General features: G+C 66.1%; 55 protein-coding genes (1 of these 55 running past the window's edge). 35 read left to right on the plus strand and 20 right to left on the minus strand.

Annotated elements, in window-relative coordinates:
* Nucleotides 1–95 precede the first annotated feature (95 nt).
* Both ACFV15_RS03755 and ACFV15_RS03760 read left to right on the plus strand, forming a co-directional pair.
* Nucleotides 96–1,067: a saccharopine dehydrogenase NADP-binding domain-containing protein gene (locus ACFV15_RS03755; protein WP_378348580.1), complete on the plus strand. Its 972-nt coding sequence runs from the start codon at nucleotides 96–98 to the stop codon at nucleotides 1,065–1,067.
* A complete protein-coding gene (locus ACFV15_RS03760; RefSeq protein ID WP_378348581.1) occupies nucleotides 1,064–2,140 on the plus strand; it encodes a threonine aldolase family protein in 1,077 nt (358 codons plus the stop codon). Before ACFV15_RS03755 ends, ACFV15_RS03760 begins: the two co-directional genes overlap by 4 nt.
* 6 nt (nucleotides 2,141–2,146) lie before the next feature.
* Here ACFV15_RS03760 and ACFV15_RS03765 read toward each other — a convergent pair whose 3' ends face one another.
* Nucleotides 2,147–2,845 carry a GntR family transcriptional regulator gene (locus tag ACFV15_RS03765; protein ID WP_378348582.1) on the minus strand — a complete coding sequence of 233 codons (699 nt, stop codon included), beginning with the start codon at nucleotides 2,843–2,845 and terminating at the stop codon, nucleotides 2,147–2,149.
* Between the two features lie 122 nt (nucleotides 2,846–2,967).
* On the opposite strand from ACFV15_RS03765, the gene ACFV15_RS03770 reads away from it, so the two are divergent.
* The 5 genes from ACFV15_RS03770 to ACFV15_RS03790 are packed head-to-tail and all read left to right on the plus strand — an operon-like array spanning nucleotide 2,968 to nucleotide 7,231.
* Nucleotides 2,968–4,215 (plus strand): MFS transporter, encoded by a 1,248-nt coding sequence (locus ACFV15_RS03770; protein WP_378348583.1) that lies wholly within the window; start codon nucleotides 2,968–2,970, stop codon nucleotides 4,213–4,215.
* 10 nt (nucleotides 4,216–4,225) lie between these two features.
* Entirely contained in the window at nucleotides 4,226–5,020 is a 795-nt protein-coding gene (locus ACFV15_RS03775) for a putative hydro-lyase (protein ID WP_378348584.1), read from the plus strand.
* Complete coding sequence (locus tag ACFV15_RS03780) at nucleotides 5,021–5,767, plus strand: LamB/YcsF family protein (RefSeq protein ID WP_378348585.1); 747 nt, start codon at nucleotides 5,021–5,023, stop codon at nucleotides 5,765–5,767.
* Nucleotides 5,767–6,375, plus strand: coding sequence for an allophanate hydrolase subunit 1 (locus ACFV15_RS03785; RefSeq protein WP_378348586.1), 609 nt, complete (start codon nucleotides 5,767–5,769; stop codon nucleotides 6,373–6,375). The genes ACFV15_RS03780 and ACFV15_RS03785 overlap by 1 nt, the downstream gene beginning before the upstream one ends.
* Nucleotides 6,365–7,231 (plus strand): biotin-dependent carboxyltransferase family protein, encoded by an 867-nt coding sequence (locus tag ACFV15_RS03790; protein ID WP_378348587.1) that lies wholly within the window; start codon nucleotides 6,365–6,367, stop codon nucleotides 7,229–7,231. Before ACFV15_RS03785 ends, ACFV15_RS03790 begins: the two co-directional genes overlap by 11 nt.
* Here the strand turns inward: ACFV15_RS03790 and ACFV15_RS03795 are convergent.
* The gene (locus ACFV15_RS03795) at nucleotides 7,206–7,844 is read right to left on the minus strand and encodes an alpha-ketoglutarate-dependent dioxygenase AlkB family protein (protein WP_378348588.1); all 639 of its coding nucleotides are present in this window, start codon (nucleotides 7,842–7,844) and stop codon (nucleotides 7,206–7,208) included. The genes ACFV15_RS03790 and ACFV15_RS03795 overlap by 26 nt on opposite strands.
* A gap of 82 nt (nucleotides 7,845–7,926) precedes the next feature.
* Between ACFV15_RS03795 and ACFV15_RS03800 the strand changes: the two genes are divergently transcribed.
* From ACFV15_RS03800 to ACFV15_RS03810, 3 genes are read left to right on the plus strand one after another with little or no spacing between them, the layout of a single operon-like run.
* On the plus strand, nucleotides 7,927–8,409 hold the full coding sequence (locus ACFV15_RS03800) for a SigE family RNA polymerase sigma factor (protein ID WP_378348589.1): 483 nt from the start codon (nucleotides 7,927–7,929) through the stop codon (nucleotides 8,407–8,409).
* Nucleotides 8,406–9,563, plus strand: coding sequence for a hypothetical protein (locus ACFV15_RS03805; RefSeq protein WP_378348590.1), 1,158 nt, complete (start codon nucleotides 8,406–8,408; stop codon nucleotides 9,561–9,563). Before ACFV15_RS03800 ends, ACFV15_RS03805 begins: the two co-directional genes overlap by 4 nt.
* A 41-nt stretch (nucleotides 9,564–9,604) precedes the next feature.
* Nucleotides 9,605–10,537 (plus strand): catalase family peroxidase, encoded by a 933-nt coding sequence (locus tag ACFV15_RS03810; protein ID WP_378348591.1) that lies wholly within the window; start codon nucleotides 9,605–9,607, stop codon nucleotides 10,535–10,537.
* Between the two features lie 22 nt (nucleotides 10,538–10,559).
* On the opposite strand, the gene ACFV15_RS03815 is transcribed toward ACFV15_RS03810, so the two are convergent.
* The 6 genes from ACFV15_RS03815 to ACFV15_RS03840 form a co-directional block, all read right to left on the minus strand.
* Nucleotides 10,560–10,703, minus strand: a complete 144-nt coding sequence (locus ACFV15_RS03815) for a hypothetical protein (RefSeq protein WP_378348592.1) — start codon at nucleotides 10,701–10,703, stop codon at nucleotides 10,560–10,562.
* 62 nt (nucleotides 10,704–10,765) lie between these two features.
* The gene (locus ACFV15_RS03820; protein ID WP_378348593.1) at nucleotides 10,766–11,833 is read right to left on the minus strand and encodes a zinc-binding dehydrogenase; all 1,068 of its coding nucleotides are present in this window, start codon (nucleotides 11,831–11,833) and stop codon (nucleotides 10,766–10,768) included.
* A 30-nt stretch (nucleotides 11,834–11,863) separates the two neighbouring features.
* Nucleotides 11,864–12,184, minus strand: coding sequence for a transcriptional regulator (locus tag ACFV15_RS03825; RefSeq protein WP_378348594.1), 321 nt, complete (start codon nucleotides 12,182–12,184; stop codon nucleotides 11,864–11,866).
* 79 nt (nucleotides 12,185–12,263) lie between these two features.
* The gene (locus tag ACFV15_RS03830) at nucleotides 12,264–13,058 is read right to left on the minus strand and encodes an LLM class flavin-dependent oxidoreductase (protein ID WP_378348595.1); all 795 of its coding nucleotides are present in this window, start codon (nucleotides 13,056–13,058) and stop codon (nucleotides 12,264–12,266) included.
* A 67-nt stretch (nucleotides 13,059–13,125) separates the two neighbouring features.
* On the minus strand, nucleotides 13,126–13,803 hold the full coding sequence (locus ACFV15_RS03835; protein WP_378348596.1) for a metal-dependent transcriptional regulator: 678 nt from the start codon (nucleotides 13,801–13,803) through the stop codon (nucleotides 13,126–13,128).
* A gap of 16 nt (nucleotides 13,804–13,819) precedes the next feature.
* Entirely contained in the window at nucleotides 13,820–14,260 is a 441-nt protein-coding gene (locus tag ACFV15_RS03840) for a GNAT family N-acetyltransferase (RefSeq protein WP_378348597.1), read from the minus strand.
* Between the two features lie 287 nt (nucleotides 14,261–14,547).
* Between ACFV15_RS03840 and ACFV15_RS03845 the strand changes: the two genes are divergently transcribed.
* The 5 genes from ACFV15_RS03845 (at nucleotide 14,548) to ACFV15_RS03865 (ending at nucleotide 19,575) form a co-directional block, all read left to right on the plus strand.
* Nucleotides 14,548–15,159: a hypothetical protein gene (locus ACFV15_RS03845; protein WP_378348598.1), complete on the plus strand. Its 612-nt coding sequence runs from the start codon at nucleotides 14,548–14,550 to the stop codon at nucleotides 15,157–15,159.
* Nucleotides 15,160–15,173: 14 nt separating this feature from the next.
* Nucleotides 15,174–15,797: a DUF3558 family protein gene (locus ACFV15_RS03850; protein WP_378348637.1), complete on the plus strand. Its 624-nt coding sequence runs from the start codon at nucleotides 15,174–15,176 to the stop codon at nucleotides 15,795–15,797.
* Nucleotides 15,798–15,802: 5 nt separating this feature from the next.
* Nucleotides 15,803–17,116, plus strand: a complete 1,314-nt coding sequence (locus tag ACFV15_RS03855; protein ID WP_378348599.1) for a hypothetical protein — start codon at nucleotides 15,803–15,805, stop codon at nucleotides 17,114–17,116.
* On the plus strand, nucleotides 17,117–17,857 hold the full coding sequence (locus ACFV15_RS03860) for an ESX secretion-associated protein EspG (RefSeq protein WP_378348600.1): 741 nt from the start codon (nucleotides 17,117–17,119) through the stop codon (nucleotides 17,855–17,857).
* A gap of 86 nt (nucleotides 17,858–17,943) precedes the next feature.
* Nucleotides 17,944–19,575, plus strand: coding sequence for a recombinase family protein (locus ACFV15_RS03865; RefSeq protein WP_378348601.1), 1,632 nt, complete (start codon nucleotides 17,944–17,946; stop codon nucleotides 19,573–19,575).
* Between the two features lie 1,291 nt (nucleotides 19,576–20,866).
* On the opposite strand, the gene ACFV15_RS03870 is transcribed toward ACFV15_RS03865, so the two are convergent.
* From ACFV15_RS03870 to ACFV15_RS03890, 5 genes are all read right to left on the minus strand, one after another.
* A complete protein-coding gene (locus ACFV15_RS03870) occupies nucleotides 20,867–23,236 on the minus strand; it encodes a hypothetical protein (RefSeq protein WP_378348602.1) in 2,370 nt (789 codons plus the stop codon).
* The gene (locus tag ACFV15_RS03875; protein ID WP_378348603.1) at nucleotides 23,229–23,993 is read right to left on the minus strand and encodes a hypothetical protein; all 765 of its coding nucleotides are present in this window, start codon (nucleotides 23,991–23,993) and stop codon (nucleotides 23,229–23,231) included. The genes ACFV15_RS03870 and ACFV15_RS03875 overlap by 8 nt, the downstream gene beginning before the upstream one ends.
* The gene (locus ACFV15_RS03880) at nucleotides 23,990–24,325 is read right to left on the minus strand and encodes a hypothetical protein (protein ID WP_378348604.1); all 336 of its coding nucleotides are present in this window, start codon (nucleotides 24,323–24,325) and stop codon (nucleotides 23,990–23,992) included. The genes ACFV15_RS03875 and ACFV15_RS03880 overlap by 4 nt, the downstream gene beginning before the upstream one ends.
* Nucleotides 24,322–24,654, minus strand: a complete 333-nt coding sequence (locus ACFV15_RS03885) for a WhiB family transcriptional regulator (protein ID WP_378348605.1) — start codon at nucleotides 24,652–24,654, stop codon at nucleotides 24,322–24,324. The genes ACFV15_RS03880 and ACFV15_RS03885 overlap by 4 nt, the downstream gene beginning before the upstream one ends.
* Before the next feature lie 396 nt (nucleotides 24,655–25,050).
* Nucleotides 25,051–26,520: a helix-turn-helix transcriptional regulator gene (locus ACFV15_RS03890; RefSeq protein ID WP_378348606.1), complete on the minus strand. Its 1,470-nt coding sequence runs from the start codon at nucleotides 26,518–26,520 to the stop codon at nucleotides 25,051–25,053.
* Between the two features lie 185 nt (nucleotides 26,521–26,705).
* Here ACFV15_RS03890 and ACFV15_RS03895 point away from each other — a divergent pair, with 185 nt between their 5' ends.
* From ACFV15_RS03895 to ACFV15_RS03910, 4 genes are read left to right on the plus strand one after another with little or no spacing between them, the layout of a single operon-like run.
* Entirely contained in the window at nucleotides 26,706–27,230 is a 525-nt protein-coding gene (locus ACFV15_RS03895) for an Imm1 family immunity protein (RefSeq protein ID WP_378348607.1), read from the plus strand.
* Nucleotides 27,231–27,252: 22 nt separating this feature from the next.
* Nucleotides 27,253–27,726, plus strand: a complete 474-nt coding sequence (locus ACFV15_RS03900) for a hypothetical protein (protein ID WP_378348608.1) — start codon at nucleotides 27,253–27,255, stop codon at nucleotides 27,724–27,726.
* Nucleotides 27,727–27,776: 50 nt separating this feature from the next.
* Complete coding sequence (locus tag ACFV15_RS03905) at nucleotides 27,777–28,052, plus strand: hypothetical protein (protein WP_378348609.1); 276 nt, start codon at nucleotides 27,777–27,779, stop codon at nucleotides 28,050–28,052.
* A 5-nt stretch (nucleotides 28,053–28,057) separates the two neighbouring features.
* Nucleotides 28,058–28,360, plus strand: coding sequence for a helix-turn-helix domain-containing protein (locus ACFV15_RS03910; RefSeq protein WP_378348610.1), 303 nt, complete (start codon nucleotides 28,058–28,060; stop codon nucleotides 28,358–28,360).
* 268 nt (nucleotides 28,361–28,628) lie between these two features.
* Here ACFV15_RS03910 and ACFV15_RS03915 read toward each other — a convergent pair whose 3' ends face one another.
* A complete protein-coding gene (locus ACFV15_RS03915) occupies nucleotides 28,629–31,376 on the minus strand; it encodes a hypothetical protein (RefSeq protein WP_378348611.1) in 2,748 nt (915 codons plus the stop codon).
* Nucleotides 31,377–31,786: 410 nt separating this feature from the next.
* The gene (locus ACFV15_RS03920) at nucleotides 31,787–33,364 is read right to left on the minus strand and encodes an amidohydrolase (RefSeq protein ID WP_378348612.1); all 1,578 of its coding nucleotides are present in this window, start codon (nucleotides 33,362–33,364) and stop codon (nucleotides 31,787–31,789) included.
* 49 nt (nucleotides 33,365–33,413) lie between these two features.
* Between ACFV15_RS03920 and ACFV15_RS03925 the strand changes: the two genes are divergently transcribed.
* The 4 genes from ACFV15_RS03925 to ACFV15_RS03940 are packed head-to-tail and all read left to right on the plus strand — an operon-like array spanning nucleotide 33,414 to nucleotide 36,701.
* Nucleotides 33,414–34,148 carry an enoyl-CoA hydratase/isomerase family protein gene (locus tag ACFV15_RS03925; RefSeq protein ID WP_378348613.1) on the plus strand — a complete coding sequence of 245 codons (735 nt, stop codon included), beginning with the start codon at nucleotides 33,414–33,416 and terminating at the stop codon, nucleotides 34,146–34,148.
* A complete protein-coding gene (locus tag ACFV15_RS03930) occupies nucleotides 34,145–35,680 on the plus strand; it encodes an ATP-dependent acyl-CoA ligase (protein WP_378348614.1) in 1,536 nt (511 codons plus the stop codon). The genes ACFV15_RS03925 and ACFV15_RS03930 overlap by 4 nt, the downstream gene beginning before the upstream one ends.
* On the plus strand, nucleotides 35,671–36,309 hold the full coding sequence (locus tag ACFV15_RS03935) for a TetR/AcrR family transcriptional regulator (protein WP_378348615.1): 639 nt from the start codon (nucleotides 35,671–35,673) through the stop codon (nucleotides 36,307–36,309). The genes ACFV15_RS03930 and ACFV15_RS03935 overlap by 10 nt, the downstream gene beginning before the upstream one ends.
* A gap of 59 nt (nucleotides 36,310–36,368) precedes the next feature.
* Complete coding sequence (locus ACFV15_RS03940; protein WP_378348616.1) at nucleotides 36,369–36,701, plus strand: hypothetical protein; 333 nt, start codon at nucleotides 36,369–36,371, stop codon at nucleotides 36,699–36,701.
* Between the two features lie 58 nt (nucleotides 36,702–36,759).
* On the opposite strand, the gene ACFV15_RS03945 is transcribed toward ACFV15_RS03940, so the two are convergent.
* Nucleotides 36,760–37,929: an acyl-CoA dehydrogenase family protein gene (locus ACFV15_RS03945; RefSeq protein WP_378348617.1), complete on the minus strand. Its 1,170-nt coding sequence runs from the start codon at nucleotides 37,927–37,929 to the stop codon at nucleotides 36,760–36,762.
* Between the two features lie 143 nt (nucleotides 37,930–38,072).
* Here ACFV15_RS03945 and ACFV15_RS03950 point away from each other — a divergent pair, with 143 nt between their 5' ends.
* The gene (locus ACFV15_RS03950) at nucleotides 38,073–39,389 is read left to right on the plus strand and encodes a cation:dicarboxylate symporter family transporter (RefSeq protein ID WP_378348618.1); all 1,317 of its coding nucleotides are present in this window, start codon (nucleotides 38,073–38,075) and stop codon (nucleotides 39,387–39,389) included.
* Entirely contained in the window at nucleotides 39,386–40,069 is a 684-nt protein-coding gene (locus ACFV15_RS03955; protein ID WP_378348619.1) for a 4'-phosphopantetheinyl transferase family protein, read from the plus strand. The genes ACFV15_RS03950 and ACFV15_RS03955 overlap by 4 nt, the downstream gene beginning before the upstream one ends.
* A gap of 106 nt (nucleotides 40,070–40,175) precedes the next feature.
* Here the strand turns inward: ACFV15_RS03955 and ACFV15_RS03960 are convergent, their stop codons facing one another.
* Both ACFV15_RS03960 and mihF read right to left on the minus strand, forming a co-directional pair.
* Nucleotides 40,176–41,330 (minus strand): isochorismate synthase, encoded by a 1,155-nt coding sequence (locus tag ACFV15_RS03960; RefSeq protein WP_378348620.1) that lies wholly within the window; start codon nucleotides 41,328–41,330, stop codon nucleotides 40,176–40,178.
* 131 nt (nucleotides 41,331–41,461) lie between these two features.
* On the minus strand, nucleotides 41,462–41,773 hold the full coding sequence (mihF, locus tag ACFV15_RS03965) for an integration host factor, actinobacterial type (protein WP_176968540.1): 312 nt from the start codon (nucleotides 41,771–41,773) through the stop codon (nucleotides 41,462–41,464).
* Between the two features lie 618 nt (nucleotides 41,774–42,391).
* Here mihF and ACFV15_RS03970 point away from each other — a divergent pair.
* The 7 genes from ACFV15_RS03970 (at nucleotide 42,392) to ACFV15_RS04000 (ending at nucleotide 50,764) form a co-directional block, all read left to right on the plus strand.
* Entirely contained in the window at nucleotides 42,392–44,020 is a 1,629-nt protein-coding gene (locus tag ACFV15_RS03970; protein ID WP_378348621.1) for a long-chain fatty acid--CoA ligase, read from the plus strand.
* An 88-nt stretch (nucleotides 44,021–44,108) separates the two neighbouring features.
* Nucleotides 44,109–45,392 carry an ABC transporter substrate-binding protein gene (locus tag ACFV15_RS03975; protein WP_378348622.1) on the plus strand — a complete coding sequence of 428 codons (1,284 nt, stop codon included), beginning with the start codon at nucleotides 44,109–44,111 and terminating at the stop codon, nucleotides 45,390–45,392.
* Complete coding sequence (locus tag ACFV15_RS03980; RefSeq protein ID WP_378348623.1) at nucleotides 45,389–46,285, plus strand: carbohydrate ABC transporter permease; 897 nt, start codon at nucleotides 45,389–45,391, stop codon at nucleotides 46,283–46,285. Before ACFV15_RS03975 ends, ACFV15_RS03980 begins: the two co-directional genes overlap by 4 nt.
* Nucleotides 46,286–46,311: 26 nt before the next feature.
* Nucleotides 46,312–47,094, plus strand: coding sequence for a carbohydrate ABC transporter permease (locus ACFV15_RS03985; RefSeq protein WP_378348638.1), 783 nt, complete (start codon nucleotides 46,312–46,314; stop codon nucleotides 47,092–47,094).
* A 125-nt stretch (nucleotides 47,095–47,219) separates the two neighbouring features.
* Nucleotides 47,220–48,953, plus strand: coding sequence for a TIGR03767 family metallophosphoesterase (locus ACFV15_RS03990; protein WP_378348624.1), 1,734 nt, complete (start codon nucleotides 47,220–47,222; stop codon nucleotides 48,951–48,953).
* A gap of 55 nt (nucleotides 48,954–49,008) precedes the next feature.
* Nucleotides 49,009–49,398 (plus strand): PaaI family thioesterase, encoded by a 390-nt coding sequence (locus ACFV15_RS03995; protein WP_378348625.1) that lies wholly within the window; start codon nucleotides 49,009–49,011, stop codon nucleotides 49,396–49,398.
* 106 nt (nucleotides 49,399–49,504) lie between these two features.
* Entirely contained in the window at nucleotides 49,505–50,764 is a 1,260-nt protein-coding gene (locus ACFV15_RS04000) for a peptidase C39 family protein (protein WP_378348626.1), read from the plus strand.
* A 268-nt stretch (nucleotides 50,765–51,032) separates the two neighbouring features.
* On the opposite strand, the gene ACFV15_RS04005 is transcribed toward ACFV15_RS04000, so the two are convergent.
* Complete coding sequence (locus ACFV15_RS04005; protein WP_378348627.1) at nucleotides 51,033–52,256, minus strand: cytochrome P450; 1,224 nt, start codon at nucleotides 52,254–52,256, stop codon at nucleotides 51,033–51,035.
* Nucleotides 52,257–52,396: 140 nt separating this feature from the next.
* Here ACFV15_RS04005 and ACFV15_RS04010 point away from each other — a divergent pair, with 140 nt between their 5' ends.
* Complete coding sequence (locus ACFV15_RS04010; RefSeq protein WP_378348628.1) at nucleotides 52,397–53,494, plus strand: S-(hydroxymethyl)mycothiol dehydrogenase; 1,098 nt, start codon at nucleotides 52,397–52,399, stop codon at nucleotides 53,492–53,494.
* Between the two features lie 65 nt (nucleotides 53,495–53,559).
* A complete protein-coding gene (locus tag ACFV15_RS04015) occupies nucleotides 53,560–54,099 on the plus strand; it encodes a gamma-glutamylcyclotransferase (protein WP_378348639.1) in 540 nt (179 codons plus the stop codon).
* Here the strand turns inward: ACFV15_RS04015 and ACFV15_RS04020 are convergent.
* A complete protein-coding gene (locus ACFV15_RS04020) occupies nucleotides 54,086–55,684 on the minus strand; it encodes an FAD-binding protein (RefSeq protein ID WP_378348629.1) in 1,599 nt (532 codons plus the stop codon). The two genes, ACFV15_RS04015 and ACFV15_RS04020, sit on opposite strands and share 14 nt — an antisense overlap.
* Nucleotides 55,685–55,700: 16 nt before the next feature.
* Here ACFV15_RS04020 and ACFV15_RS04025 point away from each other — a divergent pair, with 16 nt between their 5' ends.
* A protein-coding gene (locus ACFV15_RS04025) for a TetR/AcrR family transcriptional regulator (protein ID WP_378348630.1) crosses the window boundary here: on the plus strand, nucleotides 55,701–56,146 show its 5' portion. 202 nt of this gene lie beyond the right edge of the window; the window shows 446 of its 648 coding nt (coding positions 1–446); the start codon lies at nucleotides 55,701–55,703; its stop codon lies beyond the right edge, outside the window.

Consider the following 56,146-nt stretch of genomic DNA (forward strand, 5'->3'; position numbering starts at 1 on the left):
CTTGGACCGGCGCTTCCGAGCCTCGCCCGTGAGGGGGGGCGGGCGGCCGCCCCCCACCCCCACCACACGGGCCCACGAGTCCTTAAAGTGGCACCATGCTGGTGGTACTCGGTGGTTACGGTGAAGTCGGCTCGGCCGCGGTCAAGACCCTGACCACCTGGTATCCCGGCGAGGTCGTCATCGCGGGACGCGATGCGGCGAAGTGCGCCGAACTCGCCCAGGCCACCGGGGCCATCGCACGTCCGGCCGACGTCACCGGCGACCTCGACGAGGTACTCGCCGGAGCGACCGTCGCGATCATGTGCGTCGAACGCGACAACGAACGTGTCGCCCGCGCGTGTCTCGACAAGGGCATCCACTACGTCGACGTCAGCGCGTCACCCGACGTGCTGGACGCGCTCAGCGCACTCGAACCGGGCAAGGCCACCGCCATGCTCGCGGTGGGGGTGGCGCCGGGCCTGTCGACCTTGCTCGCCCAGCGCGTACTGGCCGCGTTGCCCTCGGCGACGCACGTCGACGTGACGATCCAGCTCGGGCTCGGCGAACACCACGGCGACGACGCCGTCCGCTGGACCGTCGGCACGCTGGCCACGGCCAAGGCCCGCGGGCGGATCCACCCCGTGCTGCCCAGCTTCGGCAAGCGGACCGCGTTCGCGTTCCCGTTCGCCGGGCACGACCACCTCGGCGTGCCGGTGACCACGTATTTGTGCTTCGACTCCGCATTGGCCACGAGAGCGTTGTTCGGATTGCGCGCACTCGGCGTGTTCGCGCTGGCCAGACGCCTGCGCGCGGAAAGGCTCGCGGCCTCGGCGCTGTCCGCCTTCCACTTCGGCACCGCCGACTTCGTCGTCCAGGCGGAGGCGGTGTCCGGCACACGGCGGATCGGCAACGCCGTCAGCGGTAATGGCCAGGGCCAGGCCACCGGGGTCATCGCCGCGCTCGTCGCCAGGCAGCTCCGCGAGGGCGAGCACGAGCCGGGCATCCGCTATCCGGCTTATTCGGATGATGTGATCGGGCGGCTGGGCCAGCATGGCATGACCGACCACGGGCTGAGGGAAGTCGAATGAACATCTGGCAGGACCGTTTCGACGGCGCCCAGCGCTTCCTGTCCGGTCATCGGCGCCGGACCAGCCGCGAATGGCTGACGCACCTCGCGGACGCGCCGGGCGCCGACGAGTCACCGGACATGTACAACGAGGGCCCCGCGCTCCAGCGCCTCGAAACCGACATGGCGCTGCTACTCGGCAAGCCCAAAGCCCGGTTCGTGGTCAAAGCCGTCATGGCCCAGCAGGCGCTCCTGCGGGTGTGGACCGAACGCACCGGGCATCGCACGGTCGCGCTCCACTCACTCAGCCACATCGAACGCGACGAGGACGACGGCTACCGGCGGCTGCACGGCCTGCGTGGCGTCACACTCGGCAGCACCGGCCCGTTCACCGTCGACGACCTGCGGAAGGTCAACCAGCCGCTCGGGGTCGTCACCGTCGAACTGCCGATCAGCATGGGCGGGCACCAGCTGCCGGCCTGGGACGAGCTGACCGCCATCTCGCGGTGGTGCCGCGAGAACCGCGTCCCGCTGCACTTCGACGGCGCGCGCCTGTGGGAGAGCGCGCCGTATTACGGGAAGTCGCTCGCCGAGGTCGCCGCGCTCGCCGATTCGGTGTACGTGTCGTTCTACAAGACGATCGGCGGGCTCGCGGGCTGTGTGATCGCGGGCGACGAGGACGTCATCGACGAAACCGTCCCATGGACGTCCCGGCACGGCGGCAACGTCTTCACCGTGTTCCCGTACGTGCTCGCCGCGCGCGAAGGGCTGCGCACGCGGCTGCCCAAGATCGACGGCTACCGCTCGCGCGCGCGAAGCCTCGCCGACGCGATCGCCCAGGTCCCCGGGGTCTCGGTCACGCCGAATCCCCCGCACACCAACGCGTTCCGGGTCTTCCTGCCCGGCACGCCCGAGCAGCTCACCGAGGCACACCGCGCGCTCGTCGACGCCGAGGCCGTCTGGCTGTTCAACGCCTTCGAAGCGACCGGTGTCCCGGGGCTGAGCCAGACCGGGGTCACGGTCGGCGACGCGACCGAGGAACTCACCGACGAAGAGGTCGCCAGGCTGATCGGGCTACTCGTCGCGAAGCTCTGACGGCCTTCACGACTCCTCGGCCGGCTCCAGCTTCGCGTAGGCGTCGACGAGCTGGCGTTCGGCGTCGTTGAGGTACGACGAGAGCAGCGCTGCGGCACCAGGGCCTTCGCCCTTCCCGATGAACTCGAGGATGTCGTGGTTGCGCGGCAGATAGCGCTCGTGGAACCGGCGAGGGTCGGCCATCTGCTGGAAGACGAGCCGCAGCTCGGCGGAGAGCACGGTCATCAGCTCGTTGACCCGCTCGCTGTGCGCGAGCGACGCGACCGCGCCGTGGAAGTGGATGTTCGCCGTGCCGAGATCGCGCCAGCGCTCTTCGCGGGCGGCGAGGTCACCGTCGGCGACCGCTTTGGCAAGCGTCTCGTACTCGGCGGGGCGCTTGGTGAGCACTTGGACCGCCGAGCATTCGATGAGCCTGCGCACGCGGTAGATGTCGCGGACGTCTTCGACCGTCGGCTTGCGCACCGAGACGCCGCGGTTGAGCTCATGGGTGAGCAGCCGCTGATGCGTGAGCAGGCGAAAAGCCTCGCGCAAGGTGTTGCGGGAGACGCCGAGCGCGGTGCCGATGTCGAGCTCGGACAGCCGCTCGCCCGGTTTGAAGAAGCCCTCCGCGATGCGCGTGCCGAGGATGTCCGCGACGCGCTGCGCCGTGCTGGTGCGGCCCAAGAGGGCCCGGTCGGCCGCTAGCCCGTCATCGGCGGTGATCACCTTGTCATCTTACTCAACATGAGCCTCTGTCACCATGAGGACAAGAGTCTTGTGGAATTGTTCAACAATCATCTACGGTGTGAGCCATGCCACGATGAGGTCCTCTTCGAAGCGAGGTGCTGATGAACGCGATAGCAGCCACAGACGAAGACACCCGGCCGTTCGCCTGGTACCGCACGCTCAGCCCGCGCGGCCGCCGCGCGTTCGCCGGCGCGTTCGGCGGGTATGGGCTGGACTCCTACGACTACTGGGTGCTGCCGTTCAGCATCGGCGCGATCATCGCCTACTTCCACATCTCGACCGGGACCGGCGGCCTGCTCGGCACCGTCACGCTGGTGGTCTCCGCGATCGGCGGCGCGGGCGCGGGCATACTCGCCGACCGCATCGGCCGCGTCCGCACCCTGCAGCTGACCGTCGCTACGTACACCCTCTTCACCGTCCTCTGCGGATTCGCGCCCAACTTCGAAACACTGCTCGTGCTGCGCGGCCTGCAGGGTCTCGGCTTCGGCGGCGAATGGGCGGCCGGCGCGATCCTGATCGCCGAATACGCCAAGCCGAAGTTCCGCGGCCGGACCGTCGCCTTCGTGCAGAGCTCGTGGGCGGTCGGCTGGGGCCTGCTGGTCTTCGTGCAGACGATCGTGTTCACCGCCGCGCCGGACGACATCGCCTGGCGGATCCTGTTCTGGACCGGTGTCATCCCCGCGCTGCTCGTCCTGTGGGTCCGCCGCAACGTCCAAGACGCCGACGAGGCCACCGAACGACGCGAACGGTCCGCTTCGAAAGGTTCGTTCACCGCGATCTTCAAAGGCGACCTGCTCCGCACCACGCTGTTCGCGGCGCTGCTGTCCACCGGTGTCCAGGGCGGCTACTACACGCTCGCGACCTGGCTGCCGACCTACCTCAAGAAGACCCGCGAGCTGACGGTCATCAACAGCACCGGCTACTACGCGGTGCTCATCGCGGGCGCGTTCATCGGTTACGTCTGCGGTGGCTATCTCACGGACCTTTTGGGCCGCAAGAAGAACATCTGGATCTTCGCGGTCCTCTCGGCCGTGCTGATCTTCGCGTACACCCAGGTTCCGCACGGCGCGAACGGCCTGATCCTGGTGCTGAGCTTCCCGCTCGGCTTCTCGATGTCGGCGATCTTCGCTGGCTTCGGCTCGTTCCTCGCGGAGCTTTACCCGACCGAGGTGCGCGGCACCGGGCAGGGCTTCACCTACAACTTCGGCCGGGCGATCGGCGCGATCTTCCCTACCGTGGTGGGTTTCTACGGCGTCGGCGGCGCGCTCGTGCTCGGCGCGGTCGGCTACGGCATCGCCGCGCTCGCGTTGTTCGGACTGCCGGAGACCCGCGGACGCGCACTCACGTAGAGGAGTTGACATGACCACGATGCAGGACCCGTCGACGCTCACCCCGGCCGCAGCTCGTGCGTTGTTCCGCTCCGGCCGGACCAGGCCGACCGCGGGCTGGGCCACCGGGTTCACCCAGACCAACCTGATCGCCGTGCCCGAGAACTGGGCCTACGACATGCTCCTGTTCTGCCAGCGCAACCCGAAACCCTGCCCGGTGCTCGACGTCAGCGAACCCGGCGACCCGACGACCGAGCTCGCGCCCGGCGCCGACCTCCGATCCGATCTGCCGCTCTATCGGGTGTGGGAGAACGGTCAGCTCGCGGGCGAGGTGTCGGACGTCAGCGGGCTGTGGCGGACCGATCTGGTCGCGTTCTCGATCGGGTGCAGCTTCACGTTCGAGACCGCGCTGGCCGAAGCCGGAATCCCGCTGCGGCACGTCGATCAAGGCCGCAACGTTGCGATGTACGTGACGAACGTCGAGTGCAGGCCTGCCGGAAGGCTGCACGGGCCGATGGTGGTCTCGATGCGGCAGATCCCGGCGGACCGGGTCGAGGACGCGACCAGGATCAGCGCCGCGATGCCCGCGGTGCACGGCGCACCCGTGCATGTTGGCGATCCGGCCCGGCTGGGTATCCAAGACCTGGGGCGGCCGGACTTCGGCGACCCGGTCGACGCGGAACCCGGTGATGTGCCGATGTTCTGGGCCTGCGGCGTGACACCCCAGGCCGCGCTGATGGCGTCGCGGCCGCCGTTCGCGATTACGCACGCGCCAGGGCACATGTTCGTTTCCGACCGGCGAGACTCGGATTATCGGGTGGTGTGAATGGACCTCAACAGTGATCTAGGCGAGGGCTTCGGGGCTTGGAGGATGGGCGACGACGAGGCGATGCTGGACATCGTCTCCAGCGCCAACATCGCCTGCGGCTTCCACGCGGGCGACCCGAGCGTGATGCGCCGGGTCTGCGAGCAGGCGGCGGAGCGCGGGGTCACGATCGGCGCGCATGTCGGGTACCGCGACCTCGCGGGGTTCGGCAGGCGCGCGCTCGACATCGCGCCGGACGATCTCACCAACGAGGTGATGTACCAGATCGGCGCGCTCGACACGTTCGCGATCGCGGCGGGATCCGGCGTGAAATACGTGAAGCCGCACGGCGCGCTGTACAACACGGCCACCGTGGACAGCGCGCAGGCGGCGGCCGTGCTCGACGGGATCCGGCGGTACGGCACCGATCTGGCGGTGCTGTGCCTGCCGGGCTCCGAGCTGGAACGGCTGGCGCCGGAGTTCGGGCTGACCGCGGTCGCCGAGGCGTTCGCGGACCGCGCGTACACCCCGGCGGGCACCCTGGTGTCACGCCAGGAACCCGGCGCGGTGGTGCACGATCCCGATCTCGTCGCGAAACGGGCGGTCACCATGGCGACCGCAGGCGAGGTCGAGACGGCCGAAGGCGTGCTCAAACTCGAACCGGCGTCGTTGTGCGTGCACGGCGACACCCCCGGCGCGGTCGAACTGGCCCGCCGGATCCGCGAAGGCCTGGTGTCCGCCGGTGTCCCGATCGGATCGTTCGCCTGATGCGCATCCTGCGTTATGGGGCACGGGCCGCGCTGGTCGACTTCGACCGGATCGAAGAGGTGCTAGGCCTGCAGGCCGCCATCGACGGCGAGCCGCCTGCCGGTCTCGTCGAACTCGTGCCGGCGGCCCGCACGATCCTGCTGCGCTACGACCCGGACCGCACGAGTTTCGAACGGCTCTGCGACACGGTCCAGCAGTACTCGTTCACCGAGGCCGACCGTTCGGCCGGACACGAGGTCACCGTGCCCGTGACCTACGACGGTGAAGATCTCGCTTACGTGGCAACGGAAACCGGCTTCAGCGTGCGTGAGGTGATCGCGCGGCACATCGGCGGCGCGTACACGGTCGCCTTTTGCGGGTTCGCGCCCGGTTTCGGGTACCTGACCGGGCTCGACCCCGCGTTGCGGCTGCCTCGCCGCCGGACCCCGCGCACCCGTGTGCCCGCCGGTTCGGTCGCCATCGCGGACGAATACACCGCCATCTATCCGAACGAGTCACCCGGCGGCTGGCAGCTGCTCGGGCACACGGCGCTCGCGATCTGGGATGTCGACCGCGACCCGCCGCAGCTGCTCGCGCCCGGCACCAAGGTCCGGTTCCATGAAGTTTGAGGTCCTCGCGCCCGGTCCGCAGACCACCGTCCAGGATCTGGGGCGGCCCGGTCTCGCCGCTCTGGGCGTCGGCCGAGCGGGTGCGGCCGACCGGGCGTCCTTGCGCCTGGCCAACCGCCTGGTCGGGAACCCCGAGTCGCACGCGGCGCTCGAAGTGACCTTTGGCGGGCTTCGCGTGCGCTTTTCGGAGGACACCTGGGTGGCCGTCACGGGTGCCGCTTGCGTGGTGCGCGGCGGCCGGTCACCGGGACTGGGTGTGCCGATTCTGGTGCGAGCTGGAGAAGACTTTTCGCTTGACGCGCCTTCTCAAGGCTTACGAAACTACGTCGCCGTGCGAGGTGGCGTAGAAGTCGCGCCGGTACTGGGTTCCCGTTCGACGGACACGCTCGCCAAACTCGGCCCTCCCGCGCTGACCGCGGGTATGACGGTGCCGATCGGCCGCGGAACACTGGCCTTTCCGGCCGTGGATTTGGCTCCACAGCGAGCTTTTCCGGACCAATTGGTGCTGCATGTGACCCCAGGCCCGCGCTGGGATTGGTTCGTCCCCGGCACTTTGGCCCAGTTGGCCTCCGCTCCGTTCCAAGTGACCTCCGACGTGAGCCGCGTCGGTGTCCGGCTGGCCGGGCCGTCCCTTGTCCGCGCCAACGACGCGGAACTGCCGCCTGAGGCCGCCGTCCCCGGCGCGCTGCAGGTGCCACCGGCGGGCAACCCGATCCTGTTCCTTGCCGATCACCCCGTGACCGGCGGCTATCCGGTGGTCGCCGTGGTGGACGAAGCCGACGTCGACCTCGCCGCGCAGGCCAGGCCCGGCCAGAGCGTGCGGTTCGTGCTCAGAAACCGGATACCCGGAGCGTGATGTTCAGCCTGCCGCTCAGGTCCAGCCCGGGATCTCCGTGGTCAGGCACCGTCTTCGTGACGCCGTGAAACGCGAGCCGCGACGGCCCGCCGAACACGAACAAGTCGCCCGAGCGCAGCTCGACGTCCGTCCAGGGCCGTCCCCTGTTCTCGGTGTTCCCGAACCGGAACACGCACGCGTCGCCCAGGCTCAGCGACACCACGGGCTCCAGGCTCGCTTCGTCCTTGTCCTGGTGCAGGCCCATTTTCGCGGCGCTGTCGTAATGATTGATCAACGCGATGTCCGGCCGGTATGCGACAGCCGTGCCGTAGGCGTCGGACACCGCCCGCTGCCCCAGCTCGGCGAGCCAGTCCGGGAAAGGCGTGACGGGCGCGCCGTTCACGTCGTCGATGGTCTTCGAGTACTTGTACGGGTACCAGTGCCAGCCGAGGCAGACCGTTCGCACCGACATCACCCCGCCGTTGGGTAACCGCGCGGCCCGAAACCCCGCGTTCGGCGTCGCCCATTCCCGGCAGGCGGCGACCAGCCGTCGCCGGGTCTCCAGGTCCAGCCAGTCCGGGACGTGCACCGCGCCGGGCGCGACCTCGGCGCGGGGCCGCGGGATGAGGTCCATGTCCTGAAATTACCCTCGAAGCCACTCAACCTTTCCAGGGACCGCTCGGTCTAGGGGAGGTCTGGGTACGAAGGGGGCAGCTGTGCGGCAGGTCGATCAACGGTTCGAAGAGTTCGTGCTCCGGCACTACAACGAGCTGTTCCGGTACGCGATGATCCTGTGCGGCGATCGCGGCGACGCCGAGGATCTCGTGCACGACGCGCTCCTGAAACTGGTCCGCCACCTGCGCAGGCTCGATATCGAATACGAACGCGCGTACGCACGCAAGGCCGTCTTCAACCTCTTCCTCAGTGGCAAGCGGCGCAAGCTCAAGGAGTTCCTCGGCGACAAGCGCCACCCCGTCGAGCCGGACATGGCGCCGAACGTGGCACTGCGCGACGAGATGCTCGCCTTGCTGCTCACCCTGCCCAAGCGTGAACGCGCCGTGATCACCGCCCGCTTCTACCTCGACCTGTCCGAAGCGGACACCGCCGCGCTGCTCGGCTGCAGCACCGGGACGGTGAAGTCATCGACCAGCCGAGGGCTGGCCAAGCTCCGCAAACTGCACACCGAGGTGACGATATGAACGACTTTTCCCATGAGGTCCGCGCCAGGCTCGCCACCGCCACCCTGCCGTCGCCGGACGAGGATCAGGCCGCGCGCGCGGTCCGCGGCGTGCTCCGCGCCCGCGACAAGCGTCGGCAACGCCTGGCCGTCACAGCGGTCGCGGCCGTCGTGCTCGCCGGGGGCGGCTTGACCGCGGTTATGCAGACAAGCGCTCCACCGGGCATTGCCCCGCCGGCCTCGAACGTGCTGGCGGAGTCGATGTCCTGGCCTCAGCGCGGCGCGCTGATCGGCGACACCGAGCTGGTCGACCGCTCGGCCGAGGCCTGGCGTCAAGCGTTCCCCCAGGATCGCGCGTCGAACTCACCGGTGCTCTTCGCCGGTCCCGCGGGCAACGCGACGGGGCAGAAAGCGGACATCGTCGTGCTGCGAGGCACCGATGAACAGGGCCGCACAGTCGTCGCCTTCGCCACCACGTCGCTCACCGACCTGAAACCGGATCGCTCGAAAATGAAGATCCGCGCACGCCAGGTACTCGACAAGCCGCTGGACTCGGTCCCACTGGTCGGCTTCGTGACCACGATGCCGTTGGGCAACGAACAGTTCAACTCCAGCTTCGCCTTCGCGCTGACCGCGGCAGGCGTCAACGACGCCAGGATCGTGTCTTCCATCGACGATGGCCCCGCCACACCCATGGTGGACGGCGCGTTCTCCGTGGCGATGCGGCAAGGCGCCGGTAGGTGGAACACCGCGGCGCTGCTCCGCGGTCGCGGCACGTTCGAGCTCGCCTCGGGTGTCAGCGACGTTGTAGCCCGCGACATCAAAGTGGTCAAAAACGGCACCAAGCTGACCATCGACGGGCAAGCGGCCATCGGCGACTTGATCGTGACGAAACGGGGAGTCGTGGGCCTCGTGACACCAGGCGGTGTCATCGACACGAATCTCGATCACCTCAACGACCTGCAGGCCGTCGACGGCACCTTCGACGGGACCAGCTACCAGCCCGAGCCGGGCAAGAATCCGACCGACGGCGCCCATCTGGTGCTCGACCACTTCGGCAGCGCACTGGTCAAGATCAGCGTCGGCACCATCCACTGGGAAGCAGGCGCCTGGCAGGTCACCCGCAGCCAGCCCGTACCTGACGGAGTCGAGGACGCGATGGTGATCAAGCGGTGAACTTTTATCACGATGTGAAGGAAGTCTGCTAGTTTGCGCCCATGGCCTCCGAACTGCCGAAATCCCAGCTTTCAGTCACCATTGTGGACACCATCGAGCACCTCAAGGGCACGCATGCCGGCTACCGTCGCGCCCACGCGCGCGGGGTCTGTTACGACGCCACGTTCACCCCGACCGGCGAGGCGGGCCCGCTCACCACGGCGGCCCACCTGCAGGGCGAACCGGTCAGCGCGACCGTGCGGTTCTCGCACACCGACACCAACCCGCACGTGCCCGACGGTGACCGGGCCGTGCGCGGGTTCGCCACGAAGTTCCACCTGGCGGACGGCACGAACACCGACCTGATCACGGTGAACCTCGACCGGTTCGTCGCGTCGACCCCGGAGTCCTTTCTCGAGCTGCTGCACGCGGCCGAGCCGGATGCCGCGACCGGAGCGCCCGATTTGGACAACATCAAGGCGCATGTGGGCGCCCATCCGGAAGCCGGGCCAGGTCTCGCGGCCGCGGCCGTCGTCGGCATCCCGGTCAGCTATGCCGCCACGACCTACTGGGCCATTCACGCCTTCTTCTGGCGGAACGCCGACGGCGTCGCCCGCCCGGTCAAGTACCGCTGGGAGCCGGACCTCGACCCCGCGAACGCCGAGGACACCACGAACTGGTCGGCCGAGCACCTCGCCGAAGAACTGGCCGAACGCCTCAAGTCCGGCCCTGCCGGATTCAGGCTGATCGTCCAGCTCGGCGAAGAGGGCGACAACACCGACGACTCCACGCAGGTTTGGCCCGCGGAGCGGACCGAAATCGTCGCGGGGCATCTGTCGATCACCGGCGAGGCGGCCGACCAGGAGCACTGGCAGAACCAGGTCTTCGACCCGACCTTGCTCACCCCCGGCATCGAGGCCTCCGACGACCCGGTCCTCGCCGCGCGCAGCACGATCTACGCGGTCTCCTACGACCGGCGCGTGCACAAGCGCTGACGAATCCAGGGTTCCGGCCGAGTTAGCGGGTTTCGACCTTGCGCCTGACCTCGGCCGGATCACGGGGGCTCTCGATGACCCGGTGACCACGGAAAGTGACGCCCGCCTGGCGAATCGTGAGAAGAATCCGGTTCAGCAGCTCACGCTCGGAATTCTTTGTCACCACGCGCCGGACATTAGCATTGTCCGTACCGAAAACACAGTTTCCTGCTGGTTGGAAATGTTTCCTCACCGCGCGTTAAGAGAAAATTCCACCACTGTCACGCCAGCTTGGGCCGGAATTGGATCATTCATCGCGACCAGCGCGGCCGGCACGTCGTCGAGCCCGATGCGTTTGCCGATCATCCTGGTGAGATCGATTCCCGAATCGGCCACCACGCGCAGCATCTCCGGATATTCGTGCGCCTGCAGGCCGTGCGTGCCGATGATCTGCAATTCACCGCCGATCACCCTGTGCATCGGGATCGGCGCGATCCCCTGCGCCGGTGGCATCAACCCGACCTGCACGTGCTTACCGCGTTTGCGCAGGCTGCCCACGCTCGCCGCACAGGTCGACGGCGTGCCGACGCAGTCGAGCGAGACATGCGCGCCGCCGCCGGTGATCGTGCGGACGGTCTCGGCGACCGCCTCCGGCCCGTCGAACTCACCCGCGTCGACGGCCGCGACCGCGCCGAGACTCATCGCGAGCGCACGCGCGTCGGCCGACAGGTCCACGGCGACCACTCGCGCACCCGCGGCGACCGCGAGCATCACCGACGAGATCCCGGCGCCGCCGCAGCCGTAGACCGCCACCCACTGGCCGGCCTGCAGCGCGCCGTGGCGCAGCACCGCGCGGAAAGCGGTGCCGAACCGGCAGCCGAGCGCGGCCGCCTCGGCCGAGCTGAGCGATTCGGGCAGCGCGACCAGGTTGACCTCGGCGAAGTCGATCGCGACGCGCTCGGCGAACGAACCCCAGTGGGTGGCGCCCGGCTGGAACTCGCGGTCGCAGATCTGCTGGTTGCCGCTCGCGCACTGCGCACACGAGCCGCACGCGCAGACGAACGGCACGGTCACGCGATCGCCGATCCGCCAGTCGCGCACGCCTTCACCGAGCTCGACGATCCGCCCCGCCAGCTCGTGGCCGGCGACATGCGGGAGCACGACGGCGGCGTCATGACCGAGCCAGGAGTGCCAGTCGCTGCGGCACACCCCGGTCGCCTCGACCGCGATGACCACCCCGCCCGGCGCGGCGACCGGCTCGGGCACCTCCCGCACCGTGGGCAGCACACCGAACTCTTCGAAGACAACTGCCCGCACCGCGCTCCCCTTCTCAGGCCTGATCGAGCCCTATCCTGCCTTGGTGCGCGGGAGCGACAGGAGATGGGTGAGCGACCCTGGCGGAACCTCCAAAACCTCTTCCAGATGATCGAGCACGAGCAGTGATTCCGCCCGCTCCGGACGGCACCGGCCCGACTGCCAGTGACTGAGCGTGGCGAGACTGATGGATACGCCGCGCCCCCGCAGCCGGTACCTGATGCGGTCCAGCCCGAGCCCCCTGGCGCGGATCGCGGCGCGCAGCGCCGCTTCGAATGGACCGGATTCGAGCAGTCGCTCGAAGTCGGATCCCGTGGCCCCCCGGTCGATGATGTGCGTTCGCTGACCGGTCATGTTCGCTCCCAAAAGAACAAGCTGGGCCATGCAGCGTAGGCGTGTCTTTGCTTGATCGCCAGGGTCTTGCGACCCGTGATCAGTTCCCTACCAGCCGCTCCACAATGGGCGCGAACTGTTCCAGGTAGCCGGAATTGACGGTGATATAGGAAATCCCCCACTGGGCGCGCCACCGGCGAAGCGTGTCCGCGGCGTGATCCGGATCTTCCGGGAGCACCGAAACCGCACCGGACCCGGCCAGCTCTTGAACATCGATACCGTACTGCTTCAGCCAGGGCGCCGGTTTCCCGGCGACCGCGGTGAGATTCATCGCCAGCTCGACGTCACGGTCCGATTCGAAACTGTCCACAATAGACTTCGCATCGGCCTCGGTGGTCTGCGGACGCCACGCGAAACTGAGCGTGTCGGCCTCACGCGCGGCCAGCGCGAGCATCTTCGGACGGCTGCCGGCGAGCAGCAGCCGGGGTCCGGGCGCGTGCTCCCTGAGGTAGTCGATCGTCTCGCTCAGCCGCGCCAGCCTCTTTGCGGGAGAAGGGAATTCCCCGCCGAGCGCGACGGAACGCTCACCGGCACCGGGGTGCCCGACGCCGAGCCCGAGCTCGAACCGGCCGGCCGTGATGTCGTGCAGGCTCTTGACCTGCCAGGCCAGCTGCCGCCGATCACGGTACGGATCGGCGAGCACGAAGGTGCCGAGCTTGAGCGTGCTGGTGACCGCGGCGGCGGCCGAGAGCAAGGTCAGCGGGTCGGCGTCGACGACCGGATCGGTCGCCAGGAAGGTGTCGAATCCGAGGTCTTCGGCCTGCTTCGCAAGCCCGGTCCAGGTGGGGAGGTCACGTGCCATCCCGGCGACGATCCCGAAGCGGAAAGGTTTCATGCCCCCATGGTGGTCAGCACAGCGCGTAACCACATCCGCCCGGCTACGACACTCGCGCGTACGCCCGCTAGCGCAACGCCACGCTGAGTGCCTGCGCGATCTCCTTGCCGATGGCGTGCGTCGCCGCGTCCGGCGGCGACCCGACCTTGACCACCATCGGGCCGCCGAACGGCTGCCGCTCGACGACCTCGATCCGCTCACCCAGCCCGATCGCGTGCTCGGTCAGGTAGCGCAGCAGCTCGGGGTCGGTGTCCCAGACCCGCACGATCTCCCCGACGGCGCCGGGCGGCAGGTCGTCGAGGATGCGCATCGGCAGTTCCTCGACGCTCCCGTCCTCATCCGGGATCGGGTCCCCGTGCGGGTCACGCACGGGATTGCCGAGCTTGGCCGCGATCCGCTCGACCAGCCGGTCGGAGACGGCGTGCTCCAGCGCGTCGGCCTCGGCGTGCACCTCGTCCCAGGTGTAACCGAGCTCGGAGACGAGATAGGTCTCGATCAGCCGGTGCCTGCGCAGCACGGACCGGGCGAGCTGGCGGCCCTCGCCGGTGAGCTCGATGCCCCGGTACGGGACGTGCGCGACCAGCCCCAGCTGTGAAAGCTTGGTGACCATGCCGGAGGCGGACGACGGGCTGACCTCGAGCCTGCCGGCCAGCGTGGTGTTGGTGACGGCCTCGCCACGCTCGGCCAGCCCATAGATCACCCGGACGTAGTCCTCGATGGACGACGACCTCCGGCTCACACTCATGACCCCTACTTTACGGTCACGCCTCCCACGCGTACCGCGTCCATTCATGGACCGGGTGCGCCCCGAGCTGCTTGTAGAACTCGGCGGCCTTCTCGTTCCCCTTCTGCATGTCCCACGAGATCCGCCCGGTGGTCCGGGTCCGCAGCGCCGTCAGCAGCTCACGCCCCAGCCCGTGCCGCCGGTGCTCCGGCCGGATGAAGAGGTCATCGAGCCAGATCCCCGGCTGAGCCATCCACGTGGAGAAGTTCCAGTTGCAGAACGCGAACCCCGCGACCCGCCCCGGCGCGTCCGGCGCCTCGGCGATCAGCACCCACGCCCGCGGATCCGGCCCGAACAGATGCTTCGTCATCTCGGCGCGATCGAGGCGCAGGTCGTCCTTGCCCTCGTAGACGGCGTGCTCCTCGATGAGGGCACAGATCTCTTCGAGGTCACCGACCTCGGCGTCACGCACGGGCATCAGGGGTCCTCCTGCTCGGCCTTCACAGCTGTCCGGCCACTGTATCCAGCGGCTGGGCGGAGTTCAGCGGACTGAGAGCGAGGTCGCTCGGCTGTTTGAGCGACCTAGTCCACTGTCCTCTTCGGCTTCGAACTCGCGGGATCCATTCGCCCTCCCCGCGCGTCTCACTCCCGTGAGCGATGCCGACGGCTGCCCGAGACGACCGATGAAGCCATTTCGCCCCATCGGGGAAAACCCATGCGGTAATCTCACGCGCGGGCAGTCACATGGGGTGAGGGGATAGAAACATGGCTTCCAGAGGCGACGACTTCTTGAAGAATCTGCTTGGCCATGACTCGAGCAAGACCATCCAGACCGCGTCGAACACGACCGGCGGCGCCCGCCCGGCTCCGACCGACGCGCCACCACCGAAGCAGCCCACCGCTGCCGAGCGCAAGCAGAAGGCCGAAGAGGAGATCGAGCGGGAAGCTCGCGAGGCAAGGGAAGAAGAGAAGGACCGCACCAGCCCCTGGAGTCAAATCTTTCCTTGGGAAAACACCCCGCGCCCCGAAGGCGGCGGCTCCGGCCCAGGTGGCTACAAGTTCAAACGCGAGGTGATCGAGAAGAAGATCACCGAATGGCAAACCCTTCGCGATGAACTTATCGAGGATGGCCTCGAAATCCAGCAGGCTTTCGAAGCGATCCAACCACCTTCTGAAGATCAGCCGGCGAAAGAGCAGGCGGATCAGGCCAAGAAGTCGATACTCGCGGCCCGGCAGCATAACCAAAAGATGCAAAAGTACGCCGAGCTTTACATCCAGGCCCTGGAAGAGGCCATCGGAAAGTACGAGCATCGCGAAGAGGCCGTTTACGATACTTTGGCAAAGCCTCCCTCCGGTACCGGCTCTCTCTACACCTAGGAATGACTGCACTGATGCGTAGGAAGCAAGCCCTCACCGCCACGTTGCTAGTCGCCACACTGGCGCTCAGCGCGTGTTCGGATAAGACGCCCGGCGTTGGCACACCTGTTCCTTCAGGGAGCGCGCCTTCTTCCCCTCAGCAGTCATCTCCCGGCACGAGTGCCAACAACGCCGCCAAAGCCCCTCCGGTGACGAAGCCGCTGAACGGGTCGAAGTTCATTGAAGACCCTTGCCTCAGCCTGACCCAGACCCAACTGGCGGCCTTCGAAACGACCGACCCCGGCAAGCGGAACGACGGGGCCGCCAAAGCTTGCGACTGGAAGCTCGGCACGAGCGGTGATGTGGTGGCCGAGGTGTCCTACAACCCGAGTCTCACTGCAGGCTTGAGTCACCTTTACGCCCAGAATGCGGCTGGCTTCTATTCGCAAGGTTACTTCGAAGCGACCCAGCTTGACGGATATCCCGCAGTGCGCCTTGACGCGATCGACGCTCGCGCCGACGGAGACTGCGCCTTGAGCGTGGGGATTTCGGAGCAACTGTTCTTCACCGTCCGGATCAACGGCAAGACCGGAACGAACGGTTGCAAGGCAGCGGAGAACGTCGCGAAAGCCGCCTTGACGACAATCCGGGAGGGGTGACCGAGATGTCTTTTTGGAGTGAGATCTTCGGCGGCATGAGTGGCCAAGAGATCTACGAGAACTTCGCGAACGCGCAGGGTCCTCGTGGCTTGGAACAAGGCAGCCTCCACCTTTCGAAGGTCGAGGTCTACTACACCAGACGAGAAGAGCAGATCACCGCCATCGCCGGATCGATGGAAGAAGGCTGGACCGGTGACGCCGGAGGAGCGGCCAGGCGCGGCGCCGGCCCGCTCGCGATCGCCCATGGCGGCGCGGCACAGGAGTTAGCCACGGCCAAGGATGCCTTGATCACCCAGTCCGACGACTTCTACCGCGTGAAGTCCTCCGTGGATCCCGTGCCCGAGCCTCCCGACAAGCCGTCCACTTTCAAGAACGTCATCACGTTGGGTGGCGCACAGTCGAACTACGAGAACAAGGTCCGCGAGTCCAACGAGGTAGCGCAGAAGAACGTCGCCGCGATGGACGACTGGACGACCGCGTCCGGGTACAACGGCCGGGTCATGCCGACCGAGTTCGGTGATCTCGACCCCAACGCCTTCAAGATCACGATCGACGACGGCAAGGTCCCACCGCCCATCGAGTGGCGGCCGATCAAGCCGCCTCCGCCCGGCGGGAAGGAACCCGACGACGGCAACGACAAAGGCACGATCAAGCCGGGGACGGGTAAGGACGGCACCGGCGAGGACGGCACCGGGCGCAAACCCGGCGAGATCAAGGTCCCGCCACCACCGGACGACGGCAGGCGGCCGGGCCGGGACGATGAACAAACCACGCCGGAGAAGACCAAGACTCCGCCCAAGCTGCCACCGGGGATCCCACCCGACGACGGCCGGATCCCCGGCAGGATCCCGGGCAAGGACGACGAAGACGGTGGCATCTGGGGACCGACGGGGAGCGGCCGTGGCGGCGACACCGGGACTGGCACGGGCCGCGGTATCGGCACAGGAAGTGGGTCCGGCAGCGGCTCCGGTAGTGCGGGTGGCCGCCTGACCGGCGGTGGAGCATCGGGCGCAGGCTCGTCGACCGGAGCGAGCGATCGGCTCGGCGCTGGGCGCGGTAGCGGTGTCGGCGGGATGGGTCCGGGTGAACCTGGCGCCCGTGGCGGCGCGGGTGCGCGTGGCGCCGGTGGGCGCGGCGCGGGCCCGGGTATGGGCGGCATGGGGCAGGGCGGCCGTGGCGGAGGCGACGAGGACGAAGAGCACCAGAGGAAGTACGTGCTCGAGGACGACGCCGCCTTCCAGCTGACCGATGAGGACGGCGAGAAGTACGTCGACCCGCGCACCGGAATGTCTCCCGTCACTCCGGTGATCGGCGAGTAGATGTGGTTCGAACAGCCCGAGAAGTTCCGGGCCGAAGAGCTCGCGGCCATGGTGACGAAGACGACCGGCGGCGACCTGCACATCGTGCTGGCGCCACAGGCCGTCTGGCTTCCGCCTGCCGCGAAGGAGCAGGTCGAAAAAACAATCAGCGAGCTGCTGATGCGATACCCGACCGACCCCGACGAGCGTGACGAGCCGGATTTCAAGGCGATCGCGGAGCTGCTCAGCCGTCCGCCGGAGGCGCGGTACGGCTGGATCAGTGACACCGTCAACGGCACCAAGCTGAGTGTGCTGGTGGCGGGCACCTCATGGTTCGGCCTCATCGCCGTGCGCGAGGGCAATGACATCTGGGTCAGGACGTTCCACCCGGAGCGCCTCAGCCTCATCTTGGCGGAGGTGCTGCCCGAGCAGGCGGGAAAGCCGGCGGGCTTCCCGATCAGCGTGCTCCGCAGCGAAATCGCCGAGGCGGAGAAGACGGGCAGCGGCAGTCAGGCCGTACGCCGGGCTCAGCGGTTCGCGGAGCTGACGCCGCATGTCATCGCCGAGTTCAACGCGGAAACCCGGCCGGCCGGTGGCAGAAGGCATCGCAACGCGAACCCGTTGCGGGTCTACGACACCGAAGAAGGCCGGTGGACACTGCTCTGCCGCCCGCACTACGGCGACGAACGGCTCGACCTCGCGCCAGCGGGCACGGAGGAAGTAGCCGCACTGCTGGACGAACTCCGCCGAGAGCTGGCCTGAAGCTCGTGAGTGTTGCCGACGGTTAGCAGCCAAGTGGGTCAACGAACTACACTCCCTTAAGGCGTCTACCAGCGAGGATACTCACGATGAGCGGATCGGCACCCCGGAAGCGGCGGAGGTTCAAGAAGCAGGTCAGTGAGCGGCCACCGGTCGTCCCGTTCACCCCGGACGGTGACGCGGCCTTGTGCTACGTCCGTCAGTCGCACTTCACGGACGAGAGCACGTCTAAGGAGGTCCAGACGCGGGACACTCACCGCTGGTGCAACGCCTATGAGTTGCCGATCGTCGAGACCGTCGATGACCTGCACGTCTCTGGCGACTTGGAGCCGTACAAGCGGGCAGGGCTCAAGGTGTGGCTGACCGACGCGCCGCCCAAGCCGTGGAAGACGCTGGTTGTCCCGAAGCTGGACAGGCTGGTCCGTAACGTGATGGACGCGCTGACCTTGCTGGACTGGCTTCGGGCACGCGGCAAGCGGCTGATCTGCATCGCGGAGGGCATCGATTCGAGCAATTCGATGTCGGAGTTCATGATCACGCTGATTGCGGCGTTCGCTCGCATGGAACGGGAACGCATGCAGGAACGCTTCCGCTCAGCCAGGGCGATGCTGAAGGACGCGGGGCGTTGGGGAGGGGAAGGCCACCTGTACGGGACCATGCCGGTTGAGATACCCGGCGGCGGCTGGATTCTTGGACTCGACCCGTACGCGGTCAAGATCCTGCACACACTGTCCAAGCAGGCCCGGAAGGGTGACGGCTTGTCGGTGATGTGCGAGTGGCTGACGAGCAACAAGGTCGTCACCCCGCGCAACAGGCAAGCGCAGCTAGCGGCAGAACGGCGCGGGGAGGATGCCTCCACAGTCGAACTGAAAGAGTACGAATGGTCACCGAGCACGGTTCGCCGCGTGCTGGAGCACCCTGATCTTGTGGATCTCGGCATCTTCGAGCCCGCCGAGCAAGCGGAGATCTCTGCGAAACTGGACGAGAAGGCCAACCGCAAGACACGCGGCAGCAACCAGCCTTACGGCCTGTCCGGCATCCTGGTCTGCCCGGATTGCCTTGACCCCCTCTGGCACCGAATCGGCTCCCAAACGCGCACCCGCAAGGACGGCTCAACGAAAGAGTACGAGTATCACTACTGGCGTTGCCCGACGCGGAAGCACGGCCCGTCGCTGCGAGCGGATGAAGTCGAACCGCTGGCGGAGAAAGCGTTTTACAAGCTCTTCGCAATGGTCCCGGTCCGGGAACGGATCGTGCTACCGCCCACCAGCCACGCGAACGAGATAGCCAAGCTGGAACGCGAACACGCGAAGCTGATGGCCGGGGTAGCGCGAGCCGAGACGCAGGAAGACCGACGCCGCGTCGTGGCCGACGGTGACAAGATCTTGGCCGATATCGATACGCTCAGAGCGCTTCCGGCCGATCCTGGGGGCGTGCAGTGGGTTCCGACGGACCGGACCTGGCAGCAAGAGCTAGAAGGCATGTCGACGGAAGATCGTCGTCTGCGGTGGCTCGAACTCGGGTTCAGCTTCGCGGCGAAGAAGAGGCCGGATGGCTCCTGGTCGGCTCGCTGGTGTCTGCCGGTCGGCTGGCGGGAAGCGATGCCGGAGGTAGCCGACTGGCAAGACCGGGCAGGCAAGACCGGTGACACGATCGACATAGCGAGCCTGCTCGACTCCATAACGGCAGAACCTGCCGAGCCAGAACACGAGGAGAACTAGCCCGAACATCTTAAACGACAGAGGACTCTCCGCATTGCGAGCGGCGGGGTCCTTTGTCGTTCAGGCCTGCAGAAACTGTAGTCCGACTATGTCGACCTTCCCATGGCGCGCGGCTCGCTGACATCGTACAACTCCACCTTTATTAGCGAACGAGCATCGTTATCGTCTGGCGGAGCAACCTTCCGAACCAAGCTAACCTTCTGCTCCCATTGCAAAATATGTTGACGGTCGGACGCCCGCATGGTCGCCGTTATTGACCGTGTATCACCGATATTCTGCAGTGGCGGCAATCCGGTTAGCTCAATAAGTAAAGGGGCATCACCCGCCCACGAGTTTGGCACTTGGCCTGCAATTGTCGGCAACTCTCCAATGCCTACTCGGCGTCCGCGTGAATCGTGCACAACCACCCGGACGTCTTCCGCAGGGAATCCTGCTGTATTCCGGACTTCGACCGTCTCGGTAGTCGTCGAATCGGGGATATCGCTCCGATTCGAATGAAGCGCCAAGTAGGGTCGGGTTGCGTACGCCAATGCGTCGCGGCTCTCTCTGGCGGCCTTGCCACTCGCCAGCGCCGACCTCCACGATGCGACTGCGGATGCCGTGCCAGCGAGCGCGCTCACCATCCCCGCCACCGCTGACAACGTCGTTACTTCGACCACTGCCCCTCCGGTCAACGTTTCAGTGCCGCAAATGTCATGTCACCTGTAGACGCTACCCCGGCTTGGACGGCGAACAGAGAATACTCGCCGCCAGAGCTGTGATTCCAGCCGCCTCTTTCACGCCACGCGGGCGGTGCCCCCTGCGGTCAAGCGAGCCCACTGGCACTACCTGATCGGATGGTGGTCCCTGTTAACGCTGACAGGGGTATCTCCGTCATATGGCGGAGATACCCCTGTTGTTGTGGCCAGTAGGGCAGCCGTTCTGATCTACCGGGCGCGCCGCACATGGTTCAGCGCGTCGGTAACCGCGCCGATCCTGGTAAGCACCTGCTCGACGTCAGCGCCGTCCACGGTTACCCAGACTGAGCCGTCCGGGGTTGTCGTGAGCGTCGCTGAAACCGGTTCCGGTGGGTCGGGGGCGCTCTGCCGGGCGCGCCGTGGCTGGTCAGTCTCCACCCCGTCAGGGCTGTCCGGACTGGCGCTCTGAGCGTCGTCGCTCGTGCCGCTGCCCGAGGAGCCGTTGTCGGTGTGTCCATCATGGTCTGCCGTGTCGTGATGGTCGCTGTCATGGTCGCTGCCCTTGCGTGATTGTCGCGGAATGGTCGGTTGTGGATCGCTGGCGGTCTGGTCGGTCAGAGGTACTCACCTCCCCTCGGCTGGCCAAGGAGGGAGTCATGCGACGTCCCGCTAGTACCCCGTTTTCCGGGGGTTTTGGGGCTTCGCTCGGACCTGCCTCCCTGACTCCCTGACTGCTGTTTGCGCAGGTCAGGGCAGGGAGTTTCGGTCAGGGAGTCGTCAGGGAAAACTCCCTGGGTCCCTGATGCCTCCCTGGCTGCCTCCCTGCCGTTGTCGGCACGGCGAGTGAGGGCTTCGGCGACGTCGTCGGCACGCACGACCATCGCGCCGTCGGACTTGCGGGTGGCCACGCCGTGGTCCTCCAACGCTGCCCGCAGGTCGCGGGCGGTCCACCTTTCGTACTCGGCGGCGTTGTGCGCGGCGAGGCGTTTGAGCACTATCTGTGTCCGCACTCGCGGTTCCCCGTCCATCACCGCGTCGATATCGGCGAGCGGATCGGCGACCGGTGCCGCCTCAATCTCCGGCACCGCGCTGGACTCGATCTGACGGCCCGCGTCCTCGATCAACGCCATGGCGCGAGCGATGACCGGTGTCACGTCGTCGGCACCGTCTTCGAATGGCACGTAGAACCCGCGTACCAACTCGAACGTCTCGTCAGTGATGCCGACCGCCACGCAGGTTCCCCTGTCGGTGTTGATGCGTAGCTCGGTCGCCCGGATACCCGCCGCGTACTTGCCCGACCCGAGTAGACCGTCGTTGGCGACCTGATCGGACACGGAGAACGCGACACCGCAGGAGATGTTGCGGGTGATCTCACGCGGGATGCTGTCCTTGGTGGGCGACTGGGTCGCCAGCAACAGCACGATCCCGTACTTGCGGCCACGCTTGATCAACCGCACCGCCAACTCTGCCGCTTTCTTGCCGTACTTGGGGTGCTGGAACAGTTCGTGACACTCATCGATACCGCACACCAGCGGATGCAACCCCAGTGCGCGCTTGTCGGCAAGCTTGCGCGATACTTTCGGCGGACTGCCCGGCTGCTCACCGAGCACCTTGCCCCGTCGCTCCATCTCGGACAGAAGATCCGCCAACGCCTGAGTAGCCGCCTCGGCGACACTGTCGTCCATTCCCATGTGGTAGCGGGAAAGACGCGGTGCGAACGGGCCGAAGTCGGGTGACTCGCCCATCACGAACATCCACAATTCCGCCGTGGGGTCGAGGGCCGCACCGAGCAGCAGCGTCCGCAAGGCGGCCGACTTGCCCTGTCCGGGCCTGCCGCCGATCAGCCAGTTCACGCCGATCAACGGGGCGTTGATGACCAGACCTCGTTGCGACAGACCAAACGGCACACCGTCGAACAGGTCAACCTGTCCCTCGTGGACGAGAGGCCAACTGCCGGCACCGGCCCTCAGGATGCCCTTGTCCGCGACCCACAGATCCAGGATTCCATCCTCATCTCCCTTGGTAGGCCACGTTTCCAGCGACGCCCGACCGAGGTTCGCGGCCAGTTTGGACCGACGCGCCGCGACCATGTCCGCGGTGACCCCCATCGGCAACCTGATCTGAGCGAACGTGCCATCCCCGTCCGTGCGCGCGGCGACAGGGTAGTCCAGTACACCGCCGTTCTTGAAGAACCGATCCAACGGACCGATACCCAGATGCGCCAACGCTTTTGAGATCATCCGCTCATCGATCCACGAGTCAGCGTCATCCCGATCCGGGCGGACCAGCCACCCGACACCCGGTGTCCTGTCCCGGCCCTCGAACACCGCCGCGACCAGTAACACCACCGGCAGCACGTAGAGCACGATCGGCACGGCCACCGTGAGCACCGACCAGGTGGCTTCCAGTCCCGTGTAGACGTTCGCCAGCCAGACCCACATGTCCTCTCGGTCCATCAGCGAGTCGACCAGCCACAGGACGGCCGCGACCGGTGCGGCGAACCGTGCCGTGATCACCAGCCGCCGAGCGACGATCCCGACCTTGGCCCACCGTGCGGCGGCGTCCGACCTGATCAACTCCTGAGCGGCCCGCCGAGCTTCGGAATCTCCGGTGAGCCGGGCGCGGCGGGCATCGGACCGGAGATCGGCGTAGGTGGCCCAATTCCAGAACTTGACCAGCCAGCGCCAGTTGCCGCGCACCACGAACCACAGCAGCCGTAGCGCGTCCTGCGGGACCTTGCGTGCCCGGTACGCGGCCACTGACCGCGCCCGGATCATCGGCGCGGACCGCCAGACCCGTCCGGCCACGCGGCGCGTGTGCTTGCACCACCGTGCGGCCCGTCGGCGGACCGTCCGGCGGCGTGGTTGCGGCAGCGTGTCATCGACCAGTTCGCCGTCCACGAGCGGCCCGACGTGTTCGACGGCGGTCGTTCCCTTCCGCGCCACTGCCGCACGATCGTTCATCTCCAAGTTCGGTTCACTCATGAGCGGCCCCCTCGCGAATCTCGGCAGTGAGGGCAGCGGCGAGCTTTGACGACAGGCCACGCGAGCAGCCGGTGGTCTCCCGGACCCACGTCGGGGTCACGACCACCTCAGGTGTCCAGGCGTGCCGGGCGTCGGTGAGGTAGTCGGCGAACAGCTTCCGCCGCACCGGTTGTTCATGAACCGGTGCGGCCGGTTCATGAACAGTCGTGACTTTCGTGGCGTTCACGAACGCCACCGCGACGGCGTCGGTGAGCTTGTCGCGCAGGTCGGTGACCGCCTCGGCCGCGACGAACACGACCAGCGGCGGCACCGAGTGCAGCACCACCCCGGCCGGTGATCCGGCCGCCCACGACGACCACGTGTTCATCACGTACGTGGCAGCGAGCGTCAGCCACTTCGCCGCACGCACCCACCGGCCGGTGTGGACCTGATACCGCGCGGTCACCTGCTCCGCCCGCAGAATCGCCAGCAGCACCAGGCACACCGTGGGATCGAGCAGCCACGCCGTCAGCCACGGCAGCGAACCGACCTCGGCCCCGGCAGCGGCGAACCACTGCACGTTCGCGGCGGTGAACGCCAGACCGAGAACGATCCCCGACCAGCACAACCGGTCCACCTGAGCGCGGACCCGTTCCACCCGCAGCGCGATGACGTCCGGGTGCGTCTGGAACCGGCGAACGTCGGCCGCCTCGGTGGCGTCCTGTGCGAGCCGTTGCGCCCGCGTCAGCGGCACGTGCCGCGCATCCTGATTCGTCATCGCCGACCACCACCCCGGCGGCGCGTGGTCGTGTCCATGGACGTGACCGTGAGCGCCCGAGTCAGGATGTGCGCCGCGATCAGATCCGGCACAGCCAGAACCACCACGAGCAACGTCGGGTTGCCCGGATGCGTGATCACCAGCCATTGCACGCCGACCATTGCGGTCCCCGTGAACAGCACCCGCCCGGCCAGCGACACCACGCGGGCGGATGCCCGTGCCGCGTCGGCGGCCTGCTTGGCCTTGCGGGCGCTGAACCGCCAGAACATCAGCAGCACCAGCAGCACGCCGACCCCGGCGAGAATCTGGGTTGCCGTCAGGTGAACCGTCATCGCGACTCACCACCCCGCCGACGAAGCCACACCGGGTACAGAGCACGCCGGTCGGTATCGGGCAGCGCACCCCACACCCCGACCGTTTCCGGTCCAGCGGCGCGGAGGTCGAGTTCTAGGCATTCATCGATCACCGGGCACCCGGCACACAGCCGCGCGGCCAGCTCCCTGTCCGGCGAGGCATCCCCCGTCAGTTCCGGCACGTCGGACTTGTCGAACGTCCTAAGCCAAAGACCGTCCCTGGCTACCGCGTCGGCAAGCACGTCATCGGGTACAGCGGCAAAACGGTCGAGCCGAGCAGTCATCCTCTGGTAATCGTGTTCAGTCATCGTGCACCCCCGTCGAGCACGCGCCGCAGCGCGGTGGCGGGGATCACGAGCCGGGAGCGGCGTTGAGCTGTGCGCAGCATGCCGACACGGACCATCCAGCACACACGAGATTCGCTGACTCCGAGAAGCCAAGCGGCTTGACGGATCGAAAGAAACGCGGGAAGTCCCGCATTGTTGATTGTGTTACTCATGATTTTTGACCCTTACTCTTGGCTGCGACTCGCTGAGCGCGGGTCGCTGCCATCAAGTAAGGCGGCAGCACGATATATCAACTATGTCAGCGCGTGAATTATAGATTATTCAGGAGAATATCCCCAGGTCAGGGGCATGTTGTGGCCATCCGGATATTCTGAGAAAGAATGCTGGAGAGTGGAAATATTCCCATAGGGAATATGGTTATGTGGCGCTCTTGAGGTCCGTGAGCAGACCTCGGAAGTCCGCACCCGCACTGGTCCCGTAGGTGGCCAGCTCGCGTTCCAGCTCAGTGGCGACCATCAGGAGCGTGGGGCGGCACTGACGGCCGCCCGCCAGGGCCTGTATGCCTAGCGCGGACGCTTCGTCAATGTCGCCGCGCCTCGCGGCGATGACGCCTAGCGTGACGTGAGCCTCGGCGGTGCGCATCGGTGCCAAGTTGACGCCTTCCGAGTTGACGCTCCGCCGAATTACCTCTTCGGCGTTGCGTTGCGCCAGTTGGTCTTCCCCGACAATTCGGTAAGTGTCCATCGCGTAGAAGTCCCACTTATCGGGGTCCACAACGAAATGGTTCTCCGGTCGGTCTGGGTAGGGCAGCTGACCGAGCAAGGCGGCACCAGCGTCTAGCGCCTTGTGAACTTCCTCATTCATTCCCATTCGGGCGTAGGCTTTCGCCTGCTGGCCATAGAGTTGTATCGCGACCGAGTGCGACGGCGCGGCCAGAGTGCCCGCCTCGGCCGCCGGAACCACGGCACGATAGTTGCCCGCCGTCAGGTGGAACCACGCGAGCATTTCGTGGGCCCATCCCACAATGCCCACATCGCCAGACTCCTTACCAAGCTCCATCGCCATGCGGCGCGTAGCTTCGGCTGACCGCGCGTCGCCGAGATCGTACTCAAGACACCCCACCAGCAGCGCCAGCATTCCTGCTTTGCTGACTATCTCGCGATGCTGAGCCAGCGTCAGGCGATTGTTGAGCAACTCGGTCATCTTGCCGAGCCACTCCTTGCCGGTCACCATCAATTCACTGGCATCGGCATGTGCGTAATCACAACACATCTGCTCAACGGTGATATCCAGCGCGTCGATTGTTGATGAATTAATGGCCGATTCGCGAACGCGCCGAAGTAGTTCCAATGTGTCCATTCCCGTGTTAACAACGAGAATCTCGTCACGGTCTTGAGGAACAATTAGACCATTGGAGTCATTGCCGGAACTCGACTTTGCAACGTCTGACGAGCGCGGTGATTGAAAGCGGCTCCGGCCCGGAAAGTCAAACCAAAGGCGATGCTCAGGAAGATGTAGAATCTTGGCGTAGTTCCGAAGCGTTTCGATGTTTTGCTCAGGCCTGCCGTTTTCAAGCTTGCTTACCTGAGCTTGCGTAAGGCCAAGCCATCGCCCTAGAAGTTCTTGATTAAGCGCCTTGCCAAACAGTTGGAGATGCCGAGGGTGATTCCGATACGCTTTGAACACCTTGCCAATATGTTGGCTATCAAACGCTGCGCCAAATTCGGGAGTATCAAAGAATTCGTTCCTAAGCTGAACCGGCGGAGTGCGCAGTTGGTCGCGTTGCTCTCTGTGACACCTGCCGCAGAGGCGCGCGGTGTTGTCGGCGGCGAGAACTGTCCCGCAGCCCTGGCAGCGACGGCCGCCGGACGCACCGACTGAACTCATCCGATCCCCTCGTCAACGCCTCTGCTGATCTCCTCTGACCAGCGTACCTAGGGCGGCAGGGTCTCACCAGCGTGTTGCACCGCGGAATGATCCTGTACGCGATCGAAATAGCCCACCACCAGGCGATATGCCAGCTCTGGCATGCGGCATGCCGGAATCGGTATAGACCGGGGTCGCTGCGCAGCGTGACTGTTGGCGGAGGCAAGGCCCAAGGACGGGCCGCGCTCCAGATGGCCACCGTTATCCCGACTGAACGGCGACGTGAACACATGCTTCTCACGGCAGCGCTCACCACCGGCGTAGCCCGCGTAACTCGCGGAATGCGCGAATCAACGCGCCTGGTCGACGAGATCCTTGCGCTGGACCATGTCAACTTCGAGACGATAATGACAGTCGGCAACACTGAATTCCACTCCACAAAAGATGGACCTTTTCCCAATCATCAGCTTCGAATCAGCGTCCGTCCATCGACGGGCTTCGCGGCTTTGAACTACATGGACAACGACGATGCACAAATGCCAATCGCCAACTCTTTCAACCCGAAGCGCCCACTGCCTGAAGTGGATCTGATATTTAACGGGTCAACCGGATCAGTGTTTCCGCGCACGGCACTCATATCGATCGGCAATGCTCGAAACGCCGTGATCGAGTGGCTGGAAACACGCGAACGACCAACTTGCATTGAGTGGCGTCCGTACGACTCATTTTGATAACACGAGGGGGCTTGCTGGTGTGACTTTCAAGGATCTGGTCAAGGAATGGGAAACGTCGTATCGCGAGTATGCCGCCGTGTCAGAAATTGTGGGCGCTTCGGAGGTGGAAGTTTCGGGCGGGGCGCGGGCAATGGCGTCGACGGCGTGGAATGTCTCGCAGGCATGGCATGCGATCGCTGCGGCACACGGCCTGCCCTGGTGGGCGATTGCAGCGGTGGAGTCGGCCGCACAGGCATTCGAAGAGATCTCCCGCGAGTGGGACGAAAGAGCAGAGAACAGCGAAACCCAGGGAAGGCAAAGGAATGTCGTTCAGTGTGAAGTGGACCGTGGGGTCCAACGCCATGGCGGGCATGCGGAAAGTGGGCGGGAGAGGCAATCAGGCCGCATTGGTGCTGACACTCGATCCGGGCAGCGTGGTTATGTCAGCTCCCAGCGGTCCGACAGCGTGGCCGGGGTTCGTGCGCTTCCTTCGCCAACTCCGCGACGGCGTTGACGAAATGATCAAAGAATACGACGTGCAAGACAAGAGCGAGGGATAGGCACATGGCGTTTAACGCGCAGTGGAAGCCAGGGCCAGACGCAGCGGCCCAAATGCACACGGTCAGTCCAGACCTCGCCACTCTGGTGATCTACTTGGACCCGGACAGTCTGGCGTTGATGCCTCCGGCCGATCCGAGGAAGTGGCCGAAATTCGTGGGAATGCTGCATCAGCTTCGCGACGGGGCACAGGACTTGGCGAACTTCCTTGAAGAGCGGCAGTCGGCGGCTCTGGCACAGGAATTTGGTGTATCCCAGGAACTTCCGGGCATCGGAGGTTGATCGTGATGGCGACGCAACACGCTTCGGATGTACTGCCAACGGAGCTATCCGACAGCTTGACGTTAGCGGACGTAGAAGCTGGTGCGTTCGTTAAGTGGGTGCGGCAACAACGCAAGTTGTCAGTCGAGGAACTAGCCGCTCTGACAGGTATTGCGGTGCCGTCGTTGCTGAGGTTTGAGAGTGGAATCCGCGCCATGCGGTCGTTGGACACGATCACAGATCTCGCGGACGCCCTAAGTCTGTCCCGCAAGTTGCTAGCCGTCATGGTGCTGACGGACTGCGAAAAAGGGCGCGGTGGCTGGGAATGAGCGGGGTGGACGCACGAATCCTCCTGAACGTGCTCGATGTCGAAGAGCAGCGCCAGTCGGCAGAGAAGATGACTCCCGATTCGAACCTCGCTCAGGATTTCCGGCGACTGTCGCGGAAACGTGAGATGGACGGGCCGTCAGATCGGGAGGCCGCCGCAACGACTTCTAGATGCCCGCTGGCCAAAGTTCGGAACCCCGCGACCACTGCCGGAACGGTGGCGCGGCTGAGACTTCCGAGCATGTGTTCGAAGATTTCCCGTCGTCTAGATCAGTACTCAGCGTCCGTTACCTGTAATAGCACGATCGACGCTTCTTCTTTTGACTCCCAGCAGTATGAAGTGCCAACTTCAACAATGCATACAGGCTCCTTATGCTTGTCATCTTTTGCCACAAGCGAGACGGACGCAGAGACGCTGTGCTGACCGATCGGGTTCATTCCATTTTTGCTTTCAGGCCAGCGCCTGATTTTTGGCACAGTCTTTCGGTCAACTAGCAGTACACTAAATCGGCTACCGTCTATGTAGACAAGCTTCAGAGGCGCACCATACTCACCCAAACCCGCCGGATCACTATTGTCGAAATGGCCCAAGCTAGATGCGATCGCATGAGAACCCAGGACAATTACGAGTGGCTCGACTGCTGTAGTTAGCCAGGCGGCGATCCGAACGATCAGGCCATCGAGTTCAACGTCTTCGGCAACCCCATACTTGGATATGTGATCCACAACTATAGTGTCTTCACCCGAAGACATTGATCGCGCTAACTGCTGCGCGAGCATCTCCGTGTCAGCAAATACGTGGTCATCGACAGGCGCAAAGAACTCCTTAGGCACAAAGAAGCGGCCGCCGAGAACTCGCACAACCTCGTGAGTAAATTCGGAATCCGCTTCAGCTTCAAAGAGTGGCAATATCGAAACAACGTTGCTTAACTCAACATCTAATGATGAGATGAACTTAGCAATTTTGTCTGGCGCAAGGTCCGCTGCCCAAAGCTGCTCGCTTCTCTGAAAGTTCCAGTCGTTTACCACCTTGGTCAGCGCGGTCTCAATGGCATCAAGTCTTTCGACTGGACCATAGTTTGGCGACCAGTCCTGTTTGACTAGGTCAAATTTCTGAAGCAGTCTAAAAGCTTGGTGATAAGAGTCTGAAGTTACATCGAGGATTTCCCCTATCCCGTTTCGACACATCAGGATTAGCGCCGCCCTGTCAATATAGTCCGGCAACTGCACGAATGATGCTTCCATCGGCTGAGACCAGTCGGCCTCCCACCAGGTCCACCTTCCGTAAGGTTCACGCTGGGTTGCCAGCCGCAGTGCGCCAAAAACTGATCCGCCGTACGTGGCATCAAGTAGATCTTCAACCTTGATATTCTTTGCGTCATCTGATTTTGTGCGACTCAGCAGAAGCCAGCCGAGTAAAACTAGTTGACCGAGTCGAACCTCGTTACGAATAAGCGCAACATCGGAAAACTTAAAGAGGCTTCGATGAAAATTGAGTGTCTTACCAAAAATTTCTTCGTCATCTAGGTCAAAAGCATTCTTGCAGAGAGTGGTCCATGTATCCAGGGTGGCACGAATAAATTCTATAGGCGCACCCTTTGCTGGAATCGCAAATTCAGTGAGGTTCTGAAGCGATACAAGAATATTCACCGCCATGTCTGCGCTCTTGCCGTCACCTATTGAACCGACCCAGAGTTGCTCGTACGACATAAGCGACGAGCGGAGCGAGCCCAGATCTCTGTCGGTAACCGAATCTACGCATCGCATCAGGGCTGCCCCTGTGGCCATTACGCCAAAACGCATTCCAGCGTCAATGGCCACGTTGTTGACTTCCCAAATCTGCCTACTAAGCCAATCCCATTCCCCGGTATCGGTTATCTGAGAGCCAGCAGGAGTGACGCCCGAAATCTGTTGCCGGATTGCCGATGCGATACCCCTGTAGTACTCGTAGCCTCGCTTTCCTGTCGAGTACTTGCCGCCTTTAATGGCAAGAATTAGATTGTCCTGCAAATCTTCCATCTCTTTCTGGAGATGCAGACCGCCATATTCGTCTCTTTGCATCCGAATAACTAGACATTCATTAAGGATCTCTGTCACTGACTTCAAGACGGATTGACTGAGGCTTCCGGCACCGTAAATACGCGCAACGAGGGAAGCTGAAGTCAGCTCGGTTCCCACTCGTGGCAGGAATTCGACATTGACCTTCGCACTTTCGGGAATGGGCGAAGCTTCATGAGAATCCGACTTGTCGATCGCAGTCTCCAGCTTACTGACTAGGCCCGATATTTCGCCCAAGAGGGAGAGCTTTACGCTCTTGACTACGCCAGTCTCCCTGGCTAAAACTTCGCAAATTGGCTCTTGCTCTGAAGGCTGCGAGTCCGTCGACAGTCCAGGCAGTCCGTTAATTCTCTCGTAGAGGACGTTGTTGCTACTCCGAACCTCGGCCAGTTCCAGTGAAATTTTCTTTGACGCAACCATCAAGTCGTCAAAAGTCCACTGTTCAATCATTCGCGGATTCGAGAAGATCTTAGCAGTCTGGAAGTATAGGTATCCGATCGCCGCCATGCTGGGCAGCATAACGGCAAAAAATACAAGAATGACGCTTGAATGACTTCTGAACCAGATGGCCGCAAGTCCGGCCACGACGTCGGCGCCGATGGAGAAGAGGACTATTCGAGTAAATTGGAGCCGATTGACTATGGTCCTACGCGCAGGGCCTGCAGCAAGAGGCGGATCAGAAAGCAGTTGAAATGCGATGGCAAGACCGGCAAATCCGATCGCAATGAAGGAAGCATGAACTTGCCAAGCCACGCTGAGTGCATCATCTTTTGGGGCCCAAAATGACAAGAAGCTTCCCGAGAGACGACTCGTGATGATCGTGGCCAGCGTGGCAACCAGGAGATACAAGCCTACAGCTTTGTAGCTTGCGAAAACTTTCGACACGATACTATTGAATAGTGCGAGCAGTTTTCGTCCAGCCCGGCGCATCTTCAAGTCCACTACGGCCGTTGCCTTCATCGTCGCAGCATAGCGGCCCCGAAAGTCTTCACCATATTTGCAGAGCTCGCGGCTGGCCAGAATACGGGATGGCCCGCAGCTTGCGGCTGCCTTGAACGCAGCAGCAAGAGCGTGCCCGCGAGTGCAGCCGGGCGCTGCATACCGATCATCGCGCTAACGACCAGCACGCCAGACGCGAGCACCCATGGCCACGCTCCCCAAGGAACAGCCATAAGCCAAGGCGGCTAGACCGAACACTGCCAGCGCCACCCATTCCGCGCCCCACCTGCGCGGGTGGGGCGCGGATGATCACCGTGAAATCCACGGTAACCCATTAGCGGCGCGCTAAGCGGTTACCGCAGGTAGGGGGCGTGCTAGGGTGTTGTGAGTTGACTCTCTTGACGAGAACCGTCGGCAACACTCACGAGCCGTTAAGCCTCGAACGCCAGGTCTCCGCCGACGACCGTGCCGAGCACGCGGATGTCGTCCAAAGCCGACTCGTCGAGCGGATCGGCCGACAGCGCGACGAAGTCCGCGAGCTTGCCGACTTCCAGCGTTCCCAAGTCGTGTTCGCGGAACGCCGAGTAGGCGGATCCGTAGGTGTAGGCACGCAAAGCCTGCTCAGGCGTGAGCCTCTCATCCGGGCCGAGCAAGACGCCCGAAGCCGTACGCCGCCGGACCATATCGGCCAAGCCGAGCAACGGCGCACCCGAAACGACCGGGCGATCGGAGCTCGCGGGCAGGACGCACCCGGCGTCGAGAACGCTGCGCAGGCGATACAGCCACGCCTCGCGCGAGGGGCCGACCGCCGCGCGCATGCCGTCGCCGATCTCGTTGACGAAACGGCCTTGTGGCGACGGGATCAGGCCGAGCGAAGACAGGCGCTTCAACTCGGCTGGCGGCAGGACCGCGCAGTGCTCGATGCGGTGGCGGTGGTCAGGGCGGGGGAAACGGGCCAAGGCCGCCGCGTAGGCGTCCAAGACGACCGAAATCGCGCGGTCGCCGATGGCGTGGGTGGCGATCTGCCAGCCGGACGCGTGCGCGCGCATGATCGTGGTCGCGAGCTCTTCTTCCGGGACCTGGAAGTAGCCGATGTTGTCCGGCTCGCCCTCGAAGGGGTCGTGCATGGCGCAGGTGCGGCCGATCAGGGAGCCGTCCGCGAAGAGTTTCATCGCGCCGACGCGGAGCCAATCGTCGCCGAAACCGGTGTGCAGGCCCAAATCCAGGCCGAATTCGATGTCGTCCGACGGTGCGTGCTCAAGCGGGTGCAACACGCTGGCGGCGACCATGACCGAGGCTCGGACGCGCAGGACACCGGCTTCGCGAGCCTTTTGATAAGCGGCGAGTTCGATCGGGGTTTGGCCGACCAGTCCGCCGCCGATGCCCGCTTCCTGCACGCTGGTGATGCCTTCGGACAGGTACTGGCGCGACGCGTGGTCGAGGCCGCGGACGACGTCGTCGATCGGCGTCGGGTAGATCAGCGGGTTGAGGAGGAGCTGGGCTTGCTCGCGCAGGAGACCGGTCGGGGAACCGTCGATGTGGACCACGTCGCCACCGACGGGGACATGGCCGAGGTCCACTTGGGACAGGACGCGTGAGTTCACCACCGTCATATGGCCTGACGTGTGCTTGACGCGGACCGAATGGTCAGGCGCCGCACGGTCCAGGCCTTGCCGGGTGGGGTGGCCGCCGGTGAGCTTGTTCTGGTCGTAGCCGCTGGCGACGATCCAGGTGCCAGGCGGCTGGGTCGCCGCGCGGGCCGCGATGGCGTCGTAGACCTCGTCGACCGAGTTCAGGCCGGCCAGCGGGACGTCCGTGAGGCTCATGCCGAACCACGCCATGTGGTTGTGCGCGTCGTGGAAACCAGGGGCCACGTGTGCGCCGCCGAGGTCGATACGCCTGGATGTCGACAAAGCGACAGCGTCTTCGCCGAGTGCGACGATGCGGCCGTTCAGTACCGCCAGCGCGCCGATGACCTGGGCGTTCTCGTAAATCGCGTCAACCCGCATACCTTCGGACCCTATCGATCGATCGATCGGTCGTCTAGGCTCCGCGAGTATGAGCACTGTTGAGCTGACCGTCGACGACGGTGTCGCCACGATCTGGCTGAACCGCCCGGAACGGCTGAACGCCGTCGTCTCCGGCCTCGTCGACGACTTACTGACCGCGCTGGACACGGTCGCGGCCTCCGGCGCGGGCGCTGTCGTGCTCGCGGGACGCGGGCGCGCCTTCTGCGCCGGGCACGACCTCAAGGAGGTGCCCGAGGGCGACTCGCGGCGCCGTCTCGACCGGCTGCAGGACGTCACGCGGCGGCTGCGCGGGCTGCCGCAGCCGGTGATCGCCGCCGTGCACGGATACGCGATCGGCGCGGGCGCCGAGTTCGCCATGGGGTGCGACATGGTGCTCGCCGCCGAAGACGCGGTCTTCGCGTTCCCCGAGGTCTCGCTCGGGCTCAGCGTGACCGGGGCGGCGTCGCGACTGCTGCCGATGATGGTCGGGCCGCTCAAGGCCAAGGAACTGCTGCTGCTCGGCGAGCGGATCGACGGGCTGACCGCGCACCGGATCGGGCTGGTCAACGCCACCGCGCCCGCAGATCAGCTGATGAGCAAGGCCACCGAGTGGGCCAAACGCGTCGCGGGCCACCCTCGTGAGGCCGCGACCATGGCCAAGCGCGCGCTCGACGCGAGCATCGACATCGAATCCGCGCTGGAGATCGAGGTCGGTCACGCGCTGATCACCGAGCACTCGGCCGCCGTCAAGGCATCGACCGACGCGTTCCGGAGCCGGGCATGAAACTGTCCGAAGTGGATGACCTGGTCAAGCTCGTCACCAGGGCCGCTTTCCTGTGGCCGGACAAGCCCGCGTGGGTGTTCGACGCGCTCGGCGAGACGCTCACCTTCGCCGAGGTCGACCGCCGCAGCACCAGGCTCGCGCTCGCGCTGGCCGAGCTGGGCGTCGAAGCAGGCGACCGGGTCGGCGTCATGCTGCGCAACCAGCCCGAGTTCCCGTTGACCTGGCTGGCGCTGGCGAAGATCGGCGCGGCGCTGGTGCCGATCAACATCAACTACCAGGAACTCGACGGCGCACACGTGCTCGCGCACTCCGGCGCGCGGTTCGTGATCGCCGCGGACGAGTTCGTCGGACTGCTGAACCGGATCGCGCCGCAGACGAAGGTCGAGCGGGTGCTCACCCCCGACGAGCTCGAGCCGAGTTCGTCGGAAGCCGCGTTCGCCACGGTGCCCGAGCAGCCCGTCAACATCCAGTACACGTCAGGGACCACCGGCGCGCCCAAGGGCTGCGTGCTGACGCACCGCTACTGGACGACGCTGGCCGCCGGGCTCGTCAACGACTTCCCCGCGATCAACGACACCGACACGCTCCTCACCGCGCAGCCGTTCCACTACATCGATCCACAGTGGAACGTCGCGCTGGGGCTCGCCGCGGGCGCGACGCTGGTGGTGCTGGACCGGTTCCATCCGAAGACTTTCTGGGCCAAGATCCGCGAGCACGAGGTCACCTGGTTCTACTGCCTCGGCCTGATGCCGACGCTCCTGCTGCGCATCCCCGAATCGCCCGAGGACAAGCAGCACAAGGTGCGTGCGATCTCCGCGTCCGCCATCCCGCACGAACTGCACGCCGATCTCGAAGCGCGCTGGGGCGTGCCGTGGTACGAGGCGTTCGGGATGACCGAGACCGGCGGGGACATCCGGATGGACGACGCCGACCACGACGCGCACGTCGGCTCCGGCTGCATCGGGCGGCCGACGCGCGACCGTGAGGTGATGATCGCCGACGACGCGGGGAAACCGCTGCCACGCGGCGAAACCGGTGAGCTGCTGATCCGCGGCACCGGGCTGATGCACGGTTACTTCGACGACGCCGAGGCCACCGCGAAAGCCTTCCAGGGAGGCTGGTTCCACACCGGCGACCTGGCCAGGATGGACGCCGACGGGCGGGTCTACTACGTCGGCCGGACCAAGGACATGATCAGGCGCAGCGGCGAGAACGTCTCGGCCGACGAGGTCGAGCGGGCGTTGCTGCTGCATCCGGCGGTCAAGCTCGCCGCCGTGATCGCGGTGCCGGACGAGCTGCGTGGCGAGGAGATCAAGGCCTATCTCGTGTTCGAGGACGGGGAACGGCCTGAGCCCGAAGCACTGGCCGATTTCTGCTCGGGCAAACTCGCCTACTTCAAGGTGCCGCGTTACTGGGCGTTCGTCGATTCACTGCCGATGACGCCGTCCGAACGCGTCGCGAAGGGCGAGCTGCGCAAGGCGGCCGAACCGACGAAGGCGGCGTACGACCGGGTGGGCAAACTGTGGCGATAGGCAAGGACCGGGTCCGCGGCGCGGCCGTGAAGCTGTTCGCGGACAAGGGTTTCCATGGCACCGGGATCCGGGATCTCGCGCAGGAGGCCAATCTTTCCTCGGCGAGCCTGTACCACTACATGGGCACCAAGGAAGAACTGCTCGCCGGCATCATGCGCGAGTCACTGGAACGGCTGATCACCGCGGCCCGTGAAGCCACTGACGGTGTCACCGATCCGGTGAACCGGCTCGGCATACTGGTTGCGCTGCACGTGATCACGCACGCGGTGCTGCCGGACGAGACGCGAGTCGTGGACAACGAGGTCGCGTCGCTGTCGCCGGAGGCCAAGGAGGCCGTCGTCGCGCTGCGCGACGAATACGAGTCGCTGTGGGCGGAAACCATCGACAGCGGGGTCCGTGACGGGGTTTTCCGCACCGATCAGCCCGCCGTGACGAGGTTGGCGTTGCTGGAGATGTGCAGCGGCGTGGCCAGGTGGTACTCGTCACGCGGGCCGCTCGGTCTCGAAGAGCTGGCGAAGCACTACGCACAGCTCGCGATGCGCGTGCTCGGGCGGCTTGACGTGGGAGAACCACCCGATCTGGGTATTTGTCGCGCTGTGGTCTCAAAAACCTGGTCAACGGCCATCTAGGCGAGGTATTTAGGGGCCTACGCCTTGCTCAGACGGGCTTACTGAGGGACGCTCGAAGGGTGACTGAGCAAACGATCCAACTGGAACTGGACGACTCGGGTCTCTCCCCCAGGTTGCCGGCGCCAAAACACCCTCGGGATCAGGTGCAGGACGTTCCCTATCGCCCCGTCGAATTTCGCGACGACGACTTGCCCTCGGCCCTCGAACGGGCATCGCAGTGGCTGCGCGAGGCACAGGAATGGCTGGGTGAGGCCGTCGACGTGCTGGCCATCCACCTCGATTACGACGACCGCAAGGGCTCGCCGTACTACGACGTGAAGCTCCTGTGTAACGAAGAGGATCTCGCGGGCGTCCCGATCGCCCTGCGTGCTCAAGACGACCCCGAAGACTGACAGATGCTCGTGAGTGTTCCGGACGGTTCTAACCGTCCGGAACACTCACGAGCCCGTTTTAACCCAGTGTGCCGCCGACCTTGACGTGCCCCTTGAGCAGGTTGCGCGCGATGGTCCGCCGCTGGATCTCGTCGGTGCCCTCGTAGATCCGCAGCAGCCGGAGCTCGCGGTACCAGCGCTCGATCGGCAGTTCACGGGTGTAGCCCATGCCGCCGTGGATCTGCAGCACCCGGTCGACGATCTCGTTCGCCTTCACACCGCCGTAGAGCTTCGCGACCGACTGCGCGTGGCGCGAGTCCATGCCCTGGTCGACCTGCCATGCGGCGTGCAGCACCAGCCAGCGCAGCGCCTCCAGCTCGACGCCGGAGTCGGCGATCATCCACTGGATGGCCTGGCGCTCGGCGATCTTCTGCCCGAACGTCTCGCGGGTGTTGGCGTGCTCGATGGCCATCGAGATCAGCCGCTCGCACGAGCCGATCGCACGGGCGGGCAGCAGGTAGCGGCCAGCGCCGATCCACTGCATCGCGAGGTCGAAGCCGTGCCCGAGCTCGCCGAGGATCTGGCTTTCCGGCACGCGGACGTCCTCGAAGACCAGTGACGCCGGGCCCCACTCGCCCATCGTGTCGATGTACTCGGACTTCCAGCCCGCGTCACGGTCGACGAGGAAGCAGGTGACGCCGCCGTTCGCGCCCTTCTCCGGGTCGGTGATGGCGAAGACCATGACGAAGTCGGCCTCGTTGCCGCCGGTGATGAAGGTCTTCTCGCCGTTGATGACCCAGTCGTCGCCGTCCTTGCGGGCGGTCGTGCGGATCGCCTTGGCGTCGGAACCGGCGCCCGGCTCGGTGATCGCGAAGCAGGACTTGCGCTCGCCGGAGATCGTCGGCAGCAGGTACGTCCGCTTCTGCTCTTCGTTGGCGTAGTACAGGATGTTGTCCGCGGCGCCGCCGAACCGGAACGGCACGAACGTGCGGCCGAGCTCGGCTTCGAGCAGCGCGGTCATCACCGCGGACAGGCCCATGCCGCCGTACTCCTCCGGCGTCTGCACGCCCCAGAAGCCGGACTCCTTCGCCTTGAGCTGGAGTTCGCGCAGCTCGTCCGTAGTGATGCCCGGCTTGCCGTCACGCTCGCGGCGCAGTACTTCCTGCTCGCGCGGGACGAGTTCGCGCTGGACGAAGGTGCGGACCCAGTCACGCACCTCTCGCTCTTCGACGCTCAGGGTGAAATCCATGGATGCTCCCTCGTGACTAAGCGCTTGCTTACCTCAGCGTACCTCGCCGCCTTCCTTGTCGACATACCCCGGCGCTTCGTGTTGTTGACCACACCGGACTTGCCGTAGGTTTCTGCCGCCGAACTCGGCGCTTAGGAGGGTCAATGTCCACCGAAGTCCCCACGCAGCGGCGGGATCGCTCGCACTACCTCTACCTGGCCGTCATCGTGGCCGTCCTGCTCGGCATCGTGGTCGGGCTGCTGTTCCCGGCGTTCGCCAAGGAGCTCAAGCCGATCGGCACCGGGTTCGTCAACCTGATCAAGATGATGATCTCCCCGATCATCTTCTGCACGATCGCGCTGGGCGTCGGCTCGATCGCCAAGGCGGCGAAGGTCGGCAAGGTCGGCGGGCTGGCGATCGGCTACTTCCTGATCATGTCGACGGTCGCGCTGTTCATCGGCCTGGTGGTCGGCAACCTGCTGCACCCCGGTGACGGCCTGAAGATCAGCACCTCGGTCGCGAAGGCCGGTCAGTCGCAGGTCACCCAGGCGCAGAACACCACCGAGTTCATCCTCGGCATCATCCCGAAGACGCTGGTCTCGGCGTTCACCAGCGAACTGGTGCTGCAGACGCTGCTGGTCGCGCTGCTGACCGGGTTCGCACTGCAGAAGCTCGGGCCGTCCGGCGTGCCGATCCGCAAGGGCATCGAGCACATCCAGCGGCTGGTTTTCCGGATTCTGGCGATGATCATGTGGGCCGCCCCGATCGGCGCGTTCGGTGCCATCGCCGCGGTGGTCGGCGGCACCGGCTGGGCGGCGCTCAAGGGCCTGCTGATCATCATGGTCGGCTTCTACGTGACCTGCCTGCTGTTCGTCTTCATCGTGCTCGGCGCGCTGAGCTGGCTCTTCGCGCGGGTCAACATCTTCAAGCTGTTCAAGTACCTGGGCCGTGAATTCCTGCTGATCCTGTCGACGTCATCGTCGGAGTCGGCGCTCCCGAGGCTCATCGCGAAAATGGAGCACCTCGGCGTCAGCAAGCCGGTCGTCGGCATCGTGGTGCCGACCGGGTACTCGTTCAACCTCGACGGCACCGCCATCTACCTGACCATGGCGTCGATCTTCATCTCGGAAGCGCTGGGCCAGCCGCTGTCGCTGGGCGAACAGATCTCGCTGCTCCTGTTCATGATCATCGCTTCGAAGGGCGCCGCGGGCGTCACCGGCGCCGGGCTCGCGACGCTGGCAGGCGGCCTGGCCGCGCACAAACCCGCGCTCGTCGACGGCGTCGGGTTCATCGTCGGTATCGACCGGTTCATGTCCGAGGCCCGCGCGCTGACGAACTTCGCGGGCAACTCGGTCGCGACCGTGCTCGTCGGCACCTGGACCGATGAGATCGACAAGGATCAGGTGAAGCGGGTATTGAATGGGGAAGACCCGTTCGACGAGGTGACCATGCTGGACGACCATGGGGGCAAGACCGAGTGATCGACTGCGCGGTGTGGTGGGCCGAGCCGCTGCCCAACGAACCGAGATTCATCGACCTGCTGGACGAACTCGAGCTCGGCCGCCACGCCGGCTACCGGCAGGAGATCGACCAGCGCCGGTTCCTGACCGGCCGTGTGCTGGCCAAGACGATCGCCGGCGACCGGCTCGGCCGCGCGCCGTCGGACATCGTGTTCGACGCGTCGTGCGACGACTGCGACAAACCGCACGGGGTACCGAAAGTGCCGGGCTTGGCACTGTCGATCTCGCATTCGGGCGACCGGATCGGGCTCGCGGTCACCTCGGGTGCGCCAGTGGGCCTGGACGTCGAGTCGGCGTCACGCCGCGCGGAGGACTCGCTGATCGAGTACGCGCTCAACGAGACCGAACGCCTGGGCCTCAAAGGACTCGAAGCGGACGAGCGGGCGTCGGCGTTCTTCGTCTACTGGACGCGCAAGGAAGCGGTGATGAAGGCGACCGGGCGCGGCCTGCGGATCCCGTTGCACAGCATCACGCTGGCGCCGTTCGACTCGCCCGCGGCTTTGCTCGCGTCGGCCAACCCCGCGCTGGATCCGGAAACCACGCGCATGGCGGACCTGGACCCCGGCGACGGGTACCGGGCCGCGGTCGCGGTGCTGACCACTGAGGACCTCTCGGTGACCGAGCACTCCTGGGCCCCCTGATCCTGGGAAAAAAATCCCAATGCGGCATTCGCCAGGTTTCAGCCTCCCAATGTGGCTTTCGTCAGCTCAGAGCTGACGAAAGCCACATTGGGATTTTTTGGCCGGGTCAGATGAGGTCGGGGAGGCCCATGGCTCGGAGGAGGGTCTGGAACTTGGTGGTGGTTTCGTCGAGCTCTGAGCGGGGGTCCGAGGCTTCGACGATGCCGCCGCCCGCGTAGAGGCGCATCGAGGACTCGGCGACTTCGGCGCAGCGGATCGCGACCGCCCATTCGCCGTCGCCGTCCGCGTCGACCCAGCCGACGGCGCCCGCGTAGTAGGCGCGGTCGTACGGCTCCAGCTCGGTCACCAGCGCGCGGGCGGCGTCGGTCGGCGTGCCGCAGATGGCGGGCGTCGGGTGCAGAGCCGCCGCGAGGTGGAGCGCGGTGATGCCGGAGTCGATGAGCTCGCCGGTGATGGTGGTGCGCAGATGCCAGATCGTCGGCGTCGAGACGAGCTCAGGGCCGTCGGGGATCGTGAGCTTCCGGCAGAACGGCCGCAGGCGCTCCACGACGGCCTCAGCCGCCGCGGCGTGCTCGATTTGGTCCTTCTTGGACGCGAGCAACGCGTCTCCGCTGGCCTTGTCGGCGACGGGATCGGTGAACCGGGGCATCGAGCCCGCGTGCGGGTGCGAGACGACATGCGAGCCCTCGCGGGAGAGCAGCAGTTCGGGCGTGGCGCCGACGAGCGTCCGCGTCGAAGGCAGCGCCGCCGCGTAGGTGTAGTGCCGGGGGTTGTCGCTGGCGAGGTTGCGCACGATCTGTTCGGGCCGGAGGGGCTCGTCGAAGTCGAGATCCAGCGCCCGCGCGAGTACGACCTTGCGCATCCCGCGCGCACGCAGCGCGTCGACGGCGTCACGCACGGCCGCCATGTGGCGCTCGGGGGACGGGACCGCGGTCACCGAGACCGGCCGCGGCAGAACCTCGCGGGGCAGTGAACGGTCGCCTTGACCGGCGTGCCGCACGGCACGCGGAAGTACGAGATGCCCTGGCGTGACCGTGCCGGGGCTGGTGTCGAACGGGAGCACGCCGACCGCTAGCGGCGCGGCGCCGGAAGCGAGCGCGCCGGTGACCGTCTCCGCGAGGGTCTCGGGATCGGCGCTGGTCACGGTCTCGACGGCACCCTGAGCCAGCAGCACCCGCCGGGCGGTGGCGAAGAAGAAATCGCCACGCTCGTACTGGGCGGCGAGACCGGCTGGGGACGCGGGCGCGATGCGGGTGGTCACCCCTTCAGCGTCGCAGGCTTCGGAGGCGATGGCCGCAAAGTGTTGCCGGTGCGACACCGCGAACCCGGCCCGTGAGCGTCGGGGCGGTACGGACCGCCCCCACGATCACGGGCCTGAGCTGCGGTGATGCCTTACTTCAGCGCGGAGATCAGCGCTTCCCGCTGGCGGTCACCGAGGCCGGCTGCGCGCCGGTCCGGGTCGATGCCAGCCTGCTCGAGCAGGGCGGCGACCTTGACGGCGCCGAGGCCCGGGACGGCCTTCAGGAGCTGCGTGACCTTCGTCTTGCCGATGGTCTTGTCTTCTTTGGCCTTCTTGAGCACCTTGTCGATGCTTTCCTGGCCGGACTTGATCGAGGCAAGCAGCTCCGAGCGGGCCTTGCGCGCCAGGGCCGCCTTGGCCAAGGCGTCCGCGCGCTGCTCCGGAGTCAACGTGGGCAGAGCCAACGTAGTAATCCTTTCCATCTCGAGTGTCCGCATACGCGGCGACGACCTAGCGACCTGGTGCTTGCTTCCGCAAGCGCTGGCCAGCCGTCTCTTACCACGGCCCCAGTAAACGCCACCCAAGTCAAGGGCGTGAAACCGACACGCACTTACTACCCCCGTGAACACCTCGGGGCAACCCGCCGCACCCTGCCCCCAGCCTGCGGAAACATCACTCCTTGGGGCGATCACGGCGCTCTCGGCGACTGCGGTCAGTGACCGTCGAGTCCACTTTAGACAAGCCGGGAATCGCCCGGCAGAGGGCCGTTCGCCCATCGTTCAAGACACGAAAAAGGTTGCACAGTAAGGAAAACACTCATACGACCGATCGGCGGCCACCCGGGGGTGAAGATCGGCGTCCCGGTCAACTCACGACACCCGATCCACGTGGCGGAAACACCCGGCCGAGCACTCGTTCCCTCCGGAAACCTGTCCGGCACGTGACACCCATTAGTAGGACATCGCACGCACCCGCACGGGCGGTCTGACCAAACGTGACGGAACGGTTGCGTGCTCCAGGGGCCCGCTCTGCATAGAGTCGCGGTTACCCCCAAGTTCACCGGCGCACGGGAGTTGTTGACGATGTTGAGCACGATGCAGGACCTGCCACTGTCACTGGCCAGGCTGCTGCGCCACGGGACCACGGTGCACTCGGAAGCCGAGGTCATCACCTGGAACGGTTCAGAGTCTCGGCGCGAGACCTATGGCGAGCTCGGCAAGCACGCCGCGAAGCTGGCGAACGCGCTGCGTGGCCTGGGCATCACCGGCGATCAGCGCGTCGGCACCTTCATGTGGAACAACGCCGAGCACCTGGCCGCCTACGTCGCCATCCCGGCGATGGGCGCCGTGCTGCACACACTGAACATCCGGCTGTTCCCCGAGCAGCTGATCTTCGTCGCCAACCACGCCGAGGACCAGATCGTCATCGTCGACGGCACGCTGGTCCCGCTGCTCGCGAAGCAGCTGCCCGAGATGAAGACGGTGCGTCACGTCATCGTGGCCAACGGCGACGCCGCGACCATGCAGGCCCCGTCCGGTGTCCAGGTCCACTCTTACGACGCGCTGCTCGCCGACCAGCCGGACACCTTCGACTGGCCGGAGATCGACGAGCGCTCGGCCGCCGCGATGTGTTACACCTCGGGCACCACCGGTGACCCCAAGGGCGTCGTCTACTCCCACCGCTCGATCTGGCTGCACTCGATGCAGGTCTGCATGAGCGACAGCATGCGGCTCGCGCAGGGCGACAAGACCCTCGCGATCGTGCCGATGTTCCACGCGATGTCCTGGGGCCTGCCGTACGCGGCGCTGATGGTCGGCGCGTCGCTGATCATGCCCGACCGGCACCTGCAGCCCGCCCCGATCGCGAAGCTGCTCGAAGCCGAGAAGCCGGACTTCGCCGCGGCCGTGCCGACCGTCTGGTCCGGCCTGCTCGCGCACCTCGACGCCAACCCGCAGGACATCTCCCACCTGCGCGAGGTGGTCATCGGGGGTTCGGCCGTGCCGCCGTCGATGATGCACACCTTCCAGGAGCGGCACGACGTCACCGTCGTGCACGCCTGGGGCATGACCGAGACGTCCCCGTTGGGCAGCGTCGCGCGGCCGCCGAAGGGCGTCACCGGCGACGAAGCCTGGAAGTACCGCTACACCCAGGGCCGGTTCCCCGCATCGGTCACCGCGCGGCTGGTCGACGACGACGGCACGGTGCTGCCGTGGGACAACGAGAGCGTCGGCGAGCTGGAGGTGCAGGGCCCCTGGATCGCCGCGGCGTACCACGGTGGCTCCGAGATCGACCCCGACAAGTTCCACGACGGCTGGCTGCGCACCGGTGACGTCGGCAAGATCAGCGCCGACGGCTTCCTCACGCTGACCGACCGCGCGAAGGACGTGATCAAGTCCGGCGGTGAGTGGATCTCCTCGGTCGACCTGGAGAACGCGGTGATGGGCCACCCGGCCATCGCCGAGGCCGCGGTCGTCGGCATCCCCGACGAGAAGTGGGACGAGCGGCCGCTGGTCGCCGTCGTGCTCAAGGAAGGCCAGCAGGCGACCGTCCAGGAACTGCGCGACTACCTGGCCGACAAGGTCGCCAAGTGGCAGCTGCCGGAGTACTGGACGTTCATCGACGAGGTGCCGAAGACCAGCGTCGGCAAGTTCGACAAGAAGCGGATCCGCGCGTTCCACTCCGAGGGAAAGCTCGACATCTCGAAGCTCTAACCGGAAAATCTTCGGCGAGTCGCGACGCTCTGAAGGCCATCTTGAGAGATCTTGATGGCCTTCAGAGCATGCCGAAGGAGATCTGGGGATGCAGCAGCGCACAAGGCGTGGGTTCCTGTCGTTGGCGGGCTTGGCCGCGGTGGCCACCGCCTGCGGTACCAACACCGGGCGGCAGGGCAGTCCACCGCCGTCGACGGCGTCCTCGGCGCCGACAGCTCCGCCGAAACCGACGCTGCAGCAGTGGTATCACGCCTATGGCGAGGACGGCGTCCAAGACGCGGTGAAGCGCTACGCCGCCGCGTATCCCAAGGCCGCCGTGAACGTCCAGTGGAACCCCGGCGACTACGACTCGAAGATCGTGACGGCGCTGCAGAACAGCGCCGTGCCGGACATCTTCGAGGCACAGGTCAAGATCGACTGGGTGCGGCAGCACCAGGTCGTGGCGCTCGACGACATCGTCGGGCCGATCACAGCGGACTTCAGCCCCGCGGTGCTCGCCGCACAGACCGTCGAAGGCAAGGTCTACGGCATCCCGCAGGCCACCGACACGCAGGTCCTCTTCTACCGCAAGAGCATGCTGCAGGCCGCGGGCGTGAACCCGCCGCAAACGGTCGACGAGCTGATCGACGCGGCCCAGAAGCTCACCAAAGACGGCGTGAAAGGCTTCTTCGCCGGCAACGACGGCGGTGTCGGGGTGCTCGCCGGTCCGCTGTTGTGGTCCACGGGGCTCGACTACCTGTCCAAGGACAACAAGTCCGTCGGCTTCGACGACCCGCGTGCGGCGGCCGCGTTCGCCAAGCTCCGGGTGTTGAACACGAACAATTCGCTGCTGCTCGGCGCGCCGAGCGACTGGTCGGACCCCGCGGCCTTCATCGACGGGCTCGCCGCGATGCAGTGGACAGGGCTGTGGAACATCCCGAAGATCCAGGCCGCGCTGAAGGACGACTTCGGTGTGCTCCCGTTCCCCAAGCTGGACGCCTCCGGCACGCCCTCGGTACCGGTCGGCGCGTACGGCGCGATGATCAACGCGAAGAGCGCGAACGTGACGGCGGCCAAGGACTACCTCAAGTGGCTGTGGGTCGACAAGACCGACTACCAGCTCGAATTCGCGACCAAGTTCGGCTTCCATGTGCCGGCGCGGCAAAGTCTCGTCGACAAGGCGGAGAACCTGAAGCTCGGGCCCGCCGCGGACGCGGCGCGGTACGTCAAGGAGAACAGCCACCTCGTCGGCGGTCCGGTGTGGACGGCGCAGTCGAACACCGCGTTGTCCGACGCCGTCGCGAAAATCGCCAAGGAGGGCGCGGACCCGGCCACGGAGACACGCAAGGCGGTCGACGTGGCCAAGGCTGAGCTCAAGCGCCTGTTCGGATGAAACGGCGGGACGCCCGCGCGTTCTGGCTCTTCGTCGGGCCGTTCCTGCTCGGGCTGGCGGTGTTCGCGTATCTGCCGATCGGGTGGAGCGCGTATCTGTCCTTTTTCGACGCTCGCAACACGGTCACGCCGACCGAGTTCGTCGGCGTCGACAACTACGTCTCGATGCTGTCGAACGACGCTTTTCTTTCCAGCTTGGGGACTTTCAGTGTTTTCGCGGCGCTGATCGTGCCGGTGACGTTCGTGCTGTCACTGGCGTTGGCACTGGCCGTGAACCAGCTGAAGGTCGCGCGTGCGTTCTTCCGGTCGGTGTTCTTCCTGCCGTTCGCGTGCTCCTATGTGGTCGCTTCGCTGATCTGGAAGACGTCGCTTTTCTCGGGCGTGCGGTACGGGCTGGCGAACAGCGTGCTCGGGGTGTTCGGCATCGACCCGGTCGCGTGGACGGGGACGGTCGACCCGCCGCTGTACTGGATCGTACTGGTCAGCGCCCGATTGTGGCTGCAGCTCGGGTTCTACATGATCCTGTTCATCGCGGCGCTGCAACGGATTCCGACGCAGTTGTACGAGGCCGCGGCCCTCGACGGCGCGCGGCCCGGCTGGCAGGTGTTCCGCTACATCACCCTGCCGCAGCTGGCCGCGACTTCAGTGGCGGTGCTGTTGCTGAATCTCATCAACGCTTATCAAGCCTTCGATGAGTTCTACAACATCATGGGCGATTCACGGGGTTATCCACCATTCGCGCGACCACCGCTGGTCTATCTCTATTACACGTCGCTCGGCTCGGGTGGGCAAGATCTGGGCCGGGGCAGCGCGGGCGCGGTGATCCTCGCGCTACTGATCGCGTTGGTGACACTCTTTCAGGGCAAGGTTTTCCGCTTCGGGAGGGCCTCGTGAAGATCGTCCGCTGGATCTGCCTGCTGATCGCGACCGTCCTGTTCTTGCTGCCGTTCTACCTGTTGCTCCGGAACGGCCTGTCAACGCGTGCGGAAATCACCGCGCCGGACTGGAAACTACTCCCCGACACCTTGCACTGGGAAAACTTCGGCACACTTTTCGATAATTCCGAGGTTCCGTTCGCGCGGAGCCTGCTGAATTCGGTCGTCGTCGCGTTGCTGCAGACCGTCGGCCTGCTGCTCATTTGCTCGCTGGCCGGCTACGGGCTCGCGCGGATCCCCTACCGGCACTCGAAAAAGGTGTTCTACGCGGTCATCGCGACACTGATGATCCCGACCTCGGTGACGTTCGTGCCGAGCTTCGTGGTCGTGTCCAGCCTGGGCTGGATCTCGGATCTGCGCGGGCTGATCATTCCCGGTTTGTTCAGCGCGTTCAGCGTTTTCCTTTTCCGGCAATACTTCCTGGACTTCCCCGCCGAACTCGAGGAGGCTGGGCGCCTGGACGGCCTGACCCGCTGGGGCGTGTTCTGGCGGATCGTCGCGCCCAACTCGCTCGGCTTCTTCGCCGCACTGGCGGTGATCACGTTCATCGGCAGCTGGAACGCGTTCCTGTGGCCGCTGATCATCGCGCAGGCCCCGTCGTCGTGGACCGTGCAGGTGGCGTTGTCGGGACTCTTGACCGCGCAGAACCCGCAGCTCAACCTGCTGTTCCTGGCCGCGGCCGTGTCGATCCTGCCGATCGTGCTGCTGTTCGTGTTCCTCCAGCGCTACCTGGTGCAGGGCGTGGCCGAGTCCGGCCTCAAGGGCTGACGGCCATGCTCCGGATGTGACAAATTTTCGCGTTGCCCTACCCGAAAGTTCACCGTCTCGCTAACCTCGTCCGGCACCGTGTAACACCCAGGGTTCGAATGTCACTTACGACTGGGAGCGACCGCATGGCCGAGTTGACCCGCCGCCGATTCGTCACCGCAGCCGGGCTGTCCGGGGCGGGGCTGCTGCTCTGCACGCCGACCTCGAACGCGCTGGACCGGGCGCTGGCGCTCACCACGCGTCGCGCGGTCAGCACCGCGGGCACGACGCTGCAGGCCGCGGCCGCTCCGGTCTCGTCAGGCCCGTCGTACACCAGGCTCGCCGCGGGCCCCGGCTGGCCGGTCGTGCTCCGGCAGGACCTGGCGGCCGCGAGCGCGGGGCGCGACGACCGGCGGACGCCGCTCGCGTCGTTCGTGCAGTTCACCGACCTGCACATCACCGACACCGAGAGCCCGGCGCGCTTCGAGTACGTGCACCCGTACATCTCGTCGGCGCACCGGCCGCAGGAGGCGCTCGGGACGGTCGCGACGAACGCGCTGGTGAAGCGGGTCAACAGCGTGCGGACCGGGCCGTTCACCGGCAGGCCGTTCGACTTCATGGTGACCACCGGCGACAACACCGACAACCACGAGCAGCTCGAACTCGACTGGTTCCTCGGCGTGCTCAACGGCGGCCGTGAGGTCACCCCGAACTCCGGCGACCCGAACCGCTACGAAGGCGTGCAGGCGTCGGGCAGCCCGAGCTATTGGAACCCGGGCACGCCACTGGCCGACGCCTACTCGAAGAAGGGCTTCCCGCAGGTGCCAGGCCTGCTGGAGGCGGCGATGCGCACGTTCACCCCCGACGGCCTCGACATCCCCTGGTACTGCACGTTCGGCAACCACGACGACAGCGTGGTCGGCACGCTGCCCGAGGGCATCCCCGGCATCAGCGCGTTCTACACCGGCAAGTACAAGGTGATCGGCAAGGACGAGGCCAGCACCAAGAAGATCGCCGACGCGATACTCAAGCCGGGCTCCAGCGTGCCCATCGCCGAGCTGTTCGGCGGCAGCGGGCTGATCCGTGAGGTGACCCCCGACGCGCGGCGCAAGCCGTTCACCACGGCCGAATTCGTGCAGGCGCACCTCAAGGCGGCCAACACCGGGCCAGGCCCGTTCGGCCACGGGTTCACCGCGGACAACGCCGACGGCAAGAACGTCTACTACACGTTCCGGATCGCGCCCGGCGTCACCGGGATCAGCCTGGACACCACCACACTCGGCGGGTTCGCCGACGGGTCGATCGGGCTCGGGCAGTACAGCTGGGTGGAGAAGACGTTGCAGCGCAACAGTTCCACCTACTACAACTGGTTCAACGCCAAGGTCACCCATCAGGTGACCGACGAGCTGTTCATCCTGTTCAGCCACCACACCAGCGGTTCGATGGGCAACATCCTGCCGGACTCGCGGCACCTGGCCGAGCCGCGGCTGAACGGCGACACCTTCGTCAACCTGCTGCACCGGTTCCCGAACGTCATCGCCTGGGTCAACGGCCACACCCACCGCAACCAGATCATCCCGCACGTCAACGCCGACGCGAAGCGGAGCTTCTGGGAGGTCAACACGGCCTCGCACATCGACTTCCCGCAGCACGCGCGGATCATCGAGGTCGCGGACAACGTCGACGGCACGCTTTCGCTGTTCACCACGCTGATCGAATCCGAAGCGCCGTACTCGGTGTCCTACGACAACCAGTCGGCGGACGGCCTCGCGTCGCTGTACCGCGAGCTTTCCTACAACGACATCCACGCCGACCTCGGCCAGCTCGGCGCTTCGGGCGACCGCAACGCCGAGCTGGTGCTCGCGCATCCGCTGCGCTAGCGCGTTACCCCGGAGGTAATCGACCCCGCGCGGGCCGTCGGGCAGGCTCTCCCCCATGACCGACGACCTGTTCCACCAGACGATGCCGTTCGCCGCGCGGCTCGGCGTCGAATCACGGGAGCACTCCGCCGAACTCGTCAGCGCCCGCCTCGCCTGGGACGAGTCGCTGTGCACGATCGGCGGGGTGCTGCACGGCGGCGCGCTGATGGCGCTGGCCGATTCGGCGGGCGCGGTGTGCGCGTTCCTCAATCTTCCGGAAGGCGCGCAGGGCACGACCACGATCGAGTCGAAAACCAACTTCCTTCGTGGCATCCGCGCGGGACACGCCGTCGCCACTTCTCGCCCGTTGCACGCCGGGCGGAAGATCATTGTGGTGGAAACGGAAATCCGCGACGACGCGGGCAAGCTCGCCGCGAAGATCACGCAGACCCAAGCGGTGCTTTGATCGGCGACATGCAGGTGTACAAAAGAAATACAGAGGTTCTTTACGGAACTCGAACCGTGGGCGAAAATCCTCCACAGCTAAGAATGCTATGAGGGATGGAGCCCACATGCGAGCCCGCCGATTGATGCTGCTGCTCACCGTGGCGATGATGACCGCCGTGACTACGCAGGCCGCCGAGGCCCACCCAGGCCGCGACGACGAAGCGGTCGACTACCACGAGTGGGCGGGCGGCTGGGCTTTCCACGAGGGCACGCTGGCCGGGCTGGCGATCGAACGCGGCGGGCTGCGCATCGACCGGCCGATCGGCACGATCGAGCACACCGAGCCGAAGCTGGGCACCACCAGGACCTACGAATACGGCCAGTGGACGTCTCCGAGCTACCGGCTGAAATTCGACGCGACGCAGCTCATCGCCTCGTGGAACGCGCGAACACCCGAGAAGACCTGGCTGCAGGTCGAAGCGAAGGGCCGGACGGGGACGGGCGCCGAAACGGCCTGGTACACGATGGGACGCTGGGCCAACGGCGACGCGGACATCAAGCGCACCAGCGTTGACGGCCAGTCCGACGCAAACGCTTTCGTGGACGTCGACACGCTGGTCATGAAGTCGGGCGTGACGCTGAAGTCGTACCGGCTGCGGGTGAGTCTCTACCGCGAGGCCGGCACGCGTGAGACGCCGTCCGTGACGTCGCTCGGCGCGATGGCGTCGCACGTCCCGGACCGCTTCGACGTCCAGGCGACGACGCCGGGCCGTGCGCGCGGGATCGAACTTCCCGTACCACCGTATGCCCAGAACCTCCACAAAGGACAGTTCCCGGAATACGGTGGCGGCGGCGAGAACTGGTGCAGCCCGACCTCGACCGAAATGGTCGCCGAATACTGGGGCAAACGGCCCAAGCCCGCGGACATGACCTGGATCCCGTCCGGCTACGTCGACCCGACCGTGGCGTACGCGGCGCGCTACACCTACGACTACGCCTACGACGGCACCGGCAACTGGCCGTTCAACACGGCTTACGCGGCCTCGCTCGGCCTGCGCGGGCACATCACCAGACTGCACTCGCTGAACGAGCTCGAAAGCTACATCGCGCGCGGCATCCCGGTGATCACGTCGCAGTCGTTCCGCGCGGAGGAACTCGACGGCGCCGGCTACGGGACGTCCGGGCACATCATGGTGGTCATCGGCTTCACCGCCGACGGCGACGTGATCGCCAACGACCCGGCCTCGTCGAGCAACGACCGCGTCCGCAACGTCTACAAGCGCGCCCAGTTCGAGACGATCTGGCAGCGGACCAAGCGCTACACCGCCTCGGGCGGCGTCGCCTCGGGTCCCGGAGGGATCGCCTACATCATCACGCCCTGGTAGACCCCTGACCTGCGCCCGGCCTGGGAAAAAAATCCCAATGCGGCATTCGTCAGGTTTCAGCCTCCCAATGTGGCGTTCGTCAGCTCTGAGCTGACGAAAGCCACATTGGGGGTTCCGGAGCTGACGAATGCCGCATTGGGGGTTTTGGGAACCCGAGGCTGGGGGGTGGGCGGATGGCGAGCCCTCTGCTCCCGCCATCCGCCCGGTTCCCACTGGCGGCGGGGTTTAGCGGGCTCTATCCCACTCGCCCGGCGTGGGATAGAGCCCGCTAAGCCCCGCCGCGGGTGGGGGTGAAGGTGACCGGGAGGTGGCGCAGGCCCCGGATGTTGACGCTCACCCGCCAGGACAGCGACGCCGACATGTCCAGCTTGAGGTCCCGGCACCTGGCCAGGAGCGCGCGGAAGGCGATGCGGCCTTCCATGCGGGCGAGTGGCGCACCGAGGCAGAAGTGGATGCCGTGGCCGAACGCGACGTGGCCGCGGTCCGCGCGCTCGATGTCGAGTTCGTCGGGCTTGTCGAAGCGGCCGGGGTCGTGGTCGGCCGAGGCCAGTGACAACGCGATCAGGTCGCCGGCCGGGATGTCGACGCCGCCGATGGTCAGGCCCGGCTTGGCGAACCGGAGGGTCGGGATCGCCGTCGGCCCGTCGAAGCGCAGGAACTCCTCGAGCGCGTTGTCGAGCAGCTCCGGCCGCTCCATCAGGAGTTTCAGCTGCTCGGGGTGACGCAAAAGCGCGAGCATGCCGTTGCCGATCAGGTCGATCGTCGTCGTGTAGCCCGCGACCAGCAGCAGCCAGCCCATCGCCATCAGCTCGACGTCGCTGAGGCGTTCGCCGGACGAGCGGGCCAGCGCGCCGAGCAGGTCCGTGCCCGCGAACGCCTCGCGCTGGGTGCGCTTGTACTTGATCAGGTCGCGGAGGTACGCGTTCGCCTCGGCGTGCATTTGCGGGAGGAGTTCCATGTCGCCCTCGCGCACGCCGGTGACGACGTCGGCCCAGTAGCGGAAGTTCTCGCGGTCGCTGCCTGGCACGCCGAGCAGCTCCATGATGATCGTCGCGGGCAGCGGCGCGGCGAAGTCCTCGATCAGGTCGGCCTTGCCCTGGCTCGCGATGCTCTCGATGAGCCAGTCGGTCACCTGCTGGATGCGCGGCTCCAGTGCCGCGAGCCGTCGCGGGGTGAACTCGCGGTTGACCACCCGGCGCATCCTCGAGTGCTCGGGGGCGTCCGCGAAGAGCATGTGATGACTCAGTTCGCCTGACCAGCCGTGTGCGATCAACGGGATCTTGCGCACGTCGTCGTTCGCGTTGACCGCGTCGTGCGAGACCAGCGGGTTGCCGAGCGCGGCCTTGACGTCGGCGTAGCGGGTGACCAGCCACATCGGCACGCCGAGGTACTCCACCCGGTGCACCGGCCCTGCCTCGCGTAGCTCGGCCAGCAACGGGTACGGATCACGGGTGAACGCGGGCCGATGCGAGTCGAGATTCAGCGTGGACATGCCAGCCACACGCGCCGTCGGGCCAAGCGGTTCATCAGTTCACCCGGATGGCCCAGTCGCTCACCCCTACCCATGCGGATCTCGCGATATCCGCTCTTTCCATGGCAAGCTGCCGGGGGATCTTCTACACGGAGGTGGCAATGCCGTACGAGGTTCAGGGCGTCGTGTCGCGCGCGAAGGGCGAGCCGGTCTCGCTGGAAACGGTCATCGTCCCCGATCCCGGGCCTGGTGAAGCCGTCGTCTCCGTCCAGGCCTGCGGCGTCTGCCACACCGACCTCCACTATCGCGAGGGCGGCATCAACGACGAGTACCCGTTCCTGCTCGGCCACGAGGCGGCCGGGATCGTGGAGCAGGTCGGCGCGGGCGTGACCGACCTGGAGCCCGGCGACTACGTCATCCTGAACTGGCGCGCGGTCTGCGGCACCTGCCGCGCCTGCAAGCGCGGCAAGCCCTGGTACTGCTTCTCGACGTTCAACGCGACCCAGCCGATGACGCTGGCCGACGGCACGAAGCTGAGCCCCGCGCTCGGCGTCGGCGCCTTCCTGCCGAAAACTTTGGTCCACAGTGGACAGTGCACGAAGGTGGACAGTGCCGCGGAGCCCGCCGTCGCGGGGCTGCTCGGCTGCGGCGTGATGGCCGGGCTCGGCGCCGCGCTCAACACCGGCGCGGTGACCAGGGGCGACTCGGTCGCCGTCATCGGCTGCGGCGGGGTCGGCGACGCGGCGATCGCCGGCGCCAAGCTCGCCGGCGCGACCACCATCGTCGCCATCGACACCGACGACCGGAAACTCCAGTGGGCCAAGGAGTTCGGCGCCACGCACACGCTCAACAGCAGAGGACTGTCCGAAGACCAGGTGGTCGAGGCCATCCAGGAGCACACGGACTCGTTCGGCGCCGACGTGGTGATCGACGCGGTCGGGCGCCCGGAGACCTGGCGCCAGGCGTTCTACGGCCGCGATCTGGCCGGCACCGTCGTGCTCGTCGGCGTGCCGACGCCGGACATGCGTGTCGGCGACCTGCCGCTGATCGACTTCTTCTCACGCGGCGGCTCGCTGAAGTCCAGCTGGTACGGCGACTGCCTGCCCTCGCGCGACTTCCCGCTGCTCATCGACCTGTACCTACAGGGACGGCTACCGCTCGACAAGTTCGTCACCGAGCGCATCGGCGTCGACCAGGTCGAGGACTCCTTCGAGCGTATGCACCGGGGTGAAGTGCTGAGGAGCGTGGTGGTGTTTTGAAGCTCTTCACCGACGCCGAGTACCCAGCCGATCCCTACCCCGGCGCCCGCCCCGACCATTCCTTCGTGCACTTCGACGGCGCCGGGCACTCGCTCGACACGGCGCCGGACGGCTGGCGCGAGCGCCAGGCCGTGCTCGCGTACGGCTCGAACGCCTGCCCGTCCAAGATCACCTGGCTCCGCGACGAACTCGGGCTGCGGGGCCCGGTGGTCGTGGTGCGCGCGCAGTGCGTCGGGCTGGCCGCGGTGTGGGCGTCCGGCCTGCGCGTGCGTGACGGTCAGCGCCCGACGACGCTCGTCGCCATGCCTGGCGTCGTCGAGTGGCATGCCGTCTGGTTCGCCACCCCCGACCAGATCGAGGTGCTCGACGTCTGCGAGGCGCGCGGCTCGCGGCATCACTTGAGCAGGCTCCACACCGGCACGATCACCCTCGAGGACGGCAACGAGCTGGACAACGTGTGCGCCTACGTCGGCGCGACCGACGTCCGGTTCCCGCTGCTCATCGACGGCGTGCCGGTGCGGGTCGCCGAGGTGCCGCAATGCGAGGCCGTCGGGCTCGAAGGCTCGCCTGGCATCTCGCACGGCATCGAGATCACCCTGCTGTGAGCTTGCCGGGATTGAGGATTCCGGTCGGGTCCACAGTGGACCGTGCGGCGCGCAGTACTTCGATGCCCAGCTCGCCGATCTCGGCGCGCAGGTAAGGCGCGTGGTCGACGCCGACCGCGTGGTGATGTGAGATCGTGCCGAGCCCCTTGATCGCCTCGCACGCGGCCGCCTTCGCACGCTCCCACTGGCCGACCGGGTCGTCGGCGTCACGCGCGCTGAGCACGGTGAAGTACAGCGACGCGCCAGTCTCGTAGGCGTGCGAAATGTGGCACATGATGATCGGTGAGCCGAGCGCGCCGGTCAGCGCGGCGCGGACCGCGTCACGCAGATGATCCAGTTTGGACCAGTGCGCGGACGTCTCCAGCGTTTCGACACACACGCCGACGTCGAGCAGCGTGTCGCGCTGACGAGGACCGGAGAACCGGCCATGCCGCCACGACTCGCCGAGTGAGCGGCCGATCTTGACCGCGTTGAGCCACTTGAGGGTTTCCTTGCGGCGGTTGGAAATCTCCTGACCTTCCCAGCCGAGGATGAGCAGGCACGGGTTCTTGATGCCGCGCCCACGCAGATATTGCTTGAGCGCGGCCGTCTTCAGGCCCGCGTTGAGCGCGAGCGACACTTCGGTCTCGTCCACATCGGACAGTCGCGTGACGTCGGCGAGCACATGGTTCTGCGCGAGTTCGCGCACCGCTTCGGCGCCCTTGGCCCAGCCGTCGACCACGTAACCTTCGTAGCGTCGCCGCGCGGGCACCGGGCGCACGCGCAGCGCGACCTCGGTGATCACGCCGAGCGTGCCCTCGCTGCCGATCGCCAGGTGCCGCAGGTCGGGGCCCGCGGCGGAGGCGGGCGCGACACCGAGCCGCCATTCGCCACGCGGCGTGGCGAGCCGGACACCGGACACCATGTCCTCGAAACGGCCGTAGCCCGAAGACGCCTGGCCTGCCGACCGTGTCGCGGCGAATCCGCCGATCGTGGCGCGCTCGAACGACTGCGGCACGTGCCCGAGCGTGAAGCCGTGCTCGGCGAGCAGGCGTTCGGCCTCGGGACCGCGCACGCCCGCTTGCAGGACGGCGATATGCGACACCGGGTCGAGCGAAACGAGCTTGTCGAGCCTGGCCAGGTCGAGCGAGATCACCGACGCCTTGTCACCGCGCAGCGCGTTCACGCCGCCCACCACCGAGGTGCCCCCGCCGAACGGCACGACCGCGACGTCGTGACGCACGCAGACCTCGAGCACCTCCTGCACCTGCTCGGGCGTGGCAGGCAGCACGACGGCGTCCGGCACGGCGAGTTCGCCAAGTCCGCGCCGTCGCAACAGGTCCAGATAGGACAACCCGCCCGCGCGGCCCAGTCGCTCACCCGATGCGGTGAGCACGAACTCGGTGCCGACGACGGATTTCAGCTCGTCAGCGGCTTTTCCGTCCAGTCGGGACTCGGCGACATCGAGCCCCGAGTCGGTAACGACGGGAGCTGACGGCCCCGGTCGCCCGATACGCTCGGTCAGCCAGCGCAGTGCGCGAGCGGGCAGGTCGGCGTGATCTGGAGCCCAGGTTGAGCGGAGCCGGTGGTCAATCGTCTCGTTCACCGTTAGAGTGTGACATATGAGCGCCGAACGTCACTCACTCGTGGGACAACGCACACCGAGCGCGCTCGCGGGCACCCGGACCCGGCAGCCCGCGGTCCGCGTCTCGGACGACGTGCTGCTCAACGCCGCGCGCAAATGCGTGCTCGCGGTCGGAGTCCGGCGTACCACGCTCGCCGAGATCGCGCGGACCGCCAAGGTCAGCCGGATGACGCTCTACCGGCGCTTCCCCGATGTCCGCAGCGTGCTCGCGGCGCTGATGACGCGCGAGTTCGGCGAGCTGCTGCGCCGCGCCAGCGCCGAGGGCAGCGACGCGCCGACCGCGCGCGAGCGCCTGGTGGTCATCGCCTCGGCCGGCGTGAGCGCGCTGTCGACCGACCAGCTGTTCCGCACGCTGCTCGACGTCGACCCTGAGCTCGTGCTGCCCTACATCGTCGCGCGGTTCGGCCAGACCCAGCAGTTCGC

This window comes from Amycolatopsis sp. NPDC059657, from assembly GCF_042734395.1.
In the GTDB taxonomy this organism is placed as follows: domain Bacteria; phylum Actinomycetota; class Actinomycetes; order Mycobacteriales; family Pseudonocardiaceae; genus Amycolatopsis.

Bases quoted from the DNA above. Each gene is read 5' to 3' on its own strand.
- ACFV15_RS03755 (WP_378348580.1), top strand. From the start codon at position 96: ATGCTGGTGGTACTCGGTGGTTACGGTGAAGTCGGCTCGGCCGCGGTC.
- ACFV15_RS03760 (WP_378348581.1), top strand. From the start codon at position 1,064: ATGAACATCTGGCAGGACCGTTTCGACGGCGCCCAGCGCTTCCTGTCC.
- ACFV15_RS03770 (WP_378348583.1), top strand. From the start codon at position 2,968: ATGAACGCGATAGCAGCCACAGACGAAGACACCCGGCCGTTCGCCTGG.
- ACFV15_RS03775 (WP_378348584.1), top strand. From the start codon at position 4,226: ATGACCACGATGCAGGACCCGTCGACGCTCACCCCGGCCGCAGCTCGT.
- ACFV15_RS03780 (WP_378348585.1), top strand. From the start codon at position 5,021: ATGGACCTCAACAGTGATCTAGGCGAGGGCTTCGGGGCTTGGAGGATG.
- ACFV15_RS03785 (WP_378348586.1), top strand. From the start codon at position 5,767: ATGCGCATCCTGCGTTATGGGGCACGGGCCGCGCTGGTCGACTTCGAC.
- ACFV15_RS03790 (WP_378348587.1), top strand. From the start codon at position 6,365: ATGAAGTTTGAGGTCCTCGCGCCCGGTCCGCAGACCACCGTCCAGGAT.
- ACFV15_RS03795 (WP_378348588.1), bottom strand. From the start codon at position 7,844: ATGGACCTCATCCCGCGGCCCCGCGCCGAGGTCGCGCCCGGCGCGGTG.
- ACFV15_RS03805 (WP_378348590.1), top strand. From the start codon at position 8,406: ATGAACGACTTTTCCCATGAGGTCCGCGCCAGGCTCGCCACCGCCACC.
- ACFV15_RS03810 (WP_378348591.1), top strand. From the start codon at position 9,605: ATGGCCTCCGAACTGCCGAAATCCCAGCTTTCAGTCACCATTGTGGAC.
- ACFV15_RS03825 (WP_378348594.1), bottom strand. From the start codon at position 12,184: ATGACCGGTCAGCGAACGCACATCATCGACCGGGGGGCCACGGGATCC.
- ACFV15_RS03830 (WP_378348595.1), bottom strand. From the start codon at position 13,058: ATGAAACCTTTCCGCTTCGGGATCGTCGCCGGGATGGCACGTGACCTC.
- ACFV15_RS03835 (WP_378348596.1), bottom strand. From the start codon at position 13,803: ATGAGTGTGAGCCGGAGGTCGTCGTCCATCGAGGACTACGTCCGGGTG.
- ACFV15_RS03840 (WP_378348597.1), bottom strand. From the start codon at position 14,260: ATGCCCGTGCGTGACGCCGAGGTCGGTGACCTCGAAGAGATCTGTGCC.
- ACFV15_RS03845 (WP_378348598.1), top strand. From the start codon at position 14,548: ATGGCTTCCAGAGGCGACGACTTCTTGAAGAATCTGCTTGGCCATGAC.
- ACFV15_RS03850 (WP_378348637.1), top strand. From the start codon at position 15,174: ATGCGTAGGAAGCAAGCCCTCACCGCCACGTTGCTAGTCGCCACACTG.
- ACFV15_RS03855 (WP_378348599.1), top strand. From the start codon at position 15,803: ATGTCTTTTTGGAGTGAGATCTTCGGCGGCATGAGTGGCCAAGAGATC.
- ACFV15_RS03860 (WP_378348600.1), top strand. From the start codon at position 17,117: ATGTGGTTCGAACAGCCCGAGAAGTTCCGGGCCGAAGAGCTCGCGGCC.
- ACFV15_RS03865 (WP_378348601.1), top strand. From the start codon at position 17,944: ATGAGCGGATCGGCACCCCGGAAGCGGCGGAGGTTCAAGAAGCAGGTC.
- ACFV15_RS03870 (WP_378348602.1), bottom strand. From the start codon at position 23,236: ATGAGTGAACCGAACTTGGAGATGAACGATCGTGCGGCAGTGGCGCGG.
- ACFV15_RS03875 (WP_378348603.1), bottom strand. From the start codon at position 23,993: ATGACGAATCAGGATGCGCGGCACGTGCCGCTGACGCGGGCGCAACGG.
- ACFV15_RS03880 (WP_378348604.1), bottom strand. From the start codon at position 24,325: ATGACGGTTCACCTGACGGCAACCCAGATTCTCGCCGGGGTCGGCGTG.
- ACFV15_RS03885 (WP_378348605.1), bottom strand. From the start codon at position 24,654: ATGACTGAACACGATTACCAGAGGATGACTGCTCGGCTCGACCGTTTT.
- ACFV15_RS03890 (WP_378348606.1), bottom strand. From the start codon at position 26,520: ATGAGTTCAGTCGGTGCGTCCGGCGGCCGTCGCTGCCAGGGCTGCGGG.
- ACFV15_RS03905 (WP_378348609.1), top strand. From the start codon at position 27,777: ATGGCGTTTAACGCGCAGTGGAAGCCAGGGCCAGACGCAGCGGCCCAA.
- ACFV15_RS03910 (WP_378348610.1), top strand. From the start codon at position 28,058: ATGGCGACGCAACACGCTTCGGATGTACTGCCAACGGAGCTATCCGAC.
- ACFV15_RS03915 (WP_378348611.1), bottom strand. From the start codon at position 31,376: ATGAAGGCAACGGCCGTAGTGGACTTGAAGATGCGCCGGGCTGGACGA.
- ACFV15_RS03920 (WP_378348612.1), bottom strand. From the start codon at position 33,364: ATGCGGGTTGACGCGATTTACGAGAACGCCCAGGTCATCGGCGCGCTG.
- ACFV15_RS03925 (WP_378348613.1), top strand. From the start codon at position 33,414: ATGAGCACTGTTGAGCTGACCGTCGACGACGGTGTCGCCACGATCTGG.
- ACFV15_RS03930 (WP_378348614.1), top strand. From the start codon at position 34,145: ATGAAACTGTCCGAAGTGGATGACCTGGTCAAGCTCGTCACCAGGGCC.
- ACFV15_RS03945 (WP_378348617.1), bottom strand. From the start codon at position 37,929: ATGGATTTCACCCTGAGCGTCGAAGAGCGAGAGGTGCGTGACTGGGTC.
- ACFV15_RS03950 (WP_378348618.1), top strand. From the start codon at position 38,073: ATGTCCACCGAAGTCCCCACGCAGCGGCGGGATCGCTCGCACTACCTC.
- ACFV15_RS03970 (WP_378348621.1), top strand. From the start codon at position 42,392: ATGTTGAGCACGATGCAGGACCTGCCACTGTCACTGGCCAGGCTGCTG.
- ACFV15_RS03975 (WP_378348622.1), top strand. From the start codon at position 44,109: ATGCAGCAGCGCACAAGGCGTGGGTTCCTGTCGTTGGCGGGCTTGGCC.
- ACFV15_RS03980 (WP_378348623.1), top strand. From the start codon at position 45,389: ATGAAACGGCGGGACGCCCGCGCGTTCTGGCTCTTCGTCGGGCCGTTC.
- ACFV15_RS03990 (WP_378348624.1), top strand. From the start codon at position 47,220: ATGGCCGAGTTGACCCGCCGCCGATTCGTCACCGCAGCCGGGCTGTCC.
- ACFV15_RS03995 (WP_378348625.1), top strand. From the start codon at position 49,009: ATGACCGACGACCTGTTCCACCAGACGATGCCGTTCGCCGCGCGGCTC.
- ACFV15_RS04000 (WP_378348626.1), top strand. From the start codon at position 49,505: ATGCGAGCCCGCCGATTGATGCTGCTGCTCACCGTGGCGATGATGACC.
- ACFV15_RS04005 (WP_378348627.1), bottom strand. From the start codon at position 52,256: ATGTCCACGCTGAATCTCGACTCGCATCGGCCCGCGTTCACCCGTGAT.
- ACFV15_RS04010 (WP_378348628.1), top strand. From the start codon at position 52,397: ATGCCGTACGAGGTTCAGGGCGTCGTGTCGCGCGCGAAGGGCGAGCCG.